The organism is Burkholderia sp. R-40, assembly GCF_049942845.1.
Lineage (GTDB): Bacteria > Pseudomonadota > Gammaproteobacteria > Burkholderiales > Burkholderiaceae > Burkholderia > Burkholderia ambifaria.
Map to the genome: position 1 here is coordinate 569,385 of NZ_CP187968.1, position 57,671 is coordinate 627,055.

49 protein-coding genes (1 of these 49 only partly in view) are annotated in these 57,671 nt (G+C 65.3%); 26 read left to right on the forward strand and 23 right to left on the reverse strand.

Going from position 1 to position 57,671, the window contains the following annotated elements:
* Positions 1 to 280 carry the start of a DMT family transporter gene (locus ACP26O_RS18965; protein WP_175663476.1) on the reverse strand. Its footprint begins 608 nt before the window's first position, so the window shows 280 of its 888 coding nt (coding positions 1-280); the start codon lies at positions 278 to 280; the stop codon falls past the left edge of the window.
* A 127-nt stretch (positions 281 to 407) separates the two neighbouring features.
* Here ACP26O_RS18965 and ACP26O_RS18970 point away from each other — a divergent pair, with 127 nt between their 5' ends.
* A complete protein-coding gene (locus ACP26O_RS18970; protein WP_426356391.1) occupies positions 408 to 1,865 on the forward strand; it encodes a PLP-dependent aminotransferase family protein in 1,458 nt (485 codons plus the stop codon).
* Between the two features lie 42 nt (positions 1,866 to 1,907).
* On the opposite strand, the gene ACP26O_RS18975 is transcribed toward ACP26O_RS18970, so the two are convergent.
* Together ACP26O_RS18975 and ACP26O_RS18980 are read right to left on the reverse strand one after the other, a co-directional pair.
* Positions 1,908 to 3,341, reverse strand: coding sequence for a nicotinate phosphoribosyltransferase (locus ACP26O_RS18975; protein ID WP_175663474.1), 1,434 nt, complete (start codon positions 3,339 to 3,341; stop codon positions 1,908 to 1,910).
* Between the two features lie 74 nt (positions 3,342 to 3,415).
* A complete protein-coding gene (locus ACP26O_RS18980) occupies positions 3,416 to 4,456 on the reverse strand; it encodes a bifunctional nicotinamide-nucleotide adenylyltransferase/Nudix hydroxylase (RefSeq protein ID WP_105786809.1) in 1,041 nt (346 codons plus the stop codon).
* 185 nt (positions 4,457 to 4,641) lie between these two features.
* On the opposite strand from ACP26O_RS18980, the gene ACP26O_RS18985 reads away from it, so the two are divergent.
* Complete coding sequence (locus ACP26O_RS18985) at positions 4,642 to 5,094, forward strand: SRPBCC family protein (protein ID WP_175701126.1); 453 nt, start codon at positions 4,642 to 4,644, stop codon at positions 5,092 to 5,094.
* Positions 5,095 to 5,101: 7 nt separating this feature from the next.
* Here ACP26O_RS18985 and speD read toward each other — a convergent pair whose 3' ends face one another.
* From speD to ACP26O_RS19010, 5 genes are read right to left on the reverse strand one after another with little or no spacing between them, the layout of a single operon-like run.
* Complete coding sequence (gene speD / locus ACP26O_RS18990) at positions 5,102 to 5,479, reverse strand: adenosylmethionine decarboxylase (RefSeq protein ID WP_175663472.1); 378 nt, start codon at positions 5,477 to 5,479, stop codon at positions 5,102 to 5,104.
* Positions 5,476 to 5,622: a hypothetical protein gene (locus ACP26O_RS18995; RefSeq protein ID WP_164714756.1), complete on the reverse strand. Its 147-nt coding sequence runs from the start codon at positions 5,620 to 5,622 to the stop codon at positions 5,476 to 5,478. The genes speD and ACP26O_RS18995 overlap by 4 nt, the downstream gene beginning before the upstream one ends.
* A complete protein-coding gene (locus ACP26O_RS19000; protein WP_175663471.1) occupies positions 5,622 to 7,142 on the reverse strand; it encodes a DUF4178 domain-containing protein in 1,521 nt (506 codons plus the stop codon). The genes ACP26O_RS18995 and ACP26O_RS19000 overlap by 1 nt, the downstream gene beginning before the upstream one ends.
* A 9-nt stretch (positions 7,143 to 7,151) precedes the next feature.
* Positions 7,152 to 8,213 (reverse strand): SPFH domain-containing protein, encoded by a 1,062-nt coding sequence (locus ACP26O_RS19005; RefSeq protein WP_175663470.1) that lies wholly within the window; start codon positions 8,211 to 8,213, stop codon positions 7,152 to 7,154.
* A gap of 26 nt (positions 8,214 to 8,239) precedes the next feature.
* Positions 8,240 to 8,626, reverse strand: coding sequence for a DUF350 domain-containing protein (locus tag ACP26O_RS19010; protein ID WP_012366539.1), 387 nt, complete (start codon positions 8,624 to 8,626; stop codon positions 8,240 to 8,242).
* Positions 8,627 to 8,762: 136 nt separating this feature from the next.
* Here ACP26O_RS19010 and ACP26O_RS19015 point away from each other — a divergent pair, with 136 nt between their 5' ends.
* The 5 genes from ACP26O_RS19015 to ACP26O_RS19035 all read left to right on the forward strand — a co-directional run bounded on the left by ACP26O_RS19015 (position 8,763) and on the right by ACP26O_RS19035 (position 13,848).
* Positions 8,763 to 10,277: a polyamine aminopropyltransferase gene (locus tag ACP26O_RS19015; protein WP_175663469.1), complete on the forward strand. Its 1,515-nt coding sequence runs from the start codon at positions 8,763 to 8,765 to the stop codon at positions 10,275 to 10,277.
* Positions 10,277 to 11,896, forward strand: coding sequence for an NAD(P)/FAD-dependent oxidoreductase (locus ACP26O_RS19020; protein ID WP_175663468.1), 1,620 nt, complete (start codon positions 10,277 to 10,279; stop codon positions 11,894 to 11,896). The genes ACP26O_RS19015 and ACP26O_RS19020 overlap by 1 nt, the downstream gene beginning before the upstream one ends.
* A 148-nt stretch (positions 11,897 to 12,044) precedes the next feature.
* Positions 12,045 to 12,806 (forward strand): N-acetylmuramoyl-L-alanine amidase family protein, encoded by a 762-nt coding sequence (locus tag ACP26O_RS19025; RefSeq protein WP_175663467.1) that lies wholly within the window; start codon positions 12,045 to 12,047, stop codon positions 12,804 to 12,806.
* A 49-nt stretch (positions 12,807 to 12,855) separates the two neighbouring features.
* On the forward strand, positions 12,856 to 13,245 hold the full coding sequence (locus tag ACP26O_RS19030; protein ID WP_006751380.1) for a lysozyme inhibitor LprI family protein: 390 nt from the start codon (positions 12,856 to 12,858) through the stop codon (positions 13,243 to 13,245).
* A 78-nt stretch (positions 13,246 to 13,323) separates the two neighbouring features.
* Complete coding sequence (locus tag ACP26O_RS19035; protein ID WP_175663466.1) at positions 13,324 to 13,848, forward strand: GNAT family N-acetyltransferase; 525 nt, start codon at positions 13,324 to 13,326, stop codon at positions 13,846 to 13,848.
* Between the two features lie 341 nt (positions 13,849 to 14,189).
* Here ACP26O_RS19035 and ACP26O_RS19040 read toward each other — a convergent pair whose 3' ends face one another.
* The 3 genes from ACP26O_RS19040 to ACP26O_RS19050 form a co-directional block, all read right to left on the reverse strand.
* Positions 14,190 to 15,536, reverse strand: coding sequence for a glutamine synthetase family protein (locus ACP26O_RS19040; RefSeq protein WP_175663465.1), 1,347 nt, complete (start codon positions 15,534 to 15,536; stop codon positions 14,190 to 14,192).
* Positions 15,537 to 15,640: 104 nt separating this feature from the next.
* Positions 15,641 to 16,198, reverse strand: coding sequence for a helix-turn-helix domain-containing protein (locus tag ACP26O_RS19045; RefSeq protein WP_175663464.1), 558 nt, complete (start codon positions 16,196 to 16,198; stop codon positions 15,641 to 15,643).
* 26 nt (positions 16,199 to 16,224) lie between these two features.
* Positions 16,225 to 17,514: an NAD(P)/FAD-dependent oxidoreductase gene (locus ACP26O_RS19050; RefSeq protein ID WP_175663463.1), complete on the reverse strand. Its 1,290-nt coding sequence runs from the start codon at positions 17,512 to 17,514 to the stop codon at positions 16,225 to 16,227.
* A 371-nt stretch (positions 17,515 to 17,885) separates the two neighbouring features.
* On the opposite strand from ACP26O_RS19050, the gene ACP26O_RS19055 reads away from it, so the two are divergent.
* From ACP26O_RS19055 to ACP26O_RS19065, 3 genes are all read left to right on the forward strand, one after another.
* The gene (locus ACP26O_RS19055; RefSeq protein ID WP_175663462.1) at positions 17,886 to 18,542 is read left to right on the forward strand and encodes a response regulator transcription factor; all 657 of its coding nucleotides are present in this window, start codon (positions 17,886 to 17,888) and stop codon (positions 18,540 to 18,542) included.
* A gap of 118 nt (positions 18,543 to 18,660) precedes the next feature.
* Positions 18,661 to 24,171, forward strand: a complete 5,511-nt coding sequence (locus tag ACP26O_RS19060) for a trifunctional serine/threonine-protein kinase/ATP-binding protein/sensor histidine kinase (RefSeq protein ID WP_175663461.1) — start codon at positions 18,661 to 18,663, stop codon at positions 24,169 to 24,171.
* 199 nt (positions 24,172 to 24,370) lie between these two features.
* Positions 24,371 to 25,531, forward strand: coding sequence for an NAD-dependent formate dehydrogenase (locus tag ACP26O_RS19065; protein ID WP_175663460.1), 1,161 nt, complete (start codon positions 24,371 to 24,373; stop codon positions 25,529 to 25,531).
* A 132-nt stretch (positions 25,532 to 25,663) separates the two neighbouring features.
* Here ACP26O_RS19065 and ACP26O_RS19070 read toward each other — a convergent pair whose 3' ends face one another.
* The 4 genes from ACP26O_RS19070 to ACP26O_RS19085 form a co-directional block, all read right to left on the reverse strand.
* Positions 25,664 to 26,338, reverse strand: a complete 675-nt coding sequence (locus tag ACP26O_RS19070) for a response regulator transcription factor (RefSeq protein WP_105830368.1) — start codon at positions 26,336 to 26,338, stop codon at positions 25,664 to 25,666.
* Complete coding sequence (locus tag ACP26O_RS19075; RefSeq protein ID WP_426356392.1) at positions 26,328 to 28,517, reverse strand: PAS domain-containing sensor histidine kinase; 2,190 nt, start codon at positions 28,515 to 28,517, stop codon at positions 26,328 to 26,330. The genes ACP26O_RS19070 and ACP26O_RS19075 overlap by 11 nt, the downstream gene beginning before the upstream one ends.
* A gap of 121 nt (positions 28,518 to 28,638) precedes the next feature.
* A complete protein-coding gene (locus tag ACP26O_RS19080) occupies positions 28,639 to 29,025 on the reverse strand; it encodes a response regulator transcription factor (RefSeq protein WP_012366369.1) in 387 nt (128 codons plus the stop codon).
* A gap of 151 nt (positions 29,026 to 29,176) precedes the next feature.
* Positions 29,177 to 29,998, reverse strand: coding sequence for an alpha/beta fold hydrolase (locus tag ACP26O_RS19085; RefSeq protein WP_175663458.1), 822 nt, complete (start codon positions 29,996 to 29,998; stop codon positions 29,177 to 29,179).
* Positions 29,999 to 30,347: 349 nt separating this feature from the next.
* Here ACP26O_RS19085 and ACP26O_RS19090 point away from each other — a divergent pair, with 349 nt between their 5' ends.
* From ACP26O_RS19090 to ACP26O_RS19130, 9 genes are all read left to right on the forward strand, one after another.
* Positions 30,348 to 32,681, forward strand: coding sequence for an FdhF/YdeP family oxidoreductase (locus tag ACP26O_RS19090; RefSeq protein ID WP_175663457.1), 2,334 nt, complete (start codon positions 30,348 to 30,350; stop codon positions 32,679 to 32,681).
* A 234-nt stretch (positions 32,682 to 32,915) separates the two neighbouring features.
* Positions 32,916 to 34,580: a cbb3-type cytochrome c oxidase subunit I gene (locus tag ACP26O_RS19095; protein ID WP_175663456.1), complete on the forward strand. Its 1,665-nt coding sequence runs from the start codon at positions 32,916 to 32,918 to the stop codon at positions 34,578 to 34,580.
* Between the two features lies 1 nt (position 34,581).
* Positions 34,582 to 35,181: a cbb3-type cytochrome c oxidase subunit II gene (locus tag ACP26O_RS19100; RefSeq protein WP_175663455.1), complete on the forward strand. Its 600-nt coding sequence runs from the start codon at positions 34,582 to 34,584 to the stop codon at positions 35,179 to 35,181.
* Complete coding sequence (locus ACP26O_RS19105) at positions 35,178 to 35,771, forward strand: c-type cytochrome (RefSeq protein ID WP_175663454.1); 594 nt, start codon at positions 35,178 to 35,180, stop codon at positions 35,769 to 35,771. Before ACP26O_RS19100 ends, ACP26O_RS19105 begins: the two co-directional genes overlap by 4 nt.
* Positions 35,768 to 38,050 carry a heavy metal translocating P-type ATPase gene (locus tag ACP26O_RS19110; protein ID WP_244098947.1) on the forward strand — a complete coding sequence of 761 codons (2,283 nt, stop codon included), beginning with the start codon at positions 35,768 to 35,770 and terminating at the stop codon, positions 38,048 to 38,050. Before ACP26O_RS19105 ends, ACP26O_RS19110 begins: the two co-directional genes overlap by 4 nt.
* On the forward strand, positions 38,047 to 39,291 hold the full coding sequence (locus tag ACP26O_RS19115; protein WP_175663453.1) for a molybdopterin-dependent oxidoreductase: 1,245 nt from the start codon (positions 38,047 to 38,049) through the stop codon (positions 39,289 to 39,291). Before ACP26O_RS19110 ends, ACP26O_RS19115 begins: the two co-directional genes overlap by 4 nt.
* Before the next feature lie 35 nt (positions 39,292 to 39,326).
* Positions 39,327 to 39,740: a c-type cytochrome gene (locus ACP26O_RS19120; RefSeq protein WP_244098946.1), complete on the forward strand. Its 414-nt coding sequence runs from the start codon at positions 39,327 to 39,329 to the stop codon at positions 39,738 to 39,740.
* 204 nt (positions 39,741 to 39,944) lie between these two features.
* Positions 39,945 to 40,286: a DUF4148 domain-containing protein gene (locus ACP26O_RS19125; protein WP_175663809.1), complete on the forward strand. Its 342-nt coding sequence runs from the start codon at positions 39,945 to 39,947 to the stop codon at positions 40,284 to 40,286.
* Positions 40,287 to 40,383: 97 nt separating this feature from the next.
* Positions 40,384 to 41,292, forward strand: a complete 909-nt coding sequence (locus ACP26O_RS19130) for a LysR family transcriptional regulator (RefSeq protein ID WP_165753264.1) — start codon at positions 40,384 to 40,386, stop codon at positions 41,290 to 41,292.
* A 34-nt stretch (positions 41,293 to 41,326) separates the two neighbouring features.
* On the opposite strand, the gene ACP26O_RS19135 is transcribed toward ACP26O_RS19130, so the two are convergent.
* Positions 41,327 to 41,752: a DUF3331 domain-containing protein gene (locus ACP26O_RS19135; protein ID WP_175663452.1), complete on the reverse strand. Its 426-nt coding sequence runs from the start codon at positions 41,750 to 41,752 to the stop codon at positions 41,327 to 41,329.
* Positions 41,753 to 41,998: 246 nt separating this feature from the next.
* A complete protein-coding gene (locus ACP26O_RS19140; protein WP_175663451.1) occupies positions 41,999 to 42,949 on the reverse strand; it encodes an AraC family transcriptional regulator in 951 nt (316 codons plus the stop codon).
* A 633-nt stretch (positions 42,950 to 43,582) separates the two neighbouring features.
* On the opposite strand from ACP26O_RS19140, the gene ACP26O_RS19145 reads away from it, so the two are divergent.
* Positions 43,583 to 44,551, forward strand: coding sequence for a LysR family transcriptional regulator (locus ACP26O_RS19145; RefSeq protein WP_175663450.1), 969 nt, complete (start codon positions 43,583 to 43,585; stop codon positions 44,549 to 44,551).
* A 64-nt stretch (positions 44,552 to 44,615) separates the two neighbouring features.
* Here the strand turns inward: ACP26O_RS19145 and ACP26O_RS19150 are convergent, their stop codons facing one another.
* Positions 44,616 to 45,353 (reverse strand): SDR family oxidoreductase, encoded by a 738-nt coding sequence (locus ACP26O_RS19150; RefSeq protein ID WP_175663449.1) that lies wholly within the window; start codon positions 45,351 to 45,353, stop codon positions 44,616 to 44,618.
* Between the two features lie 301 nt (positions 45,354 to 45,654).
* On the opposite strand from ACP26O_RS19150, the gene ACP26O_RS19155 reads away from it, so the two are divergent.
* The 6 genes from ACP26O_RS19155 (at position 45,655) to ACP26O_RS19180 (ending at position 52,520) form a co-directional block, all read left to right on the forward strand.
* Positions 45,655 to 46,977 (forward strand): sensor histidine kinase, encoded by a 1,323-nt coding sequence (locus ACP26O_RS19155; protein WP_175663448.1) that lies wholly within the window; start codon positions 45,655 to 45,657, stop codon positions 46,975 to 46,977.
* Positions 46,974 to 48,251, forward strand: a complete 1,278-nt coding sequence (locus tag ACP26O_RS19160) for an MFS transporter (protein WP_175663447.1) — start codon at positions 46,974 to 46,976, stop codon at positions 48,249 to 48,251. Before ACP26O_RS19155 ends, ACP26O_RS19160 begins: the two co-directional genes overlap by 4 nt.
* Positions 48,252 to 48,464: 213 nt before the next feature.
* Positions 48,465 to 49,496 (forward strand): DUF4331 family protein, encoded by a 1,032-nt coding sequence (locus ACP26O_RS19165; RefSeq protein ID WP_175663446.1) that lies wholly within the window; start codon positions 48,465 to 48,467, stop codon positions 49,494 to 49,496.
* Between the two features lie 100 nt (positions 49,497 to 49,596).
* Positions 49,597 to 50,685, forward strand: coding sequence for a HoxN/HupN/NixA family nickel/cobalt transporter (locus ACP26O_RS19170; RefSeq protein WP_175663445.1), 1,089 nt, complete (start codon positions 49,597 to 49,599; stop codon positions 50,683 to 50,685).
* A 44-nt stretch (positions 50,686 to 50,729) separates the two neighbouring features.
* A complete protein-coding gene (locus ACP26O_RS19175; protein ID WP_175663808.1) occupies positions 50,730 to 51,635 on the forward strand; it encodes an SDR family oxidoreductase in 906 nt (301 codons plus the stop codon).
* Between the two features lie 144 nt (positions 51,636 to 51,779).
* Positions 51,780 to 52,520: an SDR family oxidoreductase gene (locus tag ACP26O_RS19180; RefSeq protein WP_105830348.1), complete on the forward strand. Its 741-nt coding sequence runs from the start codon at positions 51,780 to 51,782 to the stop codon at positions 52,518 to 52,520.
* 179 nt (positions 52,521 to 52,699) lie between these two features.
* Here the strand turns inward: ACP26O_RS19180 and ACP26O_RS19185 are convergent, their stop codons facing one another.
* The 5 genes from ACP26O_RS19185 to ACP26O_RS19205 form a co-directional block, all read right to left on the reverse strand.
* Positions 52,700 to 53,506, reverse strand: a complete 807-nt coding sequence (locus tag ACP26O_RS19185; RefSeq protein ID WP_175663807.1) for a substrate-binding domain-containing protein — start codon at positions 53,504 to 53,506, stop codon at positions 52,700 to 52,702.
* A 62-nt stretch (positions 53,507 to 53,568) separates the two neighbouring features.
* Complete coding sequence (locus tag ACP26O_RS19190; protein ID WP_175663444.1) at positions 53,569 to 54,555, reverse strand: malate dehydrogenase; 987 nt, start codon at positions 54,553 to 54,555, stop codon at positions 53,569 to 53,571.
* Positions 54,556 to 54,658: 103 nt separating this feature from the next.
* A complete protein-coding gene (locus tag ACP26O_RS19195) occupies positions 54,659 to 55,810 on the reverse strand; it encodes a TDT family transporter (protein WP_175663443.1) in 1,152 nt (383 codons plus the stop codon).
* Between the two features lie 202 nt (positions 55,811 to 56,012).
* The gene (locus tag ACP26O_RS19200; protein WP_012366393.1) at positions 56,013 to 56,549 is read right to left on the reverse strand and encodes a cytochrome b; all 537 of its coding nucleotides are present in this window, start codon (positions 56,547 to 56,549) and stop codon (positions 56,013 to 56,015) included.
* On the reverse strand, positions 56,546 to 57,631 hold the full coding sequence (locus ACP26O_RS19205) for a catalase family peroxidase (RefSeq protein ID WP_175663442.1): 1,086 nt from the start codon (positions 57,629 to 57,631) through the stop codon (positions 56,546 to 56,548). The genes ACP26O_RS19200 and ACP26O_RS19205 overlap by 4 nt, the downstream gene beginning before the upstream one ends.
* Between the last annotated feature and the right edge of the window lie 40 nt (positions 57,632 to 57,671).

Consider the following 57,671-nt stretch of genomic DNA (forward strand, 5'->3'; position numbering starts at 1 on the left):
CGGACGTCACATGCTTGAGCGCGAGCGCGGTCAGCAACGGGAAACCGACCACGACCCCGAGCGCGACGATGACGAGCGACACGGTCTCGGCGCGCGTCGGCCGCTTCTGCTTCAGCGCGACGAGCAGCATCAGGCCGAGCACGCCGGCGATCGTCGCGCGCGCGAACGTAAGGAACAGCGGATCGAGCCCCTGCACCGCGATGCGCGTCGCCGGCAGCGAGCCACTGAAGATGATCACGCCCAGCAGGCCGCTGAGCCATCCGTCGGTCGTCTTTTGCACGGGAAATCCTGGTCGAAAAATGGGTGGATGACCGATGATCCGCCGTGCGCGAAAAGCGCGTAAGCTACAGCCCAATACAATTCCGACAAACTGTACTGGACAACCCACCGTACAGTTCCTTCCCGCCATGAGCCGTTCCGTGCAAAGCCCTGCCCCGCCCGCGCCGTCGCGAACGCGCGTGGAAACCGTGATGGACACGCTGCGCGCGCGGATCGCGAGCCGCGCGCTGATGCCCGGCGCGCGCGTGCCGTCGATCCGGATGATGGCCGATGGGCTGCACGTGTCGAAATCGACCGTCGTCGATGCGTATGAGCGGCTCGCGAGCGAAGGCGTGCTGGTCGCGCGGCGCGGCTCCGGCTTCTACGTGTCGGGCCATGCGCCGCCGCTCGCGCTCGCCGAGCTCGGCCCGCGCCTCGATCGCGAACTCGATCCGCTGTGGCTGTCGCGCCAGTCGCTCGAGGCGGCGCCGAACTCCGTGAAGCCCGGCTGCGGCTGGCTGCCGTCGTCGTGGCTGCCGGACGAGAGCCTGCGCCGCGCGCTGCGCGCGGTATCGCGCGACGAACCCGACGCGCTGACCGACTACGCGACGCCGCTCGGGCTGCCCGCGTTGCGCCAGCAGCTCGCGTGGCGGCTCGCGCAGCACGGCGTGCAGGCGGAGCCCACGCAGATCATGCTGACCGACGGCGGCACGCATGCGCTCGATCTCGTGTGCCGGCTGCTGCTGGAGCCGGGCGATACCGTCGTGCTCGACGACCCGTGCTACTTCAACTTCCAGGCGCTGCTGCGCGCGCATCGCGCGCGGATCGTCAGCGTGCCGTACACGCCGAACGGCCCCGATCTCGCGCGTTTCGAACAGGTGCTCGCCGAGCACCGGCCGCGCCTGTACATCACCAACTCGGCGCTGCACAACCCGACCGGCGCGACGCTCGCGCCGCCGGTCGCGCACCGGCTGCTGACGCTGGCGGCCGAGCACGGCCTGCTGATCGTCGAGGACGACATCTTCGCGGATTTCGAAAGCACGCCCGCGCCGCGCCTCGCGGCGTTCGACGGGCTGTCGCGCGTCGTGTCGATCAGCAGCTTCTCGAAGACACTGTCGGCCGCGATCCGCTGCGGCTATGTCGCCGCACGCCCCGAGTGGATCGACGCGCTCGTCGACCTGAAGCTCGCGACGTCGTTCGGCAATGCGCAGATCGGCGCGAACGTCGTGCACCGGCTGCTGGTCGACGGCACGTACCGGCGCCATCTCGACAGCCTGCGTGCGCAACTGGCTGATGCGATGGGCGAAACGATCCGGCGGCTCGCGCGCGCCGGGCTCGGGATCTGGACAGAGCCGCGCGGCGGCCTGTTCGTGTGGGCGGAACTGCCGGATGGCCTCGATGCGGCGCGGGTCGCGCGTCATGCGCTCGATCATGATGTCGTGCTCGCGCCAGGCGACGTGTTCAGCGCGTCGCACAGCGCGACGTCGTTCATGCGCTTCAACGTGTCGCGCTGCAAGGGGCCGGCGGTATTCGATGCGCTGGCGCGGGCAATGGACGCGGCGCGGGCGGCCGAACGCAGCGGCCGCACGCTGGCCGGCCAACGATGAACGCCGACCGCGGCGGGGCGAATGACCGCCCCGCCACCGCTCTCATCGCTCCGCCGCGTGCGCCCTCGCCCGCACCTCGGCGAACGTCGTATCGACCAGCATCCGCCCCGTGTCGAACACCGTTTCGAGCGCGTCGTCCCACTCGCCTTCCAGCGCACGATCGTCCCACGCGACCGGCAGCGCGACCGTCCGGTACTCGCCCGTGCGCCGATTACGCAGCAATGTCAGCCGCCCCTTCTTCGAGCGCTTGCCCTGATCGGTGACCGGATCCTTGCGGACGTCGTGCCAGACGCCGTCACGCCGGATCGCGGAGCACTTCATCGCGAAGCGCTGCGTATCGCGATTCACCTGCTGCAGCAGCGCGCCACCCATCCCGAACACGACGTTGCCGGCCGCATAGCCCGCGTCGTCGAGCGCGGCGAGGATCGCGCCGATCGACAGCTCGTCGACGCCGTCGCCCTGAATCACGCGCACGCGGTTCAGCACGCGTCGCCCCTTGCCGTTCACGGTCGAACCGAACGATGCGTCGAGCGAACGCACGGTCTGCAGCACGATCGTCACCGGGTCGCCCGAATCGGGACGCACGACGAGCGTCGCGCCCGAATCGATCACCGCCTGGCGCAGCGGACCGCCCCACATTTCAAGGGCGGCGAACAGATCGTAGGAGTCCGACACGACCGACACGATCGCGCCGGGCAGACCGAACCGGCTGATCATGTTCCGGTACGCATCGGCTTCGTGCTCACGCCCCCACGACGTGATCGTGCTGTGCTCGGCCGCCGGCACCGAGTACGCGGCCATCGGCTCGCGATAGAAGCGGTTCGCGGCCAGCACGCCGAGCACCGTGTCCGAACCCATGAAGCTGACGAGGTGCGCGGCGCCGCCGATCGCGGCCGATTCCGCGCTCGATACGCCGCGCGCGCCGAAGTCGTGCAGCTTGAACGGCAACTGGGCGAGATCGTCGTCGGTCTTCTCGAGAAAGTGGCGGATCGTCTGCCGTAGGTGCCAGCTGCGCGTCGCGACCGTCACCGGATACCACACGCGCAGCAGCATCGTCTCGAGATACGACGCGAGCCAGAACACCTTCGGGTCGTCGCATTCGACGGTCATCAGCACGTTGTGCACCGGAACGATCGAGCCCTCGGGCACCGCGCGAATCCTCACGGGCAGGTAGCCGTCGTAGTGCTCGACGACATGACGCCACCCGTCCTCGTTGAACGGCTCGCCGTGCACCGCGAAGAAGTCGCGCGCGTCGTCGATCATCGCGTGCGTGACGGGCCGGCACAGATATTCCTTCAGCAGCATCTGCAGGCCGAAGAACAGCGTGCGGTCGTAGCGGCCGCCGCGCGATTCGACGTACGAGAACATCGCCTGCGCGTCGGGCGGATATTGCAGGAAGTGGGAAGCCTTGTACGAATCCGTGTTGAGGATCGGATTGGCGAGAACCGCGGCAAAGCCGCCGGGATCGTTTTGCATGGCTAGAGCTCCTCTAGGCCGTTGAAGTGCCGCCGCGTCTGTCGCAGCGGACCGGTATCCGGGGAATCAGCGGATCACAGCTTCCCCAGGAAGTGATACGCGATCTCGAAGTGATCCTCGAACATCACGTTGCGCATCTGCGCGAATTCGTTGAGCGGCACCCAGCGCGCCTTGTCGGCGTCGTCGCTGCCCTTCACGCGCGGCAGCTCGCCGGTCGGGAAGTTGAACAGGCAAGCATGCGTGATCGTGCGGCCGCGCAGCGAGCGGGTCGGATGATCGAACACCTGGCGATCCTTGATCGAGCCGCGCAGCACGGGCTCCGGCAGCTTCAGGCCGGTTTCCTCGCGCAGTTCGCGGATGCACGCGGCGTCGAGCCGTTCGTCCTGCTCCACGAAGCCCCCCGGCAGCGCCCACAGGCCGCGGCCCGGTTCGCTGCGCCGGCGCACGAGCAGGATATGGCCCGAGTGCACGACCACCGCGTCGACCGTCACGAACGTGACCGGATACGGTGCGGCCGCCCATGCCTTGCGATACGCGGCGATGAACTCGGCCTCGGCCTTCAGCTGCGCGAATTCCGGCTGCGTGCGGAAACGCTCGAGCCAGCCGAACACGGGTTCCGGCACCGCCCATTGCACGAAGCTGTTGGTGCGTTCGGCGAAATACTGGTCGCGGATTTCGGTTGCGGAAATGTCTTCGGTCGCATCGACGTCAACGAGCTCCCATTGCGGGAACATCCGCAGGTAATACGACGTGGCGTCCTTCTCATGGCCGATCAGCCCGACCTTGCGTTGCGCGATGCTGCCGAGTGCGTCGGCCACGGCATCCTGCACCCAGCGCACCCAGTCGCCGTCGTTGTACGTCGAGTCCTGCACGGGCGCGATCGTCACGCGTTCGCGTTCGGACGCATCGAGCAGCGAGGCCAGCATCTGGCGGCGCTCGTCGAACGAGAACGGATCCTTGATGGTGCGGGGCTTGTCGGTCGAGCCGATCAGCACGCACACGCGCTCGGCCCGGCTCAGTGCCGACTTCAGCACGTTCAGGTGACCACGATGCGGAGGCTGGAAACGACCAATGAAAACGAGCGCGTCGAAGCGCCGGTTCTGTTGCGTACTCATGAGGCTCCCTCAAGAGATTGAAACGCTTCGGGTCTTTCCCGAAGGCATGGAATCGATCGTAGGGGAATTCCCGGAGAAGGTCAATCGAGCCTGCGCTCGACTTGACGAAGTCTGACGAAACGCGCGGTTTTGGCGCGTTACACTCGATTTCATCCCAATCCGCGCCGGTGCACCCGCCATCCATCATGAGAATTTCAGTGAGTCGGATCGTCGGCGTCGATCGCAGGCGCCTCTTCACGTGGTCGCAGGACTACGCGCGGCGGCTCGTGTGGGACAGCTTCCTTGCCGACGCCTATCTGCCCGACGGAATGACCGCCGACGTCGGCGTCGACGCGTTCTGCCGCAGCCAGTCGGGCGCGACGATGGTGTCGCGCTACATCTCGTACCGTCCGCCGCAGGTCGCGGCCGTCGAAATGGTCGACGGGCCGATGGTGCTCGAATGCTTCAGCGGCAGCTGGAACTTCACCGAGCGTACCCCGGGCACGACCGAAGTGAAGTTCACGTACCACTTCCGCGCGCAGCCGGCGTGGCTGCGCTGGCTGCTCGAACCGCTGATCGGCGCGTTCTATTTCGTGCACACGCGCCGGCGTCTCGACTCGTTCAAGCGCTGGGCCGAGGCCGAAGCGCTGCCGCGCTGAGCGCCGCTCACGCGACGCCGCGCGCGACCTGCTGCCGGACCTGCGCGTGCGTGCCGAGCGCGGCGGCAATCGCGTCGACTGCATCGGCCGCGCGCGCGGCGCCGCACATGAACGCGTCGACGGCCGCGAAGCCGTGCTCGGGCCACGTATGAATCGTGATGTGTGACTCCGCGAGCAGCACGACACCCGTCACGCCGTGCTCACCGCCGAAATGATGGAAGTGCGCGCCGATCATGCGCGCACCGGCCCGCTGCGCGGCGTCGGCGAGAATCGCTTCGAGCCGCGCCGCATCGCGCAGCAGCGCCGCGTCGATGCCGGCGAGATCGGCCAGCACGTGCGAGCCGAGCGTCGCGCGCGGCGGGGCGATACACTCGTGCGCCGTCATTTGTGCGACCCGTACGACGAGTAGCCGCTGCGCGCCGACGAACTGCCCCACCCGCTGCCGACCGAACTCACGCCGCCCAGCGACGTGCAACTGAACAACGTGACGACGATCAGCCCGTAGAGTCCATAGAGGATGTGACGCATCAGCTGTTGCCCCCATCCGATGCGAAGCCTTTCCACAGCCATTCAGGCAGCCACAGCACGAGCAGGCCGACCAGCACGAAGACGGAGCGGCCGCTGAACGAGAACAGCGAGCCGATGTTGAAGATCACGAGCAACGCGCTGAACACGAACGGCAGCGGCGCGAAGCTGTGCGGGTACTTTTCATCGAAGAGGCCCGTCGACTTCCCGGCCGAACCCGTTGCGGGCACAACGGCCGTCGTCTTGAGCGCCGGCGTGGCGAAGCGTTCGGCCAGCGCGCTGGCCGACAGCGGGCGCGCGCGCGACCACACGATCTCGGCGGCGCTGCGCTCGCGCGTGAGCTTGTCCTTCTGCCAGCCGTAGTCGGCGATCGACGTGCGGTCGCCGACCTGTACGCGCCAGTTGAACGCGCCGACCACGTACACGACTTCCGAGTCGTACGTCTCGCGCAGTCGATAGGTCTTGCCGTCGTCGGTCACGTCGGACTCGCCACCGATCGTCGGCCAGTGATCGAGCACCTGCACGCGCTCCCAGCGCCCTTCGCTCTGTACGAGCCACAGGAAGCCGCGCTTCGGGTTCAGCAGCAGGTACTCGTCCCACGTCTCGTCGTCGCCCGGCACGCGGCAACGCATCATGCCGATCACCGTGTACTTCACGCCGTCGAACATGCCGGTCGCACCAAGCTCCAGCGCGCCCTTCACCGCATCGAGCCTGCGCTGCGCGGCGAAGACGGTCTGCTGCTCGGCCGTGCATTGCACGCCCGCGTGGCAGCTGCCGCACACGACGTAGTCGGCGAGGTTCGGCGCAAACGACAGCGGCGCGCCGCAGCTCGGGCACGCGAACGGCACCATCGCCGCGCCGCGTTTCTCGCGCGTATCGGTTTCGATATCGCGCAGCGCGGTGAACGCGAGCGCGTCGAACTCCAGTGCCTCGCCCGTATAGACGGCAGGACTCCCGCCATTCGCATCGGCGTCGGAATAGTCGTAGGTGGCGAACGCGTTGCCGGTGCGCAGGTCGACGACGCGCGCCTCCCAGCCCGCATCGACACGGAACGGCAACTCGCCGTCGCCGCCCGTACAGCGTGCGGTGCGCACGTCGGACACGAGATACGCGCGGCCGCCGTGATCGATCCGCATGCCGGGTTCGAGCGTGCCGAACGCCGGCCACGCGCCGCCGGACGCATCGTCGGGCTCGCGCACCGTGACCGCGTACTGGCCCGACGCATCCGACAGCCAGCCGAACGCGCCGTCGTCGAACACGACGTACCACTCGCTCCACGTGCCGGCGTCGTAGGTCATCTGGATGCGGCCGAGCACGGTGAACGCGCGCTTGCCGTAGCGGCCGGCCGTGCCGATCTGGATCGGCGACGCGTCGTCGAGCACCGTGGCGAGCTCGCCGATGCGTTCGACGTCGGCGCCGCGCTTGAGCAGCGTGCTGCGACAGAACGCGCAGACGGCCATCACCGCCGCCGCCGAGCGAAACTCGACCGGCGCGCCGCACTGGGGGCACGAAGTACTGAACATGCGTGACGCTTACCGGGTGAGCTTCGCGAGGATTTCCGCCTTCGCGCGCGAATAGTCTTCTTCGGTCACGAGACCCTTGTCGAGCAGGGCCTTCAACTGCTCGAGGCGCTGCACGTAGTCGGTCCCTTCGGCCGGTGCGGTCGGGGCGGCCGGCTGCGCAGCCGCAACCGGTGCCGCGACGGGCGCGGGCGGCGCCGCTTGCGCCGCGTGCGCGGCGCCCGCGATCTGGCCGGCCATCGCCTGGCCGATCACCGCGCCGGCCGCGAGCCCCGCGCCGACGCCCGCGATGCCGCCCGGGTTCTGCGCGGCCAGCGGGATCGCCTGCGCGGTCTGGTATTGCGTCGCGCGGGCGAGATCGCCGGCCATCCCCGCGCCGATCCGCAGGTCGAGCGCCTTCTGCAGCTCGGCCGGCAGCGACACGCTTTCGACCGCGAACGCATCGAGCGCGAGGCCGTAGCGCGTGAATACCGGCACCAGCGCCTCGGCGACGCGTTGCGACAGCAGCGTCTGGTTCGCGGCCATGTCGACGAACGGCACGTCGGCCGAGCCGAACGTCGTGCTCATCGCGGTGACGACCAGGTTGCGCAGCTGCTGTTCGAGATCGTCGACCGTGTACTGCGCGCGCGTGCCGCTCACCTCGCGGTGGAACGCGGCCGCATCGACGATCCGGTACGAGTAGATGCCGAACGCGCGCAGCTGCACGAAGCCGAATTCGCGATCGCGGATCGTCACCGGCTGCGCGGTGCCCCAGCGCCGGCCGAGCTGCAGCCGGGTGCTGAAGAAGTAGACGTCCGACTTGAAAGGAGACTGAAAGAACTTGTCCCAGTTCTTCAGGTACGTGAGCACCGGCAGCGTGCGCGTTTCCAGTTTGTACAGCCCGGGCTGGAACACGTCGGCGACCTTGCCTTCGTTGACGAAGATCGCGACCTGCGTTTCGCGCACGGTCAGCTGGCCGCCGTACTGGATCTCCTGGTCTTCCATCGGATAGCGCCAGGCCAGCACGCCGTCGGTGTCTTCCGTCCATTGCAGGACGTCGATGAACTGCTTGCGGATAAACGAACCCAGACTCATGTCGGTCTCCTCGAACGCGTGGCGCGTCAGGTCAGGCAGGCGGCATTGATGATGCCGACGACGAGCGATGCGGTGCCCATCAGGCCGCCCATCGCGACGTTGCGATCCTCGATCGCGTGGTTCATGCCGGCAATCAGGCGGGTCAGCACCGCATAGGTGACGAGCTGCACGGCCATCGCGCCGATGGCCCACAGCACGACTTCGCCGAGCGTCGAATTGTGCGCGATGCTGGAGGCGAGCGTCAGGCAGAAGCCGATCAGCGCGCCGCCGAACGACAGCGTCGCGGCCGGGTTGCCGGCGCGGATCAGTGCCAGTTCGTCGAACGGGGTGACCTTCAGGTACACTGCCGCGAACACAAAAAGCAGCACGAACGCCGACAGTAAATGGACCGCATAAAGATAGGCACTATTCATTCTTTTCCTCGGATTTTGTGCTCGCTTCGCCGCCCCCTCTCCGGTCGGCCCATGGAGCGCCGCCCCGCGCCCGGCCGCCCCACGGATAGCCGCGCCAGTATATCCACATTGACGAACACTGCACAACGGACGCGCCATGCTGCATAAGCGCGCGCTCGTCCTGTCGATTCTCGTGCTCGCGTCGTGCGGGCTCGGCTACGAACTGATCAGCAGCGCGCTGGCGAGCTACCTGCTCGGCGATTCGATCCTGCAGTTCTCGTCGGTGATCGGCTGCTACCTGTTCGCGATGGGGATCGGCTCGTGGCTCGCGAAGTTCGTCGAGGACGACGACGTGCTCGACCGCTTCGTCGACATCGAGCTGCTCGTCGGCCTGCTCGGCGGTGTGTCGGCCGCGCTGCTGTTCGCGGTGTTCGGCTGGCTGGCCGCGCCGTTTCGCGCGGCGCTCTACGCGCTCGTGCTCGCGCTCGGCCTGCTGATCGGGATGGAGATCCCGCTCGTGATGCGTGCGTTCCAGCAGCGCCGTCAGGCGTTCCGCCATACCGTCAGCGAGGTGCTGACCTTCGACTATCTCGGCTCGCTCGCCGTGTCGCTGATCTTCCCGCTCGTGCTCGCGCCGCGTCTCGGCCTGTTGCGCACGAGCTTCCTGTTCGGGCTGCTCAACGCGTTCGTCGCGCTGTGGACCACGCACCTGTTCCGCGACGAGATCCGCAACGTGCGCGGCAAGCTGATGCGCGCATCGCTCGTGATCGGGCTGCTCGTCGCCGGCTTCGCGCTGTCGGACCGCATCACGCACTGGGCCGAACACGGCGTGTACGGCGACGAGACGGTCTATTCGGAAACCACGCCGTACCAGCGCATCGTGCTCACGCAGTGGCACGACGACATGCGGCTGTACCTGAACGGCAACCTGCAGTTCTCGTCGCGCGACGAGCATCGCTATCACGAGGCGCTGATCCATCCGACGATCGAAGCGCTGCCGTGGGCGAAGCGCGTGCTCGTGCTCGGCGGCGGCGACGGCCTCGCGGTGCGCGAACTGCTCAAGCACCGCAACCTCGAACAGATCACGCTCGTCGATCTCGATCCGGCGATGACGAAGCTGTTCTCCACCTCCGTGCCGCTCGTGAAGCTGAACCAGGGCGCGCTGAAGGACCCGCGCGTGCAGGTGATCAACGCCGACGCGGTGCGCTGGCTCGAAGCGAGCGCCGACGTGTACGACGCGATCGTCGTCGACTTCCCCGACCCGACCAACTTCGGGCTCGGCCGGCTGTATTCGGTGCCGGTGTTCCGGCTGCTCGCGCGCCACCTGTCGGAGAACGGCTATGCGGTAATCCAGTCGACGTCGCCGTATTTCGCGCCGCACGCGTACTGGACGATCGTCGCGACGCTGCACGAAGCCGGGCTCAACACGTGGCCGTACCACTGCTACGTGCCGTCGTTCGGCGACTGGGGTTTCGTGATCGCCGGCAAGCGCCGCGACTTCACCGTGCCGACGCATTATTCGGTGCCGACGCGCTGGCTCGACGCGCAGACGGCCGTCGAGATGTTCCACTTCCCGGCCGACATGCCGGCGCGGCCGATGTCGCCGAACGAACTGAACGACCAGCCGCTCGTGCGCCGCTTCGACGACGACTGGAAGCACGTGCTGCGCTGATGGATCGCCGCACCTTCCTCGTCGCGTCCGCCGCCGCGTCGCTCGCCGCATGCGGGCGCACCGGCTGGATCGAGACGACGCCGCGCGTCGGCTACCCCGGCATGCGCGAAGGCCACGCGCTGCGCGACCACGCGGCGCTGCCGCCGCCGTCCGGCACGATCGAGACCGACGTCGCGATCCTCGGCGCCGGCGCGGCCGGCCTGTCGTGCGCATGGCAGCTCGCGCGCGCCGGTCATACGCGCTTCGTCGTGCTCGCGGGCCCCGAATTCGGCGGCAATGCGGCCGGCGGCCGCTTCGGCGAGCTCGGCTATCCGAAAGGCGCGCACTACCTGCCGCTGCCGTCGCTCGAATCCGCGCATCTGCGCGACATGCTCGCCGATCTCGGCGTCATCGAGTCGGCGCCGTTCTCCGCGCAACCCGTGTATGACGAACGCGTGCTCGTGCACGCGCCCGACGAACGGCTGTTCATCCGCGGCGAGTGGCAGGACGGCATCGTGCCGGCGACCGGCCTCGACGCCGACGCGCTCGCGCAGCAAACGCGCTTTTTCGCATACACGGACGGCCTGCGCACCGCGCGCGGCGCGGACGGCCGCAAGGTGTTCTGCATTCCGATCGCGGAATCGTCACGCGACGCGCGCTGGCGTGCGCTCGACCGGCGTTCGTTCAAGCAGTGGCTGCTCGACGAGGGTTACACCGCGAACGCGCTGCACTGGTACCTGAACTACTGCTGCCGCGACGACTATGGCGCGGGCTACGAGCATGTGTCGGCGTGGGCGGGGCTCCACTATTTCTCGGCACGCGGCGGCCATGCGCGCAATGCGAGCGACGGCGCGGTGCTGACCTGGCCCGACGGGCTGCATGCGATGGTGACGAAGCTGAGCGATTCGATCACCGCGCGCACCGGTTCGAACACGTGGTCGCGGGACGGCTTCGCCGTGCGCGCGACCGAACGCGCGGGCGGCGTCGACGTGCTGTGCGCGCGCGTCGCCGACGACGGCACGCTGTCGACGTTCACGCTGAAGGCGCGACGCGTCGTCAGCGCGATGCCGCTGTTCGTCGCGGCGCGCGTGTTTCCGCAGCTTCAAGCGTACGGCTTCGATCCCGCGCGCGACCTGCCGCCACGCGCGCCGTGGCTCGTATCCAACTTCCTGCTCGACGGGATGCCGGCCGAGGAAGCCGGCGTGCCGCTCGCGTGGGACAACGTCGTCTACGACGGCGCGGGGCTCGGCTATGTGGTGTCGACGCACCAGCTGATCCGGATGTCGCCGCCGACGCGCTCGGTGTTCTCCGCCTACCAGGCGTTGAGCACGCGCACGCCGGACGACACGCGCCGCTGGCTCGCGCAGGCGAAACCCGACGCGTTGCGCGAGCAGGCGGCGATCGACCTGCAGGCCGTGTACGGACGCGAGCTGTGGAAGCATGCGAGCGCGCTCGAGATCACCGTGCGCGGTCATGCGATGGCGACACCCGACGTCGGCTTCCTGAGCCGGCCGGGGCTGCTCGCGCTGCGCGAGGCCGACGGCCCCGTCGTGTTCGCGCATGCGGATCTGTCCGGGCTGTCGCTGTTCGAGGAAGCGTCGTACTGGGGCGTGCTCGCGGCCCGCCGCGTGCTCGCCTGAGCGCCGGCTGCCGGCGCACGCGGCGGCGCGCATTCCGTCATTGCGGCGCCGCCGGCAACCGCTATAATCGCGCGACATTCCGACTGCATTGAGCAGGCCGACGGTGCCGGGCCATTCGCCGCGCCGCATCCCCTCCTCGACAACAACAATGACACACCGAACCGTTCGACGCCTTCGCCCGTTCGCTCGCGCCGCCGCGCGCCTGCTCGCGTGCGCCCCGCTGCTGGCCGCGCCGCCGGCGCTGCATGCGGCCGATGCCGCCAGCCCGGACGCGCAGCCCGCGTCCGGCCGCTACATCGTCGTCGACACCGGCCATACGCCGGCCCATCCGGGTGCAACCGGCGCGAGCGGCCGCGTCGAATACCGGTACAACCTCGATCTGTCCACCGCCGTCGCCGAGAAGCTCGCCACGCACGGCGACCGCGTGCTGCGTACGTCGGCCGACGGCCGCGAGATCACGCTCGACCAGCGTTCGACGCAGGCGCCCGACGCGAACCTGTTCGTGTCGATCCATCACGATTCGATGCAGCAGCAGTTCATCGACGCGGGGCGGCAACGCGAATTCCGCGGTTTCGCCGTGTTCGTGTCGGAGCGCAATCCGCACTATGCGGAAAGCCTGCGTTGCGCGAAGTCGATCGCCGAGCGGATGATCGCGGCCGGCGAACGGCCGTCGCTGTATCACGCGCAGCCGATCAAGGGCGAGAACCGCCCGCTGATCGATCCGCAACTCGGCATCCATCGCTTCGACGATCTCGTCGTGCTGCGCACCGCGCCGATTCCGGCCGTGCTGGTCGAGGCCGGCGTGATCGTCAATCCCGACGAGGAAAAGCGTCTCGCGCAGCGCGAGACGATCCAGCGTCTCGCCACCGCGATCGCGGGCGGGATCGATGCGTGTACGGCGGCCAGGTAGAGGCTGGCGCCGGTCGATTTCAACGGTTTTTACCCAGAGGAGCCCCACCATGAAGAAAAAGAATCTGCTTGCATCCTTTGCGCTGCTCGCGCTTGCCGTTCCGTTCGCCGCGCATGCGGCCGGCTGCGGGAAACCGCGCAGCGCGTTCGATCAGGTGTATTGCAGCAGCAACGAGTTCTCGCAGCTCGACCGCGAACTGAACGATCAGTACGGCCGCGTGCGCAAGCACCTGAGCGGCGACCAGCAGGCGAAGCTCAAGACGAGCCAGCTCGCGTGGATGAAGCAGCGCGACGACCGCTGCAGCGAAACGCGCGACGACGGCTACCTCGTGAACCTCCAGTGCGCGATCGACGCGACGCAATCGCGCCTGTCGTTCCTGCGCGAACGCGAGCGCGAGTGCTCGAGCACCGGGTGCGTGACGGCGAAGCTCGGGGAGTAAGCGCTGCGCGGGTGTCGTGCCGTGAATCGCTTCGCGGCGCGGCACCCACTTCCCCACCATATTCGTTGCGGAGTACGCATGGCATCGAATACGACGATCGACATCCGCGCCGCCACGCCCGCCGACGCGCCGATCATCGCCGACATCCACGTCGCATCGTTGCAAGCGACCTACCCGGGCATCATGCCCGCGCCGTTCCTCGCCGCGCTGTCGGTCGAACAGCGCGCCGCCGCCTGGCGCGCTGCGCTTGACGCGGGGCGGCCGCGTGTCGCGCTCGCCTTCACGGAAGACACGCCATCGGGCTGGATCGCCTATGGCCCGACACGCGACGCCGACAAGGACGCGACCTGGGGCGAGATCGAAGCGATCTACCTGCATCCGTCGCATTGCGGACGAGGAATCGGCGCCGCGCTGATCGCTCACGCATGCCGATCGCTGCATGACGCCGGCCACGAATGGGTGTCGCTGTGGGTGCTGGTCGAAAATCGTCGCGCGAAGGCGTTCTACGAACGCGAGGGCTTTATCGCCGAGCGCGACATCAAGACGTTCGAGATCGACGGCGTACCGATCGAAGAGGTCCGCTATTGGCGCGCGCTACCGTAGCCGGGCCATTCATCCCGCGCCGCCCTCCCCGTAACGCCCCGCATCCCTTCGCTCCATTTCTCCCCGCGTTCGACGCCAATATCGTGCTCGTGTCCACTCCCATCGCGGACACATCCAGACCGATCGATATCGAACCGGAGGCACATCATGCAATACGCATATCGTGGTGAAGACAGTCGGTACGCCCGACCGCACTGCTGATCATGACGCCGGTCGCGACGCCGGCCATCGACGTGCAAGACGACAATCGCTGGATCCCGCTGTCCGAGTATTGAGCGCATTCGATCGCGACGACGCATGCCGATCGCGCGTGACCCGCTGCGGGGTCACGCGTCATGCGCTCACAGAAACCACCGATATTCCCGCGCACCGATCTCGTGGCGAAAATCCAGTTCCTCCTGCCGCTTGTTCTCGCAATACACCATCACGAACTCGCTGCCGAGCCCGTCGCGCACGGCCGCGTGATCCTGCATCGCCGCGACGGCCGACAGCATTTCCTTCGGAAAATCGATCCCGCTGCCGCGATCGTCGTTGAGCGGCGCGATCGGCTCGAGCTGCGCATCGAGCCCGTGCTCCATCCCGGCCAGGATCGCCGCGAGCACGAGGTACGGATTCGCGTCCGCGCTCGCGAGCCGATGCTCGATGCGCAGATTGCGCGCATCCGAATCCGGAATCCGGATGCACGCGTCGCGATCCTCGAAGCCCCAGCTTGCACGGCTCGCCGCGTTCACCATCGATCCATAGCGGCGGAACGCATTGTGATTCGGCGCGAACACCGGCATGCAGTGCGGCAGCAGCGCGAGGCAGCCAGCTACCGCATGCCGCAGCGGCCGCTGCCCGTCCGCGGCGAGCAGGTTGCGGCCCGCATCGTCGTACAGGCTCACGTGCACATGCATCCCGCTGCCCGGCGCATGCAGGTACGGCTTGCCCATGAAGCTCGCGCGATAGCCGTGCCGCAACGCGACGCCGCGCGTGCTGCGGCAGAACAGCGCCGACCAGTCGGCCGCGCGCAACGCATCGTCGGTATGGCCGAAGTTGATCTCGAACTGGCCGGGCCCGAGCTCGGCCGTGATCACCGTCGCGTCGACACCCTGCTCGCGCGCGGCCTCCACCATCTCGTGCAGCACGTCGGAAAACCGCGACAGGCGCTCGATGTGCATGTTCGGCTGATCGTCGCGGTCGTCGCTCAGGCGGTCGCGCGGATACTGCGGCATCCCGTCCGCGAGCTGCGCGGCAAACAGATAGAACTCGAGTTCGAACGCGATGACCGGCCGGATGCCGCGCGCCGCGAACCGCCGCAGCACGCGCGCAAGCACCTCGCGCGGCTCGAACTCGATCGGCGCATCGGTGCCGTCGGAGCTGATCAGCATCTGCGCGAGCGGCTGCCGCTCCCAGCGCACCGGCTTCAGCGTGCCGGGGATCAGGCGGCGCGGCGCGTCGGGGTCGCCGTCGTTGAAGCAGTAATCGCCGATCTTGTAGAGGCCGCCCTGCGTGCCGAGCAGCACGCAGTTCTGCGGCAGCTTCAGCAGCGCACCGGCCACGACCTTCTCGAGCGCATCGATCGGATAGCGCTTGCCGTAGAAGTGGCCCGGCAGGTCGAGACAGATCAGGTCGACATAACGGATCTCGGGATGCGCCTGCCGGAATGCGCGGACTTCATCGACCAGCACGGGAACGACGTCAGCCATGTCTCATCCTTTTCATGTCTTGTATGGCGGTGCCGCATCGCGGCGATCAGTACTGCAAACCGCTGGAACGGCGTAACGGCCCGTCAGGCCGCCGCGCCAATGACTCAGGTGAACACCCAGATCACGCGCGTGAGCGTATCGCCCAGGTTCGCGTAACGAAACCGCTGGTGCGCGGGCAACTGGAACGCGTCGTTCGGGCCGAGCGTGACGGGCGTGTCGTCGCCGTCGATCCAGATCGTCAGCTCGCCTTCGAGCACGAAGCCGCCCTGCTCGTCGCTGTCGTCCACGGAGCGCTCGCCGCTGCTCGCGCCCGGTGCGAGATGGCTCTCGAGGATCGAGAAGCGCGAACGCATGTTCGGCGACACGAGGATGTCCGTGATGCCGGCCGCGTAATACACCGTGCGCCGCTCGTCGGGCCGCGTGACCCACGGCACGCTGCGCGGCTTGCTCAGGCTGTAGAAATACGTGGTCGGCACGCCGAGCGCCTCGCCGATCGCGGTGAGATCGGCCACCGTCGGGCGCGACAGCCCGCGCTCGACTTGCGACAGAAAGCCGACCGAGCGGCCGATCCGTTCCGCGAGATCGTTGAGCGTGACCTTGCGATGCTTGCGCAGGTCGCGGATCAGGATCGCCAGACTTTCTATTTCTTCCTGTTCGTTCATGTCAGATTCCGGTGCGTCAGACGGTGTCAGACGGTATCGCGCAGACGGTACCAAGCCTTGCCGAGCGCTTCCAGCGGCGCGGCGAGGCGGTCGCCGCCGGGGAAGCGCGGGTTGCGGATGCGCTGGTACTGCGCGAGCAGGCGATCGTCGCCGAGCACCGCATCGGCGACCGCGCGGGCACCGGCGAGTGTCGGCAGCACGCCGTGTCCCGAGAAGCCCTGCAGCCAGAAGCGCTGGCCGCGGCGGCCGATGTCCGGCGTGCGTCGCATGCTGATGTCGATATGGCCGCCCCACGCGTAGTCGAGCGGCACGCCGCTCAGTTGCGGAAACACGCGTTCGAGGTGCGGGCGCGTCGCCGCCGCGATGTCGGCAGGTATGCCGCCGAGATACGTGCAGCCGCCGCCGAACAGCAGGCGGTTGTCGGGGCTCAGGCGGAAGTAGTCGGGCACGAACTGGTTGTCGATCACGCAACTGTTACGCGGCAGCAGCGAGCGTGCGACGTCCGGTGCGAGCGGCGCGGTCGCGACCTGATAGGTGCCGACCGGCAGCAGCCGGCGCGACAACTCCGGATCGAGCTGGTCGACGTACGCGTTGCACGCGAGCACGAGCACGTCCGCGCGCACTTCGCCATGCGCGGTGCGAGCAACGTGGCCGCCGGCCGTCTCGCGACAATCGAGCACCCGGCTTTGCTCGAAGATGCGGCCGCCGGCCCGCTCGATCGTCTGCGCAAGACCAAGCGCGAGCTTCAGCGGACTCAGATGGCCGGCCTCGGGATCGTAAAGTGCGGCGAGATAGCGCGCGCTGCCGATCCACTCGGGCATCTCGTCCTGACCGATCACGCGTAGCCGGTCATAGCCCCAGCGCTGCGCCGCTTCGTCTCGCGCCTGCGCGAGCATCGCGACGCGACGCGGGCGCACCGCGGCCCACAGGCTGCCGGGCCGGTAGTCGATGTCGAAGCCGTGACGGGCCGGCAGTTCGCGCACTTCGGCCGCCGCCCAGCGCATGCTGTCCCACAGCAGGCGCGCGCCGTCGCGGCCGAGCGAATCCTCGAGCGGCTGCATGTCGCACGACCAGCCGAGCAATGCCTGACCACCGTTGCGGCCCGATGCGGCCCACGCGACGCGGCTCGCCTCGAGCACGACCACGCGCTTGCCGGCGAGCGCGAGCCGCAACGCCGTGTGCAGCCCGCTGAAGCCCGCGCCGACGACCAGCACGTCGGCGTCGATGCGCTCGTTCAGTTCGGGCCGCAGCGGGATCGGCGCCGGGTAGGTGCCGGCGTAGTAGCTTGCGACGTGACGGTCGGACTGCACGAACATGCGGGCTTCCGTGAAATTTTCGCCGGTTAATTTCATGAAAAATTAGCACGGCAATTTCACAGAGGCAAGGGGGATTGCGCGGCGGGTCGTCAGAGTCCGACGAACCCAGGTTGCGCCGGTCCGGTCGAGAAATTCGCGATGCCTTTGCTGGATCATCGGAGCCGCGTCAAAGTTGACGTTCAGACAGACGATTTCACGCGCACCATCGTATTACCCGTGGCCCACCGCCGTCGTCCGATCAGGATGCCCTCCTGCCGGTTCCGGCGACTTGTTTCGCTCTAAAATGTGGCGCTACATGGCCGGGGTGCCGGATTGTTAAGCAAAAGCATCAATCAAGTGCAATTCCTATGGATCTCAGTGGCGGAGCGGTGATGACGGACCTGAATGGTGATACGACGGACCCGGTCGTCTTTGTCATAGATGACGATAGCGCCGTGCGTGAAGCTGTCGAAACGTTGCTCGATTCCGTCGGCTTGCATGTCGTTTCGTTCGACAGCGCGCACGCGTTCCTCGCCGCCGGCTTGCCGGACCGACCGAGTTGCGTTGTCCTCGATGTTCGCTTGAAGGGGCACAGCGGACTCGCCGTGCAGGAGCACATCGTACGGAACATGCGCTTGCCCGTGATCCTGATGACGGCGCACGGAGATATCCCCATGTCGGTTCAGGCGATGAAGGCCGGTGCGCTCGACTTTCTTCCGAAGCCGTTTCGCGGACAGGACATGATCGATGCCGTGACACGCGCGTTGGAGTCGGATCGCAAGCGCCGCACGTCCGATCGATCGATGGCGATATTGCGGGCATCCTACGACACACTGACGCCGCGAGAACGAACCATCATGACGATGGTCGCCAACGGGCTGCTGAACAAGCAAATCGCGACCGAACTGGGCCTGAGCGAGATCACGGTCAAACTGCACCGCGGGCAAGCGATGAAGAAAATGAAGTCGCCGTCGATTGCCGATTTCGTACTGAAAGCGGAAGCGCTGGGTTTGATCAGCCGCGACGAGCATCTGGCCGCACAGGCCTGAGCGCGCAACGATAAACGAGCCGCGGCGATCGTGACGGCGCCGCGCCAGGTCGCCGAGGGTTGCCGATCGTCATGACGACTCCGTCAGCCATACCTCTCCCGGAACAGCGATCACCGGCATGACCGATACCGCCCCCTCCGTCATCCCTGAAGACGACGGCATCTCTCACTCCCGCGCATGCATCACGAACGCCGAAGGGCGGCGCATCCCGGTCGTCGTCGCCCGGCCGCGACGCGGCGCATCCAGCACGATCGCCGTCGAACATCTATTGAACGAATACCGGATGCGCGACCAGCTGGACAGCGCGTGGGCGTTGCGCCCGCTCGAATTGCAGCGGCAAGGCGACAGCGTCGCGCTCATTCTTGAAAACGCCGCCGGTGTCAGCCTCGAGCAGCTATTGAGCGAGCCGCTGGACACCCGACGCTTTCTGAATATCGCGCTTCAGATCGTCGTCTCCGTCGGCCATATGCACACCGCCAGGATCGTTCACCGCGATCTCAAACCCGCTCACCTGTACGTTGACGAACCCGGCGGCCGTGTGAGGCTCACCGGCTTCGGAATCGCGCTCGGCGGCCAGCAGCGCCGCGAAATGGCAGATCACCCGGAAATCATTGCCGGCACGATGGCCTACATGGCGCCTGAGCAAACGGGCCGCATGAATTGGCAGATCGATGCGCGCAGCGATTTGTACAGCACGGGTGTCGTGTTTTATCGCATGTTGACCGGGCAACTGCCATTTTCCGCAACCGCTCCGATGGAGTGGATACACAGTCACACGTCGCGCACGCCCGTCGCGCCCCATCTGCGCCACGGACTCGTCGATCCCCAGTTGTCGGCGATCGTCATGAAATTGCTCGAGAAATGCCCCGGCGAACGCTATCAAAGCGCGGCAGGACTGGAGCGCGACCTGCGTCGATGCATGGCGGAGTGGTCAGCGAGCGCGACGATATCTCGGTTCGACTTGGGCGTGGCCGATCTGCCCGAGCGACTTTCCGGACCGGCCAGGTTGTACGGCCGGGACCAGGAACTGGCGCGACTGACCGGCGCATTTTCACGGGCCATGCTCGCGGGATCGACCGAACTGGTGCTGATTTCCGGTTATGCCGGTATCGGCAAATCGTGTCTCGCGCGCGAGCTGCAAACCGCGGCCGGCACGTTTCAAGGGACTTTCGCCAGCGGAAAGTGCGACCAGTACAACAGCGACGTACCGTATGCCGCGGTGGCGCTTGCGCTGAAAGGCATGATCAGGTCCGTGTTCGCCAGAGGCGAAGACGACGTACGCCGCTGGCGCAGCGCGATTCTCGATGCACTTGGGCAGAACGCAAGCCTCGTCACGAACTTCGTGCCGGATCTCGAACTGCTGATCGGCAAGCAACCCGGCGTGCCGGAGTTGCCGCTGCCACAGGCTCAGGTCCGTTTCCAACGCGTGTTGACGGACCTCATGCAGGTGTTCGCAACGCTGAGCCCTCCCCTCGTGCTCTTTATCGACGATCTTCAATGGGCAGACGCCGCAACGCTCGATCTCATCGAACATATCGCGCGCCATTCCGACATGCGCCACCTGCTGCTGATCGGTGCGTATCGTCACAATGCAGTCGATGCCGATCATCCACTGACGCGAAAGATCTCCATCGCCAAAGCGGCGCGAATCGCCGTTCATGAAATCGATCTGCTGCCATTGACTGCCAAGGATGTCGCGCCCCTTCTTCGCGACATCCTGCACTCCACCGACAAGTTGATCGAGCCGCTTGCGAGAGCCGTATATTCGAAGACGGCAGGCAACCCGTTCTTCGTCGTTCAGTTCCTGCATGCACTCGCGGAAGAGAACGTGCTCGTCATCGATCCGGCCGCCGGTCGCTGGTCGTGGAACGTGCAAGACGTCCGGAGCGCCCGCTATACGGACAACGTCGCGGACCTGATGGCTATCCGGCTCAACCGGCTTCCACCAAACTGCAAGGCCGCGCTGCGCGACCTTGCGTGCCTGGGCAGCGCGGCGACGGCCTGCAATCTGGCGATCGTGCGTCAAACCAGCGAAGAAGCGTTGCACGGCGAGCTTCAGGCCGCCATCCGCCAGCAACTCGTCGAACGCGCGGGAAATATCTATCGATTCGCTCACGACCGGATTCACGAGGCAGCCTATTCGCTCATCCCTGCTTGCTCGCGCGCGGAAATACACCTGACGGCCGCGCGGCGCCTGTTGCCGCATCTCGCCGAAGGGGCCGACGAAGGGCTGGTGTTCGAAATCGTCGGCCAATTCAATCGCGCCGGAGACGAACTCATCTTGCCGGAAGAGCGGCACGAAGTCGCCGCGCTGAATTTGCGAGCCGGCATTCGAGCGAAGCGTTCCGCCGCGTACGATACCGCGCTTCGCTACTTCAATGCCGGCACGGCACTACTGAGCGCCATACCAACCAACGAGCCAGCCGGTATCCATTTCGAGTTCGAACTCGAATTTGCCGAATGCGAATTCCTGACCGGACAACTCGAGCTGGCGGAACGGCGCCTGGCTGCCTTGCCGATACAAGGATTGGGCCTGATCGAGCGCGGTCGCGTCACAGTACAACGGATGGACGTGTACACGGCGCTCGACCAAAGCGACGACGCGATCGCCGTCGCGCTCGAATATCTGCGTTGCGTCGGCATCACATCGTCGGCACATCCGTCAGATCAGGACGTGCTCGACGAATATGCGCAACTCCACCGGCGTGCAGCCAACCTGACGGTCGACGACATCGCCGGATTGCCGGCCATGGTCGACCCGCTGGCATTGACTACGCTGGAGGTACTGACCCGCCTGCTTTCCGCGGCATGCTTCACCGATTTCAATCTGAACTCCCTGATTACGTGCAAGGCCATCAACCTCAGCCTGACCAGCGGAAACTGTGACGCGTCCTGCGTTGCGTTCGGTACGCTTAGCCGGACCGCGGGCCCGCGTTTCGGCGATTTCGACCTGGGGATCCGCTTCAGCCACGCGGGCTACCGCATTGCCGAACGCAACGCACAACACCGCTACCATGCCAGCACGTCCCTGGTGTTCGCCATCTTCACGAAGTGCTGGGCCGAGCATGTTCGCGCATCCGAGGACACACTGCGCTATGCGTTTTCCGCGGCCAACAAGACCGGGGACCTGTTGTACGCATCGTATTCCCTGACCGGTCTGAATACGGTATTGCTGTTCGCGGGCGATCCCCTTTCCGCCGTCCATAACGAAGCGGAACGCGGCCTTGCGTTTGCCCGGAACGCTCAACATGGGCTGATCGTCGACATCATCTCGACACAGCTCGCGCTCGTCGACAACCTGCGAGGGCGGACGAGAAAGCTCGGGACGTTCGACAGCGAACGCTTCAATGAACAGGCATTCGAATTCCGGCTTTCGAATCGTCCCGGGCTTGCCATCGCGGAGTGCTGGTACTGGACGCGAAAGATGCAAGCGCGTTATCTGGCAGGTGACCACGACACTGCTCTCGCGTCGCTGCTCCGTGCCGAGCCGTTGATATGGACCTCTTCGATGTTCCTGGAAGAGGCCGAATTTCATTTCTACGCCGCGCTCACGTTGGCCTCGACGCTGGAGCGCGTTACGCCTGCGATGCGGGCCGGCCAACTGGAGCGACTCGCTCGGCACCAGGCGAAGCTGAATGTGCTGGCGAGCAACTTTCCGCAGAATTTCGACAATCGCGCGGCACTCGTGAATGCCGAAATCGCGCGCATCGAATCGCGCATACTCGATGCGGAGCGGCTTTATGAACAGGCGATCAATTCCGCACGCGCGAACGACTTTCCGCATCAGGAAGCGATTGCGAGCGAACTGGCTGCGCGTTTTTACCAGTCCCGAGGCTTGTCGATCATCAGCGATGCCTACTTGCGCAATGCACGTTACGGGTACCTGCGTTGGGAGGCGCCGGGAAAAGTCCGGCAACTCGACGACGCATACCCGCATCTGAATGCCGACCCACGTGGCAGCAACGCGCACGAGACGATGCGGTCGACGGCCGGCGAGATCGACTACTGGATGCTGATCGACGTTTCGCAGCGGGTATCGTCCGAGATCGTGCTCGAGAATGTCGTCGATACGTTCATGAGGGCTGCGCTGACTCACTCCGGCGCGGATCGCGCCATTCTGATTCTCACCGCGGACGATGGTGCCGCGAAGATCCAGGCCGAGGCGACGGTTCGCTGCGAGGCGGTATGCATTCAGCAGGAAAGCTCGCCGCTCGACCCCGACCGGGTCCCGACGGCGACGATCAATTACGTGATGCGGACTCGCGAAGTGCTGTCGATCCCCGATGCATCAAAGGATCCGATATGTGCGACCGATGCCTACACGGTCACGCATCGAGTGCGCTCGATCCTGTGCATTCCTCTCGTTCGTCGACACACATTGGTCGGCACGCTTTATCTGGAAAACAGGCTTTCCACCGGCGTATTCGCGCCTGCCCGCCTGGCCTCGCTCGGTGTTCTCGTTTCGCAGGTCGCCATTACGCTGGAGAACGCGCGCCTGTATCGGGAACTGTCCGACCGCGAAGCGCGGATTCGACGCCTCGTGGACGCGAACATCATCGGCATCTTCATCTACGCGCTGGACGGCACGATATTGGACGCGAATGCCGCCTTTCTCGAGTTGCTCGGTTACAGTCGCGACGAGCTCGACCATCGCCAGCTGAACTGGAGGGACATCACGCCACCGGAATGGATTCAGGTCGACTTCCAGATCCACGAACCGGTACTTCGCGCAACCGGCGTGCTTGCACCGATCGAGAAAGAGTATTTTCGCAAGGACGGGAGCCGCGCGCCTGTCCTTGTCGGGGCCGCGATGTTCTCGCCGACGGGCGATCAAGGGGTCGCCTTCGTGCTCGATCTGAGCGAAAGCAAGCGCGCGGACGCGCGTGCGCGAGACAGCGAAATCCGGTTCAGCGAAATGCAGCAGGAACTCGCACACGCGAACCGGGTATCGACCGTCGGACAGTTGACGGCCATGATCAGTCACGAGGTGAAGCAGCCGATCGCCGCGATGTCCGCGAATGCCGACGCCGCGCTACGGTGGCTATCGGCTCGCCCGGCAAACGTCGACCGCGCAGCCAGAGCGCTCGAACTTATCGTGCGCGATACCTTGCGGACCGGCGACATCATCGACCGCATCAGGAACCTCGTGCGCAAATCTCCGGTGCGAAAGGAGCAGGTGGACCTCAACGAGGCGATCCTCGAAGTCCTGTTCATGACACGGCGAGACGCGGAGAAAAACGGCATCAGCATCGAAACGACGCTTGCCGCCCCGCCGCCGACCGTGACCGGCGATCGGGTACAGCTTCAGCAAGTCGTGCTCAACCTCGTCGCCAATGCGATCGAGGCGATGCACGCCGTCAACGAAGGACGCCGGCTACTGTCGATCTCTACATCGCGCAGCGGCGACGGCACGGTGGACATAAAGGTGAAGGACTCGGGCCCCGGCATGTCGGCCGCACATATGGAACGGCTTTTCGAGCCGTTCTTCACGACCAAGGATACGGGAATGGGCATCGGCCTCTCGGTTGCTCATTCGATCGTTCAGGCCCACGACGGACAACTGCGGGCAACCCTCCACGAACCGTTCGGCACGACATTTCACATTACGCTTCCGTCTTCGGCATCGTAGCCCCATCGCGACATCGATTGCCGGCATGGCAACGCATGACTTGACGCAAGCGACTCATCCAACGGGCGAAAGGACCCCGCGGCTACTTCATGCGATTTGGCAAAAGCCGTGCCGCAATAGAACTCGCCACGATCCGTCTCTCCTAATCTGCGACGACGCGTCACCGCGTAGACCCGTCAACTCAGGAAGGAGACGATGAATGGCGAAAGTTCTCTGTGTGCTCTACCCGGATCCGACGTCCGGCTATCCGCCCCGGTACGTACGTGATGGAATCCCGGCGATCGCGGCATATCCCGGCGGACAGCGCTTGCCTTCCCCGCAAGGTACGCTGGGTTTCGCGCCGGGCGAACTCGTCGGGTGCGTGTCGGGGGAGCTCGGCCTGCGGCCCTATCTGGAAGCAAACGGTCACGAACTAATCGTGACGAGCGACAAGGACGGACCCGATTCCGCGTTCGAGCGGCACCTGCCCGACGCGGACGTGGTGATTTCGCAACCGTTCTGGCCGGCCTATCTGACGAGGGAGCGAATCGCGAAAGCACGCAAGCTCAAACTCGCGCTCACCGCCGGGATCGGTTCGGACCACGTCGATCTCCAGGCTGCGGCGGAGCGCGGCATTACCGTCGCGGAAGAAACGTTTTCGAACAGCATCAGCGTCGCGGAACACGTGGTCATGACGGTGCTGGCGCTGGTCCGGAATTTCGTTCCCGCTCATCAGTTCGCGACGAACGACGGCTGGAACATCGCCGATTGCGTGAGCCGAAGCTACGATCTCGAAGGCATGCATTTCGGAACGATCGGGGCAGGACGCATCGGGCTGGCCGTGCTCCGGCGACTGAAGCCGTTTGACGTACACCTTCATTACCACAGTCGTCATCGGCTGTCGGCGGACCTCGAACGCGAACTCGGCCTCTCTTACCACGACAGCGCCAGGTCCCTCGTGCAGGTCAGCGACGTGATCAACCTGCAATGCCCGCTTTATCCGTCCACCGAACATATGTTCGACGATGAAATGTTCAGCCACGTGAAGCCCGGCGCCTACCTCATCAATACCGCGCGCGGCAAGCTGTGCGATAGAGACGCGGTCGTGCGAGCGCTCGAATCCGGCCGCCTGGCCGGCTATGGCGGCGACGTGTGGTTTCCGCAACCCGCGCCGCCCGACCATCCGTGGCGCCACATGCCGAGCGAAGCAATGACGCCCCATATCTCGGGAACGTCGCTGTCCGCGCAGGCTCGCTATGCGGCAGGCACGCTCGAGATCCTGCAGTGCCATCTCGAGGGTCGGCCGATTCGTCCCGAGTACCTGATCGTCGACGCCGGAAAACTCGCCGGGGTCGGTGCTGCGTCGTACAAGTTGAGCTGATGCGCGTAACGCGCCGATTCGCGGGGCCGAGACGTCGTGCATTCGGCGTGGTCCCGGCCGCCGCCGTCGTCGTGCGGGAACGCGAATTGGATGAGCGGCCGAACGTCCCGACTCATCGGGCTTCGACGCCCGCTAGCTACGCTGCATTCTGGCTGCCGCAGGCGCCTGCGCCGGCTGGCCGACACCCAGCGCCTCCGCCTTTTTCACGAAGTCGGCCAACGAGCGCGCCTCCATTTTCTTCATCGCCTGTCCGCGGTGAATCTTCACGGTGATTTCACTCAGATTCATTTCTGCGGCGATCTGCTTGTTCATCAGCCCGCTCGCCACGAACGCCATGACCTCGCGCTCGCGCGCGGACAGCGTGGCATAGCGCGCACGCAGGTCGACGAGCGACCGATGCTCGCTTCTCCAGCGCGCGTCGCGCTCGAGTGCCGTCGTGACCGCATCGAGCATGTCCTGCTCCCGAAATGGCTTCGGAAGAAAATCCATCGCACCGGCCTTCATCGCCTTCACCGACATCGCAATATCGCCGTACGCCGTCATGAAGATGATCGGCAGATGCAGGTCGGCGGCCGCGATCTGCTCCTGAACCGCGAGCCCGCTCTGGCCTTTCAGGCGAACGTCGAGAATCAGGCAGCTCGCCACATCGGGTTTGTCGAAGGCGAGAAACTCCTGCGCCGATGCAAACGCTTCGACGCGAAACCCTACCGACCGGAGCAGCATGTCGACCGCCGTTCGCATCGACTCGTCGTCGTCGACGACATAAACGATCGATTGCTGGGCGGGGTCTTGCGTATCAGTGTTCATTACACATTTCCTCATCCAGTGGCAATACGAACTGTATGACCATTCCGGCCCGCTCCGGGATCTCGGCCCAGATACGGCCGCCATGCGCTTCCACTATCGACCGGCAAATCGACAACCCCATACCCATCCCATTCTGTTTCGTCGTGAAGAATACGCTGAACAGCCGGTCGAAGTCTTCATTGCTTACCCCGGCTCCCTGGTCCTCCACCATCATGTGAGCGTGACCGTCCCGCGCCCGGGTGCGAAGCAGCAAGCGTCGCGTGCCGGGGGCGAGCCCCGACATCGCTTGTATCGCGTTCATCACCAGATTGATGACGACTTGCTGCAACTGGACGCGGTCGCCGCACACACGCTGTGGCGAAGCGGAATAGTCAGCCTCTACGTCCACCCGGTGGGTTTCCAGCTCGCGCGCGACGAGTTCGAGCGATTCTCGCACAACGTCGTTCAGGTCGAGCGGCAGCTGCTCGGGCGCGCGCTTTCTCGCCATCGCCCGGATCTGCCGGATGATGTCGGAGGCGCGCTTGGCGTCGCGGATCATCTGCGCGACGGATTGCTGTACCTCGCCCAGATCGGGCTCCGGACGGTCGATCCAGCGCAATGCAGCGTCACCTGCGGTGACGATCGCGGCAAGCGGCTGCGTGACTTCATGTGCAATCGATGCGGCCAGTTCGCCCAGCATCGTTACCCGCGTCGCGTGCGCCAGTTCGGCATTCGATCGATCCAGCGCTTCCTGCGCCACGACGCGCTCGGTGATGTCCATCAATGCGCCGACGTATTCCGTTTCCTTTTGATGTCGGATCGGATGCGCGACGTAATGGACGTGTTTGACACGTGCATCGGTCATCAGCAGTCGAAACTTGATGTCCGGATCCGATGCACCTGCGATCTGGCGATGCCAGGCATCGCGGACAAGCGCTACGTCGTCGGGGTGGACGCGCGACGCAATCGATTCGAAGTCCGGCACCCTGTGGCGATCGAGTTCGAAGATGCGATACGTCTCATCGGACCACCACATCGTACAGTCGGGAAGCCTCATCGCAATACTGCCGGTATGACTCAGCCGCTGCGCGCCCGATAAAAATGCCTCGCTGCGGCGCCACGCCTGTTCGGCCTGCTTGCGTGCTTCGATGTCGGTATTCACGCCATACCAGCGAACGACATGCCCGCTCTCGTCACGAAGCGGCGCCGCGCGGATATGCACCCACCGGTAAACGCCGTCCTCGCGCCTGATCCGAACGGTGCTCTCGAACCGTGACTCGTTATACACGGCGCGCTCCCACGCGTGGTGCATCGAATCGAAGTCGTCGGGGTGGACGACGGCACGCCAGATATCTTCTTCGCGCTTGGCCATGTACACACCGAACTCCGTCCACCGCTTGTTCACGTAGTCGATCTTGCCGTTACTGTCCGAGCTCCACACCATCGCGGGAATTGCGTCGATCATCGCGCGCAACTCGTCCTGCTGCCGCCGCATTTCGCCTTCCAGGCGCTTGCGGTCGGTAATGTCATTGTTGGTCGCGAGTATCGCAACCGCCTTTCCGCCGGCATCGCGCCACAGCGCGAGCCGACTCGAAATCATCACCTTTTTTCCGTCTTTGCGGACACGCTGCAGTTCGCCCTGCCACTGTCCGCATTCGAGTACGGCACGGTGAATGTCGTCGAGCGGCACCGACGCGACGGTCTGCGTCAACATATGGACCGGCTGGCCGAGCGCCTGTTCGGCCGTCCAGCCGTAAAGCGCCTCCGCGCCTTGATTCCAGAATGCGATCCGGTCCTGCAAGTCGTAAACGACAATCGCGTCATGAGTCAGATCGAGCAACTGAAGCCGCTCGCGCAGAATGCCGGTGTTGGCGAGATTGCGTAGCGACAACACTGCCGTCGTCACGATCGCGAGCAGGCTTACGCCGCAGCGGGCGAGCGCACCGCCCGAATATCGGGCGTCATGCGACAGCGCAAGCGCGAGCAACGTCAGTCCCACGCATCCGGATGCGGCGACATACGTCGCCCGACGCGAGCCGGCTGACGCGGCCAGCAGCACCACCGCCACGTAAAGCACGGCAATCGCGGTATCGAGCGGCGTCACGTCGATAATGAAAATAAGCGCCGTCAGTGCGCCGGCCAACGTGTACAACACACGCGCGTCTTCTCGCCATGGCTTGCCTATTGTCCGATTGCTCATCGTCGTCGTGTTTCGCAGTGCCTGAAGGAAATGAAAAGTAGGGAATTGCCGGTCGGTATCTCCCGTTCCCACGGCGGCGCGTTGACGTTACGCGCGGCGATACCCGGCTTCATGAATGCGCTTACGAAGCCGGGTTCCCCCGACCTTCCTTCACGGATGCCAGATCCCGGGCGACTTGCACGGCATCCACGGGTTTCCTCAACACGCTGATCGCCCCCATACCGACCGCCTGGCGCCGGACGGCCTCGGACACGAATGCCGAAATGAAGATGATCGGCACCGTGACGCCGCTGTCCACCAGCTGTCGATACATCTCGAGACCTGAAATGCCGGGCATCTGGACGTCTGAAATGATGCACGAGACTTCCCGAACGTCATCGGACGCCAGAAACTGCTCCGCCGATGCATAAAGTTTCGCGCTCCATCCCAGAGAGCGAACCAGACTGGACGTGGCGACACGGACGGATTCGTCATCGTCAACAATCGAAACGATTGGAAAATTGTGCAAACCCGGGCCCTCGGACGGAATTCCATTTCGGGCGACCCGACATTGGCCGCCCTGTCGAACCCAATATTAGAGAAATCGACAATCCGCGGAAATCATCTATACGTATAGTTTCGCGCCGTCCCGCCCGACGACGCGACGCGCGGCCGGAACGTCATGCGCGGATGAACGCGAGCAGATCCGCGTTCACCTGATCGGCCTGCGTGGTGCACAAGCCGTGCGGCGCGCCGGGATAGATCGTCAGCCGTGCGCCGCGCACGATCTCTGCCGACAGCCGCCCGGAATCGTCCAGCGGAACGATCTGGTCGGCATCGCCTTGCAGGATCAGCGTCGGGACGTCGATGCTGCGCAAATCGGCGGTGAAGTCGGTTTCCGAGAAGGCCTTGATGCAGTCGTACGCGCTCTTGATCGAACATTGCATACCCGCATACCAGAAGGCATCCACCGTCCCGTCCGACGCCTTTGCGTGGTCACGGTTGAAGCCGTAAAACGGCACCGCCAGGTCCTTGAAGAACTGCGAGCGGTTCGCGAGGACGCCCTTTCGGATGTCGTCGAACACCGACAACGGCAAGCCGCCTGGATTGGCGTCGGTCTTCAGCATCAGCGGCGGCACCGCCGCGATCAACACGGCCTTCGCCACACGACCGGTGCCGTGCCGGCCGATATAACGGGCAACCTCGCCACCTCCGGTCGAATGACCGACGAGCACCGCGTCCTTCAGATCGAGATATTCGATGAGTTCGGCGAGATCGTCCGCGTAACGCGACATCTCGTTTCCGCCCCAGGGTTGACTGGAGCGGCCGTGCCCACGCCGGTCGTGCGCGATCACACGATAGCCTCGCTCGGCGAGATACATCATCTGTGCATCCCATGCATCGGCATTCAACGGCCATCCATGCGAGAACACCACCGGCTGGCCTGAGCCCCAGTCCTTGTAGAACAGTTCGGTCCCGTCTTTCAATACGAGCGTTGCCATCTTCGTTCTCTCCTTGACGATGCCGCTTCCAGCCGGTCTTTCACCGTAGAAGCGACGTTACGCGTCGCCCCGCGGCCGTCGCTCGGGCCGCAAAACTCACGCACTGGAACGATTATCGAAACGACCATGCCCGGCTCCTTTTGACAGGGACCGGGATTTTCGGCTCCGCACGGTCGTCCGCGGCGTTCACGGTTCCGATGCAGCAGGCCAATGTGCATCGCCCGCCGCGACGATCGGTTTTCCTGCCCTGCGAATTCTTGCGTGCGAATTCGAAACTCGGGCCGTCACGGTGCAATGCCGCCGCGCATGCGCGCCTCAAGATCGAACCGAATCGATGGAGGAACCCGACATGGCCGAGAAAAAGACCGTTCGAATCTATAGCGAACCCGCCGGCGGCTGGGGCGCGCTGAAAGCGACGGGAGCGGCGCTCGCGGTACAGGGCATTGCCGTGTCCGGCGCGAAGACGCTGCTGCGGATGAATCAACCGGAGGGATTCGACTGCCCGGGTTGTGCGTGGCCGGACCCGAAACATACTTCATCGTTCGAATTTTGCGAGAACGGTGCGAAAGCGGTGGCATGGGAGGCAACGTCGAAGCGCTGCACGCCCGAGTTTTTCGCCGCGCACAGCGTGTCCGAGCTGTCGACATGGGACGACTACGATCTCGAGATGGCAGGACGTCTCACTCACCCGATGACCTATGACCGCGTGTCGGATCGCTACGTCCCGATCACCTGGGAGGCCGCGTTCTCGACGATCGCGACTGCCCTGAACGCCCTCGATCATCCCGATCAGGCGGATTTCTATACGTCCGGGCGCGCATCGAACGAGGCGGCGTTCCTCTATCAGCTGTTCGTACGCGAATTCGGCACGAACAATTTCCCCGATTGCTCGAACATGTGCCACGAAGCCACGAGCGTCGGACTGCCCCAGTCGATCGGCGTCGGCAAAGGGACCGTGCTGCTCGAGGACTTCGAGCAGGCCGACGCGATCTTCATCTTCGGTCAGAACCCCGGCACCAACAGCCCCCGGATGATGACCGACCTGCACGCGGCATCGCGCCGCGGGGCAAAGATCGTCTCGTTCAACCCGTTTCGCGAACGTGCGCTCGAGCGCTTCACCGCGCCGCAGGATCCGCTCGAAATGGCAACGCTCGGTTCGACGCCGATCAGCACGTTTCTCTACCAGGTGCGCGTCGGCGGCGACGCGGCCGTGCTCAAGGGGATGATGAAGGCCATCGTGGAGGCCGACGACGCAGCCGTCGCGGCCGACCAACCCCGCATCCTCGACGTGACGTTCATCGCCGGCCATACGCACGGCATCGATGAGCTCGTCGCGGACCTGCGCGCCGCGTCGTGGGACGCCATCGAGCGCGTATCGGGCCTCGCGCGCGCCGACATCGAAAATGCCGCGCGCATCTACATGGCGGCGAACAACGTGATCCTGGTATACGGCATGGGGCTCACTCAGCACCGCCGCGGGACGGAAAACGTGCAGCAGATCGCAAACCTCGCGCTGCTGCGGGGCAACGTCGGCCGCCCGGGGGCCGGCATCTGTCCGGTGCGCGGACACTCGAACGTGCAAGGCAACCGGACGGTCGGCATCACCGAGAAGCCGAGCGCTGCGCTGCTCGACGGCATCGAGCGCGCGTTCGGCTTTCGTCCGCCCGCCGCACACGGTCATGACGTGCTTGCCACCATCGACGCGATGATGCGCGGCCACGCGCGGGTGTTTATCGCGCTGGGCGGAAATTTCGCCGCCGCCATACCGGACTGGGTCCGCGTGCAGCCGGCGATAAGCCGGCTCGACCTGACCGTGCATATCGCAACGAAACTCAATCGCAGCCATCTGGTACACGGCAAGGCCGCATTGATTCTGCCTTGCCTCGGACGCACCGAAATCGATATCCAGGCGGACGGACCGCAATCGATTACCGTGGAAGATTCGATGTCGATGGTCCATGCGTCGGCTGGCCGCAACGCGCCGGCGTCGGAGCACCTGCTCAGCGAGCCGGCGATCGTCGCCGGTATTGCCCGTGCAACGCTCGGCAGTGCATCGCGCGTGCCATGGGAACATCTCGTCGCGAATTACGACCGGATTCGCGACGCGATCGAAGTGGTATTCCCGATCTTCCAGGCATACAACGACCGCATCCGCATACCCGGCGGCTTCCATCTCGCGTCGACCGCGCGCGAACGGGTGTGGGCGACTTCGACGGGCCGCGCGAATTTCCTCGTCTTCGCCGGTCTTGACGAAGACTTCGATCATGGCGACCCGGAAGCGCTGATGCTCACGACGATGCGCAGCCACGATCAGTACAACACCACGCTCTATTCTCATTCGGACAGATATCGCGGCGTATTCGGGCAGCGCGACGTGCTGTTCATGAATCCGCGCGAACTCGCCAGGCGCAACCTGCATCCTGGCGAGCGCGTGGATATCGTCGCGCTCTGGACGGACGGCATCGAACGTATCGTGCGCGGCTTCAAGATTGTCGAATACTCGCTGCCGGACGGCTGCTGCGGCGCCTACTACCCCGAAGCGAATCCGCTCGTGCCGCTCGATGCGTTCGACCCGCAAAGCCGCACACCCGCGTACAAGTCCGTCCCGGTGAAGGTGATGCGTGCGGCAACGGTAGGCCCGGATTCCGCGGCATTCGCCGTTGCGCGCGCGATCGGCGGGTAAGGCGCTCAGTATGGCCGACCGGCGAGGCATACGAAAAAGGCATGCCGGCGATGATGAATTTGAATATTACGGGCGCGCCGGGGCTACTTATACTGGCTCCCGCCATCGCCACCGATTTCTAAGCAAATCGCAGGTCGATCATCCGTTGACGTCGTGCACCCGAATGCTTTGCCGTTATAGAGGATACCTTATGGATTCGCGTGGATATTCCATTCACCGAGGAGCTTTGTCGAAATGAACTTCACGATTGGCACGCTGCTCGCGCTGTCGTTTCTGATCTCCGTGCTCGGGCTGTTCCTGTTCCTGTGGGCGCAAATGAACGGCCTGATGCGGGCCGGCCCCGATGCAGCCGAGGTCATCTTCGCCGCGGGGGAAGTCGGACAGACGGAAGATCCGGCCTTGTCCGCATCGCAACGCGAGCGCCTCCAGCAGGCCGCCGCGCATGCGGCGCCCGGCACACGTTCCGGCGCATCGGGCGACGCGCCGGCACTCGGCCGGGAACTCGCGGAACGCGCGCGGCTGGACGCGTCGAGCCGCGGGCCGACCTTCGTCTTTCTGAGCTCCTCGGTATTCTGGCTGCTGCTGGGCTCCGTTGCGGGCCTCGTCGCGTCGCAGAAGCTGACCGCCCCGGACTTTCTCACGCAGTCGGCCTGGCTCACGTTCGGCCGCGTGCGCACCGCGCATCTGAACATGGTGGTATACGGATGGGCGTCGATGGCAGGCATCGGCATTGCCCTCTGGATGCTGCCGCGCCTGCTCAAGACACAGCTGGCGGGCGGCCGCTACGCCATCGCCGGCGCTTGGCTCTGGAATGCCGGCCTCTCCGCGGGCATCGCCGCCATTCTGTCGGGATGGACCGACGGCCTGCAATGGCTCGAGATTCCGTGGCAAATCGGCATCCTGCTCGCGGCGGGCGGTGCGCTCGCGGCCGTGCCGCTCCTCATGACCATCGCACGGCGCACCACGCGCCATCTGTACGTGTCGGTGTGGTATCTCGCCGCCGCGCTGCTGTGGTTCCCCATCCTCTACATCGTCGCGAAGGTGCCGGGCGTGCACTTCGGCGTCGAGCAGGCCATCGTCAACTGGTGGTTCGCGCACAACGTGCTCGGCCTGTGGCTCACGCCGATCGGGCTGGCCGCAGCCTATTACTTCATCGCGAAGGTGCTCGGGCGGCCGATCTACTCGTACGCGCTCTCGCTCGTCGGCTTCTGGGCTCTGGCCATGTTCTACAGCCAGGCCGGCATTCACCACCTGCTGGGCGGCCCCGTTCCGCAATGGCTGCAGAGCGTGTCGGTCGTCCAGAGCGTGATGATGATCGTCCCGGTGCTTGCCGTCGGTGTGAACCACCATATGACGGTGGCCGGCCACTTCGGCGCGCTGAAACACTCGCCTACGCTGCGCTTCGTCGTGCTGGGCGCCGTGCTGTACACGCTCGTATCGCTGCAGGGGTCGCTCGAGGCGCTGCCGTTCTTCAACCGGCTCGTGCATTTCACGCAGTACAAGGTAGCCCACGCCCATCTCGGCCTGTACGGCTTCTTTTCGATGATCATGTTCGGCTCGATCTACTTCACGATGCCACGCGTGCTCGAACGCGAATGGCCGTACCCGAAGCTCGTCTGGCTCCACTTCTGGCTCGCGGTCGTCGGCTTTGCCATTTACTTCGTCTCGCTCACGATCGGCGGCGTTCTGCAAGGCATCGCACTGCTCGACCCCGCGCGGCCGTTCATGGCGTCCGTCGAAGTTCTCACGCCATATCTGCAAGCACGCACGCTCGGCGGCGCGCTCATGACGATCGGCCATTTCGTATTCGCGTATCACTTCTTCGCGCTCGTCTTCGGCAGGCAGGGCGCGCGCTCAGACGCGGCGCCGGCTCGCCACGCGATCTCGATGGGGGCCTGACATGAACCGCGCCCTGACCGTCGTAATCGGCTCGCTGATCATGCTCGCGATGGCGACGCTCGTCCTCGTCGCCCTTCCGTATCGGCAATTGCGCGACGAAGCGCCGCCCGAGCCGCTGAAGCCCTATACCGTCGCCCAGCTGCGCGGACATGCGACCTACGTGAACATGGGCTGCGTCTACTGCCATTCACAGCAGCCGCGCGCGCCGTCGCTCGGCCCGGATCAACTGCGCGGATGGGGACGCCCGTCCGTGCCCGCGGACTACGTTTACGACTATCCGCACCTGCTCGGCGTATCGCGCACGGGGCCCGACCTGTTCAACATCGGCGCCCGGCAGCCGAGTGACGCATGGCACCTCGCGCATCTCTATCAGCCGCGCGCGGTGACGCCAGGCAGCGTGATGCCGGCCTATCCGTTCCTGTTCAGGGTCGTCGATCACGCGAAGCCGGGTGACGTCGTCGTGCAGTTGCCGCCGAAGGTCGCACCGGCCGACGGCAAACAGGTGGTCGCATCGCAGGACGCGCTCGATCTCGTCGCCTATCTCACGGCCCTCAATCACACCTATCCGGCACCGGCCGATCCGTCGGGAGCAATGAAATGAGCGAACAAGACAACGCGCGTGCCGTCCGCGCGCGCGAACACGCGGAACCGATCGAGCGCAGCAACCCGGTGCCCTGGCTGCTCGGCCTCGTGGCCGCCGCGCTGGCGGTCTGGGGCGTGAGCTACTTCCTCCTCAATCCCGCACTCGGTCCGAACCCGGCCGCGAAATCCCAAGCCGCGCCGGGCGGCACCGACGCCGTTGCCGCGGTGCCGACGGCGGCTGACGGCGCCCTGCTCTTCGCGAGCCGCTGCGCGTCGTGCCACCAGGCTACCGGCGCGGGTCTGCCGGGCGTCTTCCCGCCGCTCGCCGGCTCGGAGTGGGTCAACGGCGATCCGAAGCTCGTCGCGCGCATCCTCCTGCTGGGCGTCACGGGCAAGATCACGGTGGCAGGCAACACGTTCAACGGGTCGATGCCGGCATTCGGCACGACGCTGACCGACGACGAGATTGCCGCCATCGCGTCGCACGTCCGGTCGAGCTTCGGCAATCACTCGCCGGCGTTGACGGCCGACGTCGTGAAGGCCGAACGCGCGGCCATCGGCAACCGCACGGCGCCGTGGGCCGGCGAAGACGAGCTGAAGCGCCCATGAGCGAGGCCGCTGTAATGGCATCGGGCACGCCCGACAGCGCGACGCTCGACGTGCGCGGCATGTGGTGCACGAGCTGTGCGAATGCGCTCGAACGCGTGCTGCAGCGCCAGCCCGGCGCGCTCGACGCGCGGGTGAGCTTCGCGTCGGAATCCGCGACCGTCGAGTGGGATCCGCGCCGCACCTCCCTCGACCATCTGCTCGCCGCCGCGGCGAAACTCGGCTACGAATGCACGCCCGAAAGCGAGACGCCGGATCGGCGCGCGCATACGGCCGCGCTGCTCGACGACCTGACGCTGCGGCTCGTCATCGCCGCCTTCTGCTCGATGTGGGTGATGACGGCGCAAACGACGCTGTACTTCACGACGGCCGCCACGGTGCCGGAGCCCGTTCGCCATGGGCTCGCCGTGCTGGCCGGCATCGCCACGCTGCCTGTCGTCGGTTATTGCGCGCAACCGTTCTTCAAGGCCGCGTGGCGAACGTTGCGTGCACGCGTGCCCGGGATGGACTGCCTCGTCGCAATGGGTACGAGCGCGTCGTTCCTGCTTTCCCTGTGGCGGGTCGCGTACGGCGAATCGACGGTCTATTTCGATTCGGCGGCGATGATCGTCACGTTCCTGCTGGCGGGCCGCTGGCTCGAACTGCGCGTGCGCAGCCGCATGTCGGACGCCGTTCGCGCGCTGCTCGATTTGCCCGCGCAAACCGCGCGCGTACTCGCAAGCGACGGCGCGCAGACGGTCATGCTCGCCAAGCGCGTCGCAACCGGCAGCATCATTCGCGTGCTGCCGGGCGAGCGTCTGCCGCTCGACGGTGTCGTCACGGACGGCCGCTCGTCGCTCGATCGTTCGCTGCTGACGGGCGAAAGCGAGCTCGTCGGCGTGGAGCGCGGCAGCTTCGTCGAGGCCGGCGCCCTCAATGCCGACGGCGAGTTGCTGGTGTGCGTGAAATATGGATGGGGCGAGCGCCGCGTGGACTCGATCGCGGCGAGCGTGCGCGCGATGCTCGCGCGCAAGACGGCGTCGCAAGCCATCGCCGAGCGCTTCACGCGCCGCCTCGTCCCGGCCATCGCGATGATCGCGCTGCTGGTGTTCGTCGGCGGCGGCCTGCTGGGCATGGGATGGGCGGATGCGCTGGAGCGCGCCGTCGCGGTGCTCGTCGTCACCTGCCCGTGCGCGCTCGGCATGGCCGTGCCGCTCGCGCTGAGCGCCGGCGTCGGACGCGCGGCCCGCGAAGGCATTCTCTTTCGCGACGTCGAGGCCATCGAGAAGGCCGGCAAACTCCGCATGTTCTTCCTGGACAAAACCGGCACGCTGACCGAGGGCAAGCCACGGCTTGTCAGCGCACGCGCGGCAAGCGGCGTGCGCGAAGCCGAACTCATCGAGGAAGCGGCGCGCGCCGAACGCGGCAGCGAGCATCCGATCGCGGCCGCCATTCGCGCGCTCGTCGCGCCCGACAGGCTCGCCGGTGCGGTGGAGGCCTCGCGCGGCACGTCGCGCGCGGTGGCGGGCGCCGGCGTGGCATGGGAAGGCGCCGATGGCAAATGCATTCTCGCCGGCACCGCCGCATTCCTGCGCAGTCACGACGTTCAGGTACCCGAAATCGACGATGCGAACACAGCCGTCCATGTCGCCCGCAACGGCCGCTGGCGCGGCATGCTGGGCTTCGCCGACCGCCCGCGCGAGGGCGCCCGGGACGCCGTGGCCTCGCTGCGCGCGCAAGGCGCAACGGTGACCATGCTGACCGGCGACCGGCCGATCGTCGCGCGCGCCATCGCGCAGGCCGTGGGCTTGGGCGATGACTCCATCCTCGCGGCGCAGTCTCCCGAACGAAAGGCAGCACACATCGTTCACGCACAGGCCGCGGGTCGCGGCGCGGTCGCGTTCGTGGGCGACGGGCTCAACGACGCGCCGGCCCTGGCCGCGGCCGATGTCGGCATCGCGGTCGGCAGCGCGTCGCCCGCGTCGATGGCCGCCGCATCCATCGTGCTCGTCGATGCGGGCATTGAAAAGCTCGACCTCGCGTTGCAGCTCGCGCGCCGCACCGCGCGCGCCATGCACCAGAACCTCGCCGCCGCGGTCGTCTACAACGCGCTCGCGATTCCCGCGGCCGTGTTCGGCTGCGTGTCGCCCGCCACCGCTGCCGCGCTGATGGTCGCGAGCTCGATGTCCGTCACGCTGAACGCCGGCCGGCTCGCGGTCCGCACCGATAGGCCGCCGGCCCCCAACGGCACGTCGCGCCCCGTGCGCGCTTTGTCCACCGAACAGACCTGGAGCACCTCATGAGCCAACACGATTACGATCCCGTCTCGCTGCACCGGCGCCGCCTGCTGGGCGGCCTCGGCGCGCTGGGTGCGGCGGCATTCATGATGCCCACGCTCGCGCGCGGCACCCAGAGCGGCACCATCGAGCTGCCGTTCGAGAACGGCAGCCGGCCGCTCACGTCGGACCTGCCGCAAAAATCCAATGTGATCCTGCAGCGCACGCGTCCACCGCTGCTCGAAACACCGTTCGACGTCTTCGACCAAGGCGTGTTCACGCCGAACGACCGCTTCTACGTGCGCTGGCACCTCGCCAACATTCCGAACTCCATCGATCCGGCCACGTACCGCGTCGCAGTTCACGGTGCCGTCAAGCGGACGTTGAATCTTTCGCTCGACGACCTGATGCGCAGGTTCCCGCGCTACGAGATCGCCGCGGTCAATCAGTGCTCGGGCAACTCGCGCGGCTTCTTCAGCCCGCGTGTGCCGGGCGGCCAGTGGGGCAACGGCGCGATGGGCAATGCGCTATGGAAAGGCGTTCGCCTGAAGGACGTGCTCGACCATGCGGGCGTGCGCGCCAATGCCGTTTGCGTTCGCTTCAACGGGCTCGATTCGGGCGTGATTCCGCAAACGCCGAAGTTCCTCAAGTCCGTGGAGATCGACCATGCACGCGACGGCGAGGTCATGCTCGCGTACGCGATGAACGGCGAGCCGCTGCCGCTGCTCAACGGGTATCCGCTACGGCTCGTCGTACCGGGCTGGTATGCGACGTACTGGGTGAAGATGGTGACCGACATCGAAGTGCTGGACACACCCGACGACAACTTCTGGACCGCCAAGGCATACAAGGTACCAGCCAACCACTTCGCCAACGTGCGGCCCGGTGAGACCGACGTGCCGCAGATTCCCATCAACCGGATGCTGCCGCGCTCGTTCTTCACCAACATGAGGACCGGCGACACAGTGGGCGCCGGGCAACCGGTGCTCGTCCGCGGTATTGCGTTCGGCGGCATCAACGCACTGGCGCGCGTGCAGCTGTCGACAGATGGCGGTCGAAGCTGGGCCGATACGCAACTGGGACACGACTACGGCAAATACAGCTTCCGCCAGTGGCGGACGAACGTGCGCTTCGCTCAACGCGGCCCGCAGACGCTGATGGTGCGCGCCATCGACGCGACGGGGCAGGCCCAGCCGGCCACACCGAACTGGAACGGTGCAGGTTTCATGCGCAACGTCATCGAATCGATTCAGCTCGACGTGGCTTGACAAGGAGCGACAACATGAACGCAAGACTGAAGCGCATGGCGGTGATGTTGATGGTCCCTGTTTCCGTTGGTGCGTTGCTTGGCCTCGTGGGCCGGCACTACCTTCCCGAGTCCATTGCGGCGCAGGCGGCGCGCCAGGACGCTATCGCGCCGCCGGTGCACTTGAGCGCGCTCAACGTGACATTGCCGCCCGGCCATTCGGTGTTTCCGCCCGGGCCCGGTGCGGACATCGCCAACGCGAATTGCGTGATGTGCCACTCCACGGGCATGGTGCTGCGGCAACCGCCGCTCACCACCGGCGAATGGAAGGTCGAGATCACGAAGATGCGCAATGCGTTCGGCGCACCCATTTCACCGGACCAGATCGACGCGCTGGCGCATTACCTGAACGCGATCGATGGCCGCAAGCCTCAGGCGGGCCCGTCCGGCGTCGACAATCAGGCGAGCTGAAAGCCATAACCGCCGTGTATGGCACGCATCGAAACAATGCATTTTTCGTGAGCGACGTGCGCCGATATCCTTGTTTCATCGACTCGCAATCCATCGCGAGGCCGCCGAAACCCGGCAAAGGCAAACGCTGTTGGACAACGGCGGGATCGATCGACAGTGAAAGATGTGTCGCCTTCAATTCAACTCAACTCAAGGAGCTTCATCATGAAAACGCTTGCATGCGTCGCCCTCGTCCTCGGCACCCTCGCCGCGCCCGCGCTCAGCTTCGCGCAAAGCAACATGCCGCTCACGCGCGCGCAAGTGCGCGCCGATCTGGTCCGCGTCGAGCGCACTGGCTATAATCCGGCGACCGGAAACGATCCGCAGTATCCGGCGGACATTCAAGCAGCCGAAGCGAAGGTCGCGGCCGAACAGGCAGCGAGCGGTTTCGGCGGCGCACCGACAGACGGTAGCTCGGCAAGCGGCAAACGCGCTCACATGGCCGCGCATGCATCCGCATCGTGCGTCGGCCCGGCCAGCTTCTGCAATCCCTATTTCGGCAGTTGACCGTTGATGCGCCGCGCACTGTTCAGCCGAGCCCGCCCGCTCGGCAGTTCAGCCGGGTATGCGTAGCGCGCAGCAGCCGTCGCCTCTCCCGCGCCCCATGAACTTCACGCATCTTCTCGCCTTTTATGAAGTCGCCCGCGCCGGCAGCATCAGTGCCGGCGCGGAGCGTTTACACGTCAGTCAGCCGGCCGTCACCCGGGAGGTCCGCGAGCTGGAGGACCGCCTCGGCATCGTGCTGTTCGATCGGCTGCCGCGCGGCGTGGCATTGACCGAAGGCGGCAAGCTGCTCTACGAGTATGCAAGCCGCATCTTTACGCTCGCGGATACTGCCGAGAAAGAGCTCGCGGAGCTTGCGGGCCTCGGCTCGGGCCATATGAAGATCGGTGCGAGCGGCACACTGGGCGTTTTTTTCGTGCCGGAAGCAATCGCGGCGTTCAATGCACGCCATCCCCGTGTCGCCATCGATCTTACGGTCACGAACACCGAGCGCGTGGAAGCGGGTTTACACGACCTGAGCTTCACGATCGGCTTCATCGAGGGGCCGTTCGACGACTCCATTCTCCATGCTCGACGCATCGGCTCCGACGAGATCGCCGTCGTCGCGGCGGCGGGCCACCCGCTTGCGGGGACGAAAGTACGTGCACGGGATCTGGTGGACCGGACCGTGATCATGCGCGAGCCGGGGTCCGGCACGCGCGCGATCATCGAAGAATCGTATCGTCGCGCCGGGCTCGAAATCGAGCCGCTGATGTCGGTGAGCCATACCGAAGCAATCAAGCGGATGCTGCTGTCCCAGCACGCGCTGGCCTACATCTCGACGCTCAGCGTAACGGACGAGCTGCGGCGCGGCGAACTGGCCATTGTCGAGGTCGAGGACATGCGGATCGTGCGGCCGCTACACATGGTCTGGGCGAAAGGGCGATCGCTGTCGCCCAGCAGCCAGGCATTGTTTGACCTGGTGGCGAGCGGCGCGCTGAACACCGCGATTGCAGTGGGCGCAGAGTAGCGCGCGGCTCGCCGCTGCCGCATCGCCGCTGAGGTCAGCGATCGGCTTCCACTTCGCGCAGCACCGACTCGAGAATCATCGCTCCGGCATTGAGCGGCCTCGGACGCCCACGGGGCTGATAGACGGTATCGCCAGTCCGCACGGGCCGACCACTGATTGCGCACGTCCCGCCTGTGCGGGCGCGCGTCACATGCCAGGTCTGGTCGCCATACGAGCAGTGCGTCGAGTCGCGCCATGCGATCGTCACCGCTGTCGAGCTCACACGATCGACGAAACTCACGGAAACGGCGCGGCGCCCCGCACCGGCCGTTCCCGGCCGCGCATGAGGCGCCGCACCGCGAGCCTGCGGCGGCTCCGTCGCAGGCGCGACCGGTCGCACATCGTTTCGGCACAATTGGGAGAGCAGGCTCAGCGTCTGCTGCCATGGATCCATCGCCAGTACGTCGGTCGCGAAGTTCATCATCGTCCTCGTTGCGTCACAGGTTTCACCGTTTCGACAAGCGTGCTCCGCGACTATCCGGGCCCACCCGGCTCGTCACATCGGCGAGCGTGCTCCGCCATCTCGCGGGCGTCATTCGACGAGCGCGCGCCGGCGCTCCTGCAACCCGGCGACACATGCGGGACATGAAGCACCGCGTCGCGACCGTCGCGCGGGTGAGCGCCACGAAGAAATCCCGCGCTAATGGCAAGGAAAACCGGTACCCGTTCATCGATCGACATTTGCCTTCGCCCTCCAGCAAAAAGGCGTCTCTCCGACGAAGCGTTTGAACACCGTCGTGAAATGGGCTTGCGAACGGAAGCCGCAACCCAATGCGACATCGAGCAAGCCATGGCGTGATTCGAGCAGGAGCTGCTGGGCGCGCTCGATGCGCCGCCGCATCAGATATTCGTGAGGCCGCAATCCGGTGGCCCGGCGGAACTGCGCAGCAAAGTGCATCCGCGTCAGCCCGACACTGTGTGCCATATCGGCGAGCCCGATCGATTCCGCGAGGTGCGCTTCGACATAGTCGACCACGCGGCGCATGCGCCACGACGGCAGTGCAGCCGCGCCGCGCACTTCGCTCCTGTTCGTCGCGAAGTGGCGAGCCACGATGCGCGACACGATCGCGAGGCTGACGCTGTCGGCGAAAACCTTGCCCAACGCCGCGTCCTGCGTGTGGGACACCGCGAGCGCCTGACCGAGCCGCTCGAGCGCCGGATCGCGGATGAGGCGCGGATCGTCGATGACGATGTCGCCGGCATGGGCGCGACCGAAAAGGTCGGCATAGCACTCGGCCAATACCGTTTGGGATGCAAACAAATGCAGCACGTCGCTGGGCGCGTCGAACACGGCGCGACACGCGATGCCCGGCGCGGTGATTTGCGCGGCACCCGCCGTCAGCCGGCCCTGGACGAGCGTGCGGCCCGCGTGCGAGAAGGTCAGCAACGTACATTTGAGGTTGATGCCGATGCAGTGCCAGTTCTCGCTGCAGTCGTTCGTTACCTCGAGCGTCTCGGTACCATTCCGGGTCCAGCGCGAAAGCGCGATGTCGATATCGCGACCGGCGCCCGGATCGCGCCACGCATGTTCGGCGGCAATCGGGCTGGACGCGCGCACACCGGCAAGCGCGTCGAAATCGGTGGCTGTCTTGAAAGGACTCGATGACAAAAGAATCATGGCTAGCTACCTGGGAACATGAAGCGTTGCGCACGACCAGTGCGGTGAATACACGGTATCGAAACGAAGCACGGTGCACCAGCCGTACAAAGGGGTTGCGCGAACTTGTCCATGGGTGGGGCCGGTCATATCGAGGTTTAATCCACGAATCGGGGCGGCGCACCCGGCGGCGCGTGCCGTCGACATGGCGGCAGCTGATCCCCATCCCGCTGCAAGCCGGCACGAGGGCAATCGGTCGACTCGACGGAAGCCTTCCGCCCGGCGCTGCGGCACCATCGCCGGCACGTTCCGCGGCTACGAACCGATGGCCCGACCTATACCAAGGTATGAGAAAGAATGCGAAACCGGTCGGCCTTCGCCGTCACCGCTTGGCCGTTGTCCCGTGCACCCATTTCGACGATCGGGCGTTGACGCCAGTCGAACATCCGGACGACAGAACCGAAATCGGCAACGCGCTATACGCGAGGATGAGTCGAAAGTGCCTATCGGGTATCCGCGTATCCCAACGTACGATGGTGCGCAACAGAGCGTCCCGCTATCTTTTGATCTCGTGACAGCATTCCGAAGCGCGCGATCGTCGATCCCGTCTCCTGCTGTCGGACAGTCGAGATTCCTGGACACGACGAGGTATTCATGGACACGCTACTGAGCATGCGGATCTTCTCGCATGTGGTGGAAACGGGCAGTTTCAGTGCGGCTGCCGACCATATGGAGTTCAGCAAGGCATGCGTGTCGCGGGCGGTCTCCACGCTCGAGAACCGGTTGCGCGCGAGACTGCTGAACCGCACGACACGCAGCCTGTCGTTGACGGAGTCCGGGCAGCGCTATTACGCGAGATGCAAGCAGATTCTTGCCGATCTGGACGATGCCGAAGCGCAGGCCGGCGGCGCCTATACCGTGCCGCACGGCACCCTGCACGTCCATTGTTCGCCCGAGCTTGGACTCCGGCGCTTCACGCAATGCCTCGTCGAATATCAACGCCAGCATCCGGGCGTCAAGCTTCATGTCACGTTCATACCCGGCGCCGCACATCTGATCAACGACCGCGTCGATGTGTCGATCGTGCCCACGGCGTCACTGCCCGATTCCGGGAACGTGAGCCGGATGGTCGGTCAGATCGAGCATGTGCTGGTGGCCGAACCGAAGTATCTTCAGGCCTGCCGAATCGACACATTCGAGCAGATAGCCCCGCACGCGCTGACGCCCATACCCGCGCGCGTTGCGACGCCGCAGCGCCACGCCAGGCTCACCATCGTCAAGCCCGCATCGGCGAACAACGACGGACCGTTCGTCATCGACGACGTCGACGCCACGCGCTTCGCCGTTCTTGCGGGCGCGGGCGTCGCCGCGCTGCCGCTGCACTGCGTGATCGACGACATTCGACAGGGCTCGCTCGTGCGGCTGTTCCCCGAACATCGCCTGGAGCGCACGCCCGTGTTTGTCCTTTACGCGTCGCGTCGTCACGTCGACGCGAAGATCCGAACGTTCGTCGATTTCATGGCGGCGCGCCTGATTGACGTGCTTCAGGCGCCCTCGTGCCCCGCAGCAGCAGATGTGTCGGCCCCCACCGCTTGCCTGGACCATCCCGCGCGCGTGGGCTGACCTGCGCGCGGGGCAGAAAGCGGGACGACACCTTCGCGACCTCTTGCCGAAGGCGTCCGCCCAATCAGGCAAAACCGCCGTTGGCATAAAGAATCTGGCCGTTGATCCACTGGCCGTCCTCGCCGACGAGAAACGCTACCGTTCCCGCAATATCGTCCGGCTGGCCGAGTCGCTCGAGCGGTGCGAGGTGCGCAAGCCGTTCGATCTGCTCGTCCGTCTTTCCTTTCAGGAACAACTCCGTCGCGACCGGCCCCGGTGCGACCGCGTTATCCGTAATCCGCCGCCCCCGCATCTCGTTGGCCAGCACTCTCACCAGCCCGTCGCCGCCGGCCTTCGACGCGATGTAGGCGCCGTAGCCGGGGAACGACTTGGCGACGACACTGCTGGAGCAGACGACGATACGGCCGCCGTCGCGCAGATGCGACGCGGCGTGCGCCATGACGAGGTAGCTGCCGCGCAGATTGACCTGAATCGTCCTGTCGAATACGTCGAGACCGTCCGGGCCGACAGGTGCGAGCGGCATGATGCCCGCGCAATGGACGACCACATCGAGCCGGCCGAATGCATTCAGCGCACGGTCATAGAGCGCGGCGACATCGTCCGCCGCGCTGATATCGCCCTTGACCGCGATTGCCCGCCCGCCTCGGGCCGTGATGTCCGACACGAGGGCGTCCATTCCGGCGCCGTTTCCGGCGTAGTGGCCCACGATCGCAAATCCGTCCGTCGCGAGTCGCAGCGCGACCGCCTTGCCGATGCCGCCCGACGCGCCAGTGACGAGCGCAACTTTCACCCTATCCGACATATTGGCTCCTTGCAGTTGATGTGACGCACCGGCACAGTCCGATGCTCGCGTCACTATGCAGTGGCCGCCGATGCGGTTTTTTTTGATTCGCACGTTTGTTGAGCCGCAGCAGGCGCCAAGCAGGTGAAATACGAGAAGGTTCGCGACGCGCGGTCAGCCACGTCGTATCGTGCCGACATGCCGAATGCCTTGTTCGCAGGACATTATGGTTTTGTATAATCGCCGCACTTTTCCCGAGACGCCTTCGTCCACGACATTCAGCGATGCTCGACCTCACTTCGCACGTATTCGAACTCGCCCCATGAACGGACCCAACGGCAAGTCGCCGAGCTTATCGACACGGAAACCGTCAGGCCCGGCGGGGGAATCCGCGGCGGAAGCGCGCGTCGAAACCGACTCGGTGTTTCGCGACGCGCCCATACCGATTCTCATAGAGGACTGGTCCGGCATCAAGGCGTGGGTCGACTCGCTCAAGGCATGTGGCGTGACGGATCTGGATGCCTACATCGACGACCATCCGCACGTGATCGACGAGCTGCGCGAGCGACACGCGTTCATCGACGCAAACGGCGCCGCTCTCGCCCTGTTCGACGCAGAATCGAAGGCGCTGTTTTTCGAACAGTCGCGCAGGTTGCTTCCGGCGAATCGCATCAGCAACTCGCAGGTATTGCGCGCGATGTTCGACGGGCACGCGTTCTGCCAGGGCGAACGCCTGCTATCGACCCTCACCGGCAGGAAAGTACCCATCGTGTGGCGGTGCTCGCTGCCGACCGAGCCGGCGCAATATCGTCGTCTGCACTTCTATGCGTTCGACGTGACCGAGCACAAGGAAAACAGCGAGCGCCTGGAGGCGTTGCGCGCGCAGATGGCACGAACGGCCCGAGTATCGATGGTCGGGCAACTTGTCGCGTCGATTACCCACGAAATCGGCCAGCCGCTCGGTGCGGTCCGTACCGCGCTCGATGCAGCCGCCCGCTGGATGGACCGCGCCGAGCCGAATATCGGCGAAGCATTGGCCGCGTTCCGGTACGCGGCTCGGTGGACCGACGATATTGCGGCCATCTGCCAGCGTTTGCGCGGGTTCCTCGTCGGCGCGCCGGTCGAGGCGGTCGAAGTCGACTGTGCCGAAATCGTGCAATCCGCGATGCTGTTGGTCGCGTCGGAGGCGAATGCGCATGCAATCGCCGTCTCGATGAATATCGAGCCGGGCATACGCGCGTATGCCGATCGCATTCAGCTTCAGCAGGTGTTGACCAACCTGCTGATCAACGGTATTCACGCGATCTCCGCCGTCGAGCTCAAGGATCGCGCGCCGCAACTGACCGTGAGCGTGCGCCGCCACGACACCATGCAGGTACTTTTCGAAGTCTGCGATTCGGGATGCGGCATCATGGCTGCCCAACCGGACTCGGTCTTTCAACCCCTTTCCAGCACGAAGAGCGACGGAATGGGAATGGGTCTTCCGATCTCAAAGTCGATCGTCGAAGCGCACGGCGGTGCGATATGGATCGAGCAAACCGGCCAACGAGGAACGACTTTCTGCTTCACCGTCCCGAGCTTTCCCGATGCGTTCGGCACCCGTAAGCCGCAAGCATCCGCACCTCGAGGCGACCAGGCCGCATGAGACGATCCCGGAACGATGCCGACGCAGCGTCTGCACACAGGCTCACGGCGGGCACCCTCGCCACGATTGTGCTTGCCAACGCTGTCGAGTTCTTCGACTACTTCTGCTATACGGTCTTCGCCGCGTTCATCGCCCATGCTTTTTTCCCGCACGCATCGGCCGCATACGGCCGGATGTTGTCGCTTGGCACTTTTGCGGCCGGATTCCTGTCCCGCCCGATCGGCGCGCTTGCGATCGGCCTCCATGCGGACACTGCCGGACGCAAGCCGGCGTTACTGCTCAGCGCGGCGCTCGTCACCGTAGGTTCGGTCGGTGTCGCGATGACGCCGGACTACGCGACGCTGGGCATCGGCGCACCGATAGCCGTGCTGATCTGCCGGATCCTGCAGGGCTTGGCAGTGGGCGGAGAAATGGGATCGTCGGGCGCGTTGTTGATCGAGCGTTGTCCGCCCGCGCGCAAGAGCTTTTATGCGGGATGGCTGATGGCGGGCCAGGGACTCGCGCTGGTCGCCGCCGGTAGTTGCGGTATTGTGATTTTCAACCTGCTTACGACCACGCAAATTCAGCACTGGGGCTGGCGCATACCGTTCGCGCTAGCGGGCATGCTCATACCCGTGCAGCTCTATTTGCGCCGCAAGATCGACGAGACGTGGCGGGTGCCGCGCGACGGACACGCGGTGCGCCACATGCTCGTCGGGTATCGATCGCAGTGGCTGCTCGCGATCGCATTGATCTTCGGCGGCACCGTACCGACCTATGTCGCGACCTACGCGACCACGGCCGGCGTCGCCGGTCCGCCACCGACCGCGTACGCGGCCTTTGTGACGACGGTGGCGGTCGGTGCGGTCACGCTGGCGCTGTCGTTGGCAGGCGGTTGGCTCGCGGATCGAATCGGCCGACTGCGGACCATCGGCCTGTCGCGCGCCGTCACCATGCTGGCCGTGCTACCGGCGTTCCATTATGCGGCGACGCATCCGCAACCCGTCGTATTGCTCTGCGTGGTCGCGCTGTTCGCCGGCTTGTCCGCCATCGCCGGCGCACCGAGCATCGTCGTCATTCTCGAGATGTTCCCGATGCGGGGCCGTGCCGTCGCGCTGTCGGTCGTATACGCCACCGGTGTCGCGCTGTTTGGCGGCACGGCCCCGTTCGTGGTTGCGTCGGTCGATGCATGGACGGGCCTGCACACCGCCGCCGGCTGGTATGTCTGCGTGTCCGCCGCGATTACGCTGATTGCGGTTCTCCAGGTTCGCACCGTGCGCAGCGCGAACGCATAACGTCCAGCCGCCGGTCCGTACACCGGCGCAGCCGTCGGCACACTTGCATGGTATCGATGCCGTGCAAATCGGAAACGGCGCTGCCTTTCCTGACAGCGCCCGTTCGCCTGGCGCGCCACACTCCTTTCCGTCATCCAGCGCGATGCATCGCGGCCGGTGTCCACGACACCGCGCCGCCGCCATCCTCATTGATCTTACGGAAAGGATCGAACCATGTCGCATCATCTCGACTCCCCGCTCGCCCGGCAGGACATCCGTCTCGACATCACCGACCTGTACTGCTTTCGAGGCGAGACCGGTACCGTATTCGTCATCAACGTTTGCCATTCGATTGCCGGCGACGTGCCGACCCCCGGCTACCACCCCGAGGGGTTCTATGAATTCAAGATCGACCTCGATCAGGACGCAGTCGAGGATGTGACCTATCGCATCACGTTCGACGAGCGGGATGCCGGAGGCAAGCAGCATTTCGTCGTGCGCCGCATCGTCGGCGCCGCGGCTACGGATCCGCATGCAGCCGGCGACGTCGTGGCGCAAGGCGACACCGACGAGACGACTACGACGCCGTCCGGCCTGCGCGTGTGGGCAGGACGCGCAGGAGATCCGTTCTGGATCGAGCCTGATGTCCTTCACGCGGTCGGCCACGCATTCCAGGACGGACAGCCGCTCGATCTCGGTACGTGGCAGCCCGGCGACGCGCGCAATCTGTTCGCCGGTCACACCGTGTATTCGATCGTTCTGGAAGTGCCCGACGCCGAGTTGCTCGCCACGGCGAACGGCAACCGGAGAATCGGCGTGTGGGCGGTCGCGACCCTCGCGACCGACAGCGGCGGCTGGCGACCGATCAATCGTGTCGGTCTCCCGATGATTCATCCGCTCTTCACCCAGTACAACGAGGACCTCGGCGACCGGCTGAACGGCGGCCGCCCCGCCGACGACTTCGAAACCTACGGCGCAACGCTCATCCAGTCGATCGCCGGCGCGGTGAGAGCCAACGGAACGGCCGAAGACCCGGACGGCTATGCAGCAGCCGTCGCACACCGACTGCTTCCGAACGTTCTTCCGTACACGGTCGGGACGCCGGCCGTATTCGGCTTCGCGCAATGGAACGGGCGATCCATGACCGACAACGCCCCGGATGTGATGTTCTCGATCGCCGCAAATACGCCGATCAGTCTGGGAATCGGCAAAGAATCGGTCACGTCGAAGCCGACGTCGACGTTCCCGTACGTGCCCAAGGCCTGAAGCGAGTCGGCGGTGCGCGGCGCCGCCGACTTTCCCTGCGGCAGATGACGGCGCTGCGTCGGCCGACCCGTTTCTCCCGATCTATTTTGACGAGGCTTCCATGTCTGCAAGCCATGACATTCGTCGTTTTTCCCATCACCGGACGGCAACCGTTTCACTGGCCGCAGTCGCCATGTTCATCGTCGTTCTGCACGTCGTCGGCTGGGGTACGTTGCTTGCGTTCATCGTTCCGCACCATCTCAGTGTCGGCTCCCGAGCCTTCGGCATCGGCGCCGGCGTGACGGCGTACTCGCTGGGCATGCGGCATGCGTTTGACGCCGACCACATCGCGGCGATCGACAACACCACGCGCAAACTGCTCGGTGAAGGCCAGCGGGCGTCGAGCGTGGGATTCTGGTTCTCGTTCGGTCATTCGAGCGTCGTGTTCGGCCTCGCCATCTTCATCGCGCTCGGCATGCATTCCCTGTCGGCGCATGTACTCGACGCCGGCTCGCCGCTGCGCATGCTGACAAGCACCGTTGGCGCGATCGTCTCCAGCGTGTTCCTTTATTCGATAGCGATACTGAACATCGCCGCGTTTTACGATCTTTGCACGGCATTTCGGCGCCTGCGGAGCGGCCGGCTCGACGAAGCGCAGCTCGAACGATGCCTCCAATCGCGCGGCCTGATCAGCCGTTTTCTCGCGCCGCTGATGCGTATCGTGCGCAAGCCCGGCCAGATGTACTTCGTCGGCGTCCTGTTCGGACTCGGCTTCGATACTGCAACGGAAATCGCCCTGCTGGTGCTGACCGGCGCAGGAGCCGCGTCGGGCCTGCCGTGGTACGCGATTCTCTGTCTGCCCGTGCTGTTCGCCGCCGGCATGCTGCTGTTCGACACGATCGACGGCTCGTTCATGACGCTTGCGTACGGATGGGCGCTCTCGCAACCCCTCCGCAAGATCTACTACAACCTCGTCGTCACCGGTCTCTCCATCGGCTTCGCGCTCGTCATCGGAACGATCGAGATGCTCGGCCTGCTCGGCAATGCCTTCCACACGCACCGCGCGTCAGGTACGTGGCTGCCGCCGCTCGACCTCAACCACTTGGGGTTCGCGATCGTCGGCCTGTTCATCGCGACATGGGCGGTGTCCGCCGCGATATGGAAGTTCGGACGAATCGAACAACGCTGGGCACGCGGTGGAGACGCATGATTCTTCACCGGTTTGACGTTCACTCACCACCAAGGAAATTCATCATGAGCAAGGTCATACTCATCACCGGCGCGTCGAGCGGCTTCGGCAGGCTCACGGCAGAAGCACTCGCACATGCCGGTCACATCGTCTACGCATCGATGCGCGATACGGCCGGGCGTAACGCAGCGGTAACCGAGCAAATGAGCGCACTCGCGCGCGAGGCAAACATCGACCTGCGCACGCTCGAACTCGACGTGCAGTCGGACGCGTCGGTCGCACGCGCGATCACCACGGTTCTGGAGCAGGCCGGCGGCATCGACGTGCTGATCCACAATGCCGGGCACATGGCATTCGGCCCGGCCGAAGCGTTTACGCCCGAGCAGTATGCGCAGCTGTACGACATCAACGTGGTCAGTACCCAACGGGTGAACCGGGCGGTCCTTCCGCACTTCCGTGAACGGCAGCAAGGATTGCTGGTATGGGTGTCGAGCAGCAGCGCCGCGGGCGGCACACCGCCCTATCTCGCGCCGTATTTTGGTGCGAAGGCGGCGATGGATGCGATTGCCGTGTTGTACGCGCGCGAGTTGTCGCGCTGGGGAATCGAGACGTCGATCATCGTCCCGGGCGCGTTCACGCAGGGCACCAATCATTTCGCTCATGCCGGGCTCCCGGCTGACACCGCCCGCGCCGCCGATTACGACGCCGGCCCTTACGCGAACTTCGGCCGCGAAGTCCAGGAGGCATTCGCCGCGATCGTACCGCCCGACGCCCGTGCGGATCTCGTCGCCGACGCGATCGTGGACGTAGTCGCGAAGCCGGCTGGCAAACGCCCGTTCCGCGTGCATGTCGATCCGACCGAAGACGGCGCGAACATCGGCTTCGCCGTGCTCGACCGGCTGCGCGCCGAGATGCTGCATCGCGTCGGACTGTCCGACCTTCTTGCGCCGCGCCTCCGCCCGTCATCGTGAGCCGGCACACCAGATGGATTTGCCGGCGCAGCCGTAGCGGCGTACCGACGCGTCGTTTCGATACCGATATCTTTCACCACCGTCCGGGCACGCCGTACGACGAACATTCGTTCACGGCTGCCCGGCACACCGCAGGAGCATGACATGAATCAAACGTCCGAAAAGGTAGCCCTCGTTACCGGTTCCTCGCGCGGCATCGGCGCCGATATCGCGGTTCGCCTCGCGCGCGATGGCTTCAAGGTCGTCGTGAACTATGCCAGCAACGCGACGCCGGCCGAGGAAGTCGCCGCAACGATTCGCGAGAACGGCGGCGACGCGTTGCTCGTCAAGGCCGACATCGCCGATCCGGCCGCGACCATCGCGATGTTCGACGCGACGGAGAAGGCCTATGGCGGCGTCGACGTCGTCGTCAACAGCGCAGGCGTCATGAACCAGGCAAAGATCGTGGATTTCGACGATGCAACGTTCGATCGCACGGTCGCCATCAACTTCAAGGGCGCGTTCAACGTGTCGCGCGAAGCCGCGCGCCGCGTTCGCGACGGCGGCCGGATCATGAACCTGACGACGAGCGTGACCGGCGTGCGCTTGCCGACGTATGCCGTCTATATCGCGACGAAGTGCGCGGTCGAGGGACTGACTCAGGTGCTCGCCCAGGAGCTGCGCGGACGCGGCATCAGCGTCAACGCCGTGGCGCCGGGCCCGGTTGCCACCGAGCTGTTCCTCGCCGGCAAGAGCGCCGAGCTCATCGATCGGATGGCGAAGATGAATCCGCTCGAACGGTTGGGGCAGCCGTCGGACATTTCAGCCGTCGTCGCGTTTCTCGCCAGCCCCGAAGGCGCGTGGATCAACGGCCAGATCGTACGGGCGAACGGCGGCATGTGCTGAATCGCGTGGCCGGAATGGCGTCCGTCGCGGCCCCGCACGGATGCCGATTCCGAGCCGCGCATTGCAACGGGCGCTTTCTTCTGAAAGCGACCGCACCCGGCCGGCTCGTTCCGATGGATGACCACCGAGGCTCGGGCGGAACGGCCAACGCGGGCCGGCCGTTCCGCTCGGTCATGCACTCAGCGCAACCATCCCTCGGTCTTCATGATTGCAGCTCCGCGATCGCTGTTCAGGAAATCGAGGAACTGCGTTGCTTCCGGATCGGCATCCGGAGCGAGCCCAACATTGACGTCTCTCCAGATCGCTCTGTTCGCGGGCAGGCTGACGTAATCGGCTTTGTCGGCATGCGTGATCGGCCAGTCGGGCCACGTGATCCACGCATCCGCGTCCTTGTCGACGAACATCCGGAAGCTGGGCCCGCTGCCCTTGCCGAATCCGACGATGTTCCGGCGGAACCGCCTGACGTCGTCGAGACGTCCCATGCGGCCGGCGATGTCTTCCCATGTTCCCGTGCCCGACGTATTCGCCACGCCCGCACCTTCCGTGACGACGATACGCATGCCATCCGCGAGCAGATCGTCGAAGCCGCGGATGTGTTTCGGATTGCCTTTCTTCACGGCGATGACGGCCGGCCGGATATAGATCGGCGTCACGTCGTTCCATCGAAACACCTGGTAGGTTTCGAGGAGGCCGGCCATATCTTCTTCCGACGTCCCCCACAGAATATCGGCATCGGCTTGCGCTTTTCGGCTCCACGTCGGCTCCGGTCCGCCGGTCACCTCCACCTTGATGCCCGTTTCGTCGGTGAAGACCTTCGCGACTTTCGCGAATGCGGTATCCGGGCCACCTGCGCCGTACAAGCGCACGATGCCGTCTCGCGCATCGCGCCGTATCGTCGGATCGGGCGTTTCATGCGCGAACGCGCCGCACGAAAACGTGAGGATTGCAAATGACACGACTGTCTTCTTTCTCAAGGTGCTGAACACGATGGGGCCTTTTACGTGAGTTGCTTCGGGAATGGATCGATTTCGATCCGCTTCGGATCGTCCTACGGCGCAAGAATCGCTCGCACGGCCTGCATTTCGTCCATCAGTTCCGCAACCGATGCATCGATGCGGGCGCGCGCGAACGCGTCGATCTCCAGATCCGGCACGACACGATAGCGGCCGTCGCTGCAGATCGTCGGCGTCCCGAACATCATGCCGCGCGGAATGCCGTACTCGCCGTCCGACACGATGCTCATCGACACCCACCGGCCGTCGCTTCCGCGAATCCAGTCGCGCATCTGGTCGATCGCCGCATTGGCCGCCGACGCCGCGGACGATGCGCCGCGCGCTTCGATAATCGCGGTGCCGCGGCGTGCGACTTCCGGAATGAAGGTGTCGACATACCAGCGCTCGTCGCCGACCCGCATTGGCGCGGGCTGCTGGTCGATCAGCGCATGACGATAGTCGGGAAACATGGTCGGCGAATGATTGCCCCACACCACCATGCGGGTGACGGCGTCCACCGCCACGCCGCATCGGGCCGCCAGCTTCGACACGGCGCGATTGTGGTCGAGACGGATCATCGCGGTAATGGCATCCGCCGGCAGGTCGGGCGCGTAGTAGCGCGCCACCCACGCGTTGGTGTTGGCCGGGTTGCCGACGACGAGCACCTTGACCTGCCTGCTCGCCACTTCGTTGAGCGCATAGCCCTGGGCACGAAAGATGGCGGCGTTCGCCGCTAGCAGATCGCGCCGCTCCATGCCTTTGCCGCGCGGGCGGGAGCCGACGAGCATCGCGTAATCGGCGTCGCGAAACGCCACGCGCGGATCATCGCTGATTTCGATCGACTGCAGCAGCGGGAATGCGCAGTCTTCCAGTTCCATCACCACGCCATGCAGCGCTTGCAGCGCATGCGGCAACTCCAGGAGCTGAAGGATGACGGGCTGATCGTCGCCGAGCAAATCGCCGCGGGCGATTCGGAACAGCAACGAATAGGCAATTTGACCGGCCGCCCCGGTCACGGCCACACGACGGGCGGGTTTGGACATGCTGGATCTCCTTCGAAGGTTCGGTGACGTACATGGACATCGCTCCACTCCGACTGACCGCGTGGTGCACGTGCGGTCGGCCGGAGCGGGTTCGACGATTCGTTCAGCCGAGTGCGGGTCGTGCCCGGCCGACGAGGCACGGGGCGTGGAACAGTTCGCCTCGGGCGAGGCCGCGCAGCGTGCGTGACAGCACGATCAACCACAGGCCGCCGAGCAGCGCCGCCAGCGCCATCCCCAGTGCGGCAAACGCGATAAAGCCCGTGGTCCGATAGAGACTGAGCGTCACGACGGTGTAGACGCCGAGCGGAAACGTGAATCCCCACCATCCCAGATTGAACGGCAGCCCGTCGCGGGAATACCGCAGCGTGAACAGCATCGCCATGGCCAGCCACCACAAGCCCACACCCCAAAGCAGCAAGCCGCCGATCAAGCCGATGTCGCGCGCGACGATCGCAGTCGCCTCGAACGACGTGCCGGCAAATGCATCCAGTGCAGCGTGGCCGAGTGCGAGCAATCCCAGCGCACCGGTTCCGATCGGCCCCAGCGTCAACCAGCTGGACGGGCCGAGATCACGATGCGGCAGCTTGTGGATCACCAGCCGGAAGAACACGACCGTGAGCACGGTAAAGGCGAGCGGCACCGACACGGCCCACAGCACGTAACCGGCGGCCACCAGAAAGCGCGCGGTCTGTGCGTCGACATGCGGCGCGAGTACTGCGGCGCTCGACGCGGCCACTTCAGGCGCGACGATGGGCAGCAGCAACACGGCCGTGATGCGCTCGAGCGCGTGGTCCTGCGCGGTGAACATCATGTAGGGCACACCGACGGCGACGGCGAGTGCCAGTACTGCATCGACGCACCACAAGCCGTAGGCCAGCTGGCTCGCCGCTTCGCTCGCATGCGGGCCGGCGAATATCACCAGGCCGTTGATGACGGGTGCGAGCCCCATCGGCACCGCGCCGAGAAACATCGATTGCAGCGGGTGATGCAACATCGGGCGGATCGTTTCCGGATAGAAGATCCAGCGCGCCAGCAGCATGCCGGCGAACACGACGTAAAGCACGCTATCGGCCACCCACAGCGTGTGGGCCAACGTCATCTGCGCTGCAAAGTGCCATGGCAATGCGGCAATGACGAGAAACACGATTCCGTTGCCCATCGTCATCGCGAACCAGTTCGGCGTGAATTGCCGAATCTTCTCGGCGAGCTTTTGTCGGCCATGGGCCGCCGTCGTGCCAGGCGTTGTCGTTTTCATCGCTGTTCTCTCGGAACGGGTTGAATATCGACAATGTAGGCAGGTGCGAGCCATACGAAAAATACATACTTCGCATATGTCACATACCTTCGATTTATGGCTGCGTCGCGCCTGACGCCTCCGCGCAAGCGCTTGCGCCGGGAAGCACGATCGCCGGGGCGGGGATTCGAAGGCCGGCCCCGCGCACGAACCCGGCTCGGCACTATCGGCCGCCGGCCATGCTCTCGAAGACGCCGTCGCGCCGGATCCATGCGTGCAAGAGCGCAGCAGCGAGATGGCCGACGATCAACAGGAAAAATGCATAAGCGAGCAGCCCGTGCAAGCGGCGCAGCTGACCGTAGACGACGATGTCGTGCGGCAAGATCGGAAACAGCTCGACACCTTTCCACATCGAGATCGGATAGCCGCCGGCGGACTGCATCGCCCAACCGATCAGCGGCATAGCAATCATCAAGCCGTAAAGCAGGTAATGCGATAGCTTCGCGACAGTGGCCTGCAACGGTGGAATGCCCGGCGGCAAAGGCGGCGGCCGGTGCGTCACACGCACGCCAAGCCGGATCAGCGCCAGCAGCAGGATCGCGATGCCAAGCGGCCGATGCAGCGCCAGCAATTGCGGATATCGCGCGCTGACTGTCGATACCATGCCTGCTCCGACGAACAGCATGGCAATGATCAGCACGGCCATCAGCCAGTGCAGGACACGCGCCGGCACGGAAAAGCTCGGGTTCTGGCTCGTCATTTCGCAGCTCCATGGTCGTGTTCGAGCGTAATGGCATCCGGGCGCGGACCTTCCGCCGCACGTCGATTGAACGATACCGAGTAGGCCGCGGAGCGCGCGGGCAATAGCGGATCGTCGGATGGTGCGATGCCTTTTGGCAATATCAGCGGATCGTAATTGAAGTCCCGGCAATGTCCGTCCGCTTCCGTCGCGATTGCATCGAACACGAGCGTGCCGGCATCGATGCGTCGATGCGGCCCGCTCCACGCAATCGTTGCGTTGTCGGTGCGATCCGCGGGATTGGCCTCCACGAGCACGAGATGCCACTTCACCGGCCCCTCGTGAATGCGCTCGAGCAGATCGTCGAACAGGAAGTTCGCCGGCAGCGTGCCTGCCGTGCGCTTGTCCAATGCGGCGAACGGCTGCTCCGGCTCGAATTGCCAGCGCACAAATCGTGCGGCGCCATGCGCGTCGATGAAGCGAAACGCGTTGATGCTGTAATACGTGCCGTTTGCAAAGCCGGAGGGCATCGGCGTCTTCTCCAGATAATCGAAGAAGCGTTGCGTCTCCGGATGTGTGGAAAGAAAAGCTTTCATCCGGCCGGGATCGGGCTGTCCGGTAGCGCGATCAGGTGTCGATGCGACCTGTAGCGCCACGAAATCGGCTGGATTCGATACGACGAAGATCGGCGTTTGATCGAGCGCCATGCGCCACTCTTCACCGTCGGCCAGCGCGAATCGCATGCCGAGCCCACGAAATATCTGATCGCTGTCCGCGCCGGTCGGCACGCTTCCTCCGGTATTGAAGCGACCGGTTACCGGCACTGAACCGGTGCGGAACAGCGCCGCCGTGGACAGCGCGCTACCCGCGCCGTTCGAATCGAAGTGGCCTGCGACACAAATGCCCTTCGTATGGGCGCGTCGAAACCCGGGGAACACCTTGCCCGTATTGGACTGGAGTGAATCGATCAGCACGGCGCCGCTCAGCCGGGCGGGCACGAGCCAGCCGCCTGTCCATGCGAATGCCGATGCGAAGGATAGAACGATGAGCACAATGGCCGCTATCGCGAGAAATGGGCGGCGGGAAGGGCCGGGAGACACCATTGAATATGCTCCTGAGACGATCGAGTAGATGGCCGCGACG

Bases quoted from the DNA above. Each gene is read 5' to 3' on its own strand.
- ACP26O_RS18970 (WP_426356391.1), top strand. From the start codon at position 408: ATGAGCCGTTCCGTGCAAAGCCCTGCCCCGCCCGCGCCGTCGCGAACG.
- ACP26O_RS18975 (WP_175663474.1), bottom strand. From the start codon at position 3,341: ATGCAAAACGATCCCGGCGGCTTTGCCGCGGTTCTCGCCAATCCGATC.
- ACP26O_RS18980 (WP_105786809.1), bottom strand. From the start codon at position 4,456: ATGAGTACGCAACAGAACCGGCGCTTCGACGCGCTCGTTTTCATTGGT.
- ACP26O_RS18985 (WP_175701126.1), top strand. From the start codon at position 4,642: ATGAGAATTTCAGTGAGTCGGATCGTCGGCGTCGATCGCAGGCGCCTC.
- speD (WP_175663472.1), bottom strand. From the start codon at position 5,479: ATGACGGCGCACGAGTGTATCGCCCCGCCGCGCGCGACGCTCGGCTCG.
- ACP26O_RS18995 (WP_164714756.1), bottom strand. From the start codon at position 5,622: ATGCGTCACATCCTCTATGGACTCTACGGGCTGATCGTCGTCACGTTG.
- ACP26O_RS19000 (WP_175663471.1), bottom strand. From the start codon at position 7,142: ATGTTCAGTACTTCGTGCCCCCAGTGCGGCGCGCCGGTCGAGTTTCGC.
- ACP26O_RS19005 (WP_175663470.1), bottom strand. From the start codon at position 8,213: ATGAGTCTGGGTTCGTTTATCCGCAAGCAGTTCATCGACGTCCTGCAA.
- ACP26O_RS19010 (WP_012366539.1), bottom strand. From the start codon at position 8,626: ATGAATAGTGCCTATCTTTATGCGGTCCATTTACTGTCGGCGTTCGTG.
- ACP26O_RS19015 (WP_175663469.1), top strand. From the start codon at position 8,763: ATGCTGCATAAGCGCGCGCTCGTCCTGTCGATTCTCGTGCTCGCGTCG.
- ACP26O_RS19020 (WP_175663468.1), top strand. From the start codon at position 10,277: ATGGATCGCCGCACCTTCCTCGTCGCGTCCGCCGCCGCGTCGCTCGCC.
- ACP26O_RS19025 (WP_175663467.1), top strand. From the start codon at position 12,045: ATGACACACCGAACCGTTCGACGCCTTCGCCCGTTCGCTCGCGCCGCC.
- ACP26O_RS19030 (WP_006751380.1), top strand. From the start codon at position 12,856: ATGAAGAAAAAGAATCTGCTTGCATCCTTTGCGCTGCTCGCGCTTGCC.
- ACP26O_RS19035 (WP_175663466.1), top strand. From the start codon at position 13,324: ATGGCATCGAATACGACGATCGACATCCGCGCCGCCACGCCCGCCGAC.
- ACP26O_RS19040 (WP_175663465.1), bottom strand. From the start codon at position 15,536: ATGGCTGACGTCGTTCCCGTGCTGGTCGATGAAGTCCGCGCATTCCGG.
- ACP26O_RS19045 (WP_175663464.1), bottom strand. From the start codon at position 16,198: ATGAACGAACAGGAAGAAATAGAAAGTCTGGCGATCCTGATCCGCGAC.
- ACP26O_RS19050 (WP_175663463.1), bottom strand. From the start codon at position 17,514: ATGTTCGTGCAGTCCGACCGTCACGTCGCAAGCTACTACGCCGGCACC.
- ACP26O_RS19055 (WP_175663462.1), top strand. From the start codon at position 17,886: ATGACGGACCTGAATGGTGATACGACGGACCCGGTCGTCTTTGTCATA.
- ACP26O_RS19060 (WP_175663461.1), top strand. From the start codon at position 18,661: ATGACCGATACCGCCCCCTCCGTCATCCCTGAAGACGACGGCATCTCT.
- ACP26O_RS19065 (WP_175663460.1), top strand. From the start codon at position 24,371: ATGGCGAAAGTTCTCTGTGTGCTCTACCCGGATCCGACGTCCGGCTAT.
- ACP26O_RS19070 (WP_105830368.1), bottom strand. From the start codon at position 26,338: ATGAACACTGATACGCAAGACCCCGCCCAGCAATCGATCGTTTATGTC.
- ACP26O_RS19075 (WP_426356392.1), bottom strand. From the start codon at position 28,517: ATGAGCAATCGGACAATAGGCAAGCCATGGCGAGAAGACGCGCGTGTG.
- ACP26O_RS19085 (WP_175663458.1), bottom strand. From the start codon at position 29,998: ATGGCAACGCTCGTATTGAAAGACGGGACCGAACTGTTCTACAAGGAC.
- ACP26O_RS19090 (WP_175663457.1), top strand. From the start codon at position 30,348: ATGGCCGAGAAAAAGACCGTTCGAATCTATAGCGAACCCGCCGGCGGC.
- ACP26O_RS19095 (WP_175663456.1), top strand. From the start codon at position 32,916: ATGAACTTCACGATTGGCACGCTGCTCGCGCTGTCGTTTCTGATCTCC.
- ACP26O_RS19100 (WP_175663455.1), top strand. From the start codon at position 34,582: ATGAACCGCGCCCTGACCGTCGTAATCGGCTCGCTGATCATGCTCGCG.
- ACP26O_RS19105 (WP_175663454.1), top strand. From the start codon at position 35,178: ATGAGCGAACAAGACAACGCGCGTGCCGTCCGCGCGCGCGAACACGCG.
- ACP26O_RS19110 (WP_244098947.1), top strand. From the start codon at position 35,768: ATGAGCGAGGCCGCTGTAATGGCATCGGGCACGCCCGACAGCGCGACG.
- ACP26O_RS19115 (WP_175663453.1), top strand. From the start codon at position 38,047: ATGAGCCAACACGATTACGATCCCGTCTCGCTGCACCGGCGCCGCCTG.
- ACP26O_RS19120 (WP_244098946.1), top strand. From the start codon at position 39,327: ATGGCGGTGATGTTGATGGTCCCTGTTTCCGTTGGTGCGTTGCTTGGC.
- ACP26O_RS19125 (WP_175663809.1), top strand. From the start codon at position 39,945: ATGAAAACGCTTGCATGCGTCGCCCTCGTCCTCGGCACCCTCGCCGCG.
- ACP26O_RS19130 (WP_165753264.1), top strand. From the start codon at position 40,384: ATGAACTTCACGCATCTTCTCGCCTTTTATGAAGTCGCCCGCGCCGGC.
- ACP26O_RS19135 (WP_175663452.1), bottom strand. From the start codon at position 41,752: ATGAACTTCGCGACCGACGTACTGGCGATGGATCCATGGCAGCAGACG.
- ACP26O_RS19140 (WP_175663451.1), bottom strand. From the start codon at position 42,949: ATGATTCTTTTGTCATCGAGTCCTTTCAAGACAGCCACCGATTTCGAC.
- ACP26O_RS19145 (WP_175663450.1), top strand. From the start codon at position 43,583: ATGGACACGCTACTGAGCATGCGGATCTTCTCGCATGTGGTGGAAACG.
- ACP26O_RS19150 (WP_175663449.1), bottom strand. From the start codon at position 45,353: ATGTCGGATAGGGTGAAAGTTGCGCTCGTCACTGGCGCGTCGGGCGGC.
- ACP26O_RS19155 (WP_175663448.1), top strand. From the start codon at position 45,655: ATGAACGGACCCAACGGCAAGTCGCCGAGCTTATCGACACGGAAACCG.
- ACP26O_RS19160 (WP_175663447.1), top strand. From the start codon at position 46,974: ATGAGACGATCCCGGAACGATGCCGACGCAGCGTCTGCACACAGGCTC.
- ACP26O_RS19165 (WP_175663446.1), top strand. From the start codon at position 48,465: ATGTCGCATCATCTCGACTCCCCGCTCGCCCGGCAGGACATCCGTCTC.
- ACP26O_RS19170 (WP_175663445.1), top strand. From the start codon at position 49,597: ATGTCTGCAAGCCATGACATTCGTCGTTTTTCCCATCACCGGACGGCA.
- ACP26O_RS19175 (WP_175663808.1), top strand. From the start codon at position 50,730: ATGAGCAAGGTCATACTCATCACCGGCGCGTCGAGCGGCTTCGGCAGG.
- ACP26O_RS19180 (WP_105830348.1), top strand. From the start codon at position 51,780: ATGAATCAAACGTCCGAAAAGGTAGCCCTCGTTACCGGTTCCTCGCGC.
- ACP26O_RS19190 (WP_175663444.1), bottom strand. From the start codon at position 54,555: ATGTCCAAACCCGCCCGTCGTGTGGCCGTGACCGGGGCGGCCGGTCAA.
- ACP26O_RS19195 (WP_175663443.1), bottom strand. From the start codon at position 55,810: ATGAAAACGACAACGCCTGGCACGACGGCGGCCCATGGCCGACAAAAG.
- ACP26O_RS19200 (WP_012366393.1), bottom strand. From the start codon at position 56,549: ATGACGAGCCAGAACCCGAGCTTTTCCGTGCCGGCGCGTGTCCTGCAC.
- ACP26O_RS19205 (WP_175663442.1), bottom strand. From the start codon at position 57,631: ATGGTGTCTCCCGGCCCTTCCCGCCGCCCATTTCTCGCGATAGCGGCC.